Source organism: Pandoraea sp. E26 (assembly GCF_000681415.1).
In the GTDB taxonomy this organism is placed as follows: domain Bacteria; phylum Pseudomonadota; class Gammaproteobacteria; order Burkholderiales; family Burkholderiaceae; genus Pandoraea; species Pandoraea pnomenusa.
Window position 1 is genome coordinate 1 of record NZ_AYXJ01000020.1, and the last position, 51,584, is coordinate 51,584.

The 51,584-nt window shown below is 64.8% G+C and carries 50 protein-coding genes, 2 tRNA genes and 1 pseudogene; 24 read left to right on the forward strand and 29 right to left on the reverse strand.

From position 1 onward, the window contains the following. Positions 1-57 precede the first annotated feature (57 nt). From W930_RS0114540 to W930_RS0114570, 7 genes are all read right to left on the reverse strand, one after another. Positions 58-1,218 carry an iron-containing alcohol dehydrogenase gene (locus tag W930_RS0114540; protein ID WP_023871911.1) on the reverse strand — a complete coding sequence of 387 codons (1,161 nt, stop codon included), beginning with the start codon at positions 1,216-1,218 and terminating at the stop codon, positions 58-60. Between the two features lie 34 nt (positions 1,219-1,252). After that, the gene (locus W930_RS0114545) at positions 1,253-1,894 is read right to left on the reverse strand and encodes an ATP-binding cassette domain-containing protein (protein ID WP_023594979.1); all 642 of its coding nucleotides are present in this window, start codon (positions 1,892-1,894) and stop codon (positions 1,253-1,255) included. Next, positions 1,887-2,651 carry an ABC transporter ATP-binding protein gene (locus W930_RS27525; protein ID WP_023594980.1) on the reverse strand — a complete coding sequence of 255 codons (765 nt, stop codon included), beginning with the start codon at positions 2,649-2,651 and terminating at the stop codon, positions 1,887-1,889. Before W930_RS27525 ends, W930_RS0114545 begins: the two co-directional genes overlap by 8 nt. A 10-nt stretch (positions 2,652-2,661) precedes the next feature. Further along, complete coding sequence (locus W930_RS27530) at positions 2,662-3,681, reverse strand: branched-chain amino acid ABC transporter permease (RefSeq protein ID WP_051399212.1); 1,020 nt, start codon at positions 3,679-3,681, stop codon at positions 2,662-2,664. Further along, on the reverse strand, positions 3,678-4,574 hold the full coding sequence (locus W930_RS0114560; protein WP_023594982.1) for a branched-chain amino acid ABC transporter permease: 897 nt from the start codon (positions 4,572-4,574) through the stop codon (positions 3,678-3,680). Before W930_RS0114560 ends, W930_RS27530 begins: the two co-directional genes overlap by 4 nt. Before the next feature lie 178 nt (positions 4,575-4,752). Beyond that, on the reverse strand, positions 4,753-6,045 hold the full coding sequence (locus W930_RS0114565) for an ABC transporter substrate-binding protein (protein WP_023594983.1): 1,293 nt from the start codon (positions 6,043-6,045) through the stop codon (positions 4,753-4,755). A 113-nt stretch (positions 6,046-6,158) separates the two neighbouring features. Continuing rightward, complete coding sequence (locus W930_RS0114570) at positions 6,159-7,607, reverse strand: NAD-dependent succinate-semialdehyde dehydrogenase (protein ID WP_023871908.1); 1,449 nt, start codon at positions 7,605-7,607, stop codon at positions 6,159-6,161. A gap of 242 nt (positions 7,608-7,849) precedes the next feature. Here W930_RS0114570 and W930_RS0114575 point away from each other — a divergent pair, with 242 nt between their 5' ends. Further along, positions 7,850-8,680, forward strand: a complete 831-nt coding sequence (locus tag W930_RS0114575) for an IclR family transcriptional regulator (RefSeq protein ID WP_024788864.1) — start codon at positions 7,850-7,852, stop codon at positions 8,678-8,680. Between the two features lie 240 nt (positions 8,681-8,920). Beyond that, a complete protein-coding gene (locus W930_RS29185; protein WP_023594986.1) occupies positions 8,921-9,559 on the forward strand; it encodes a flavodoxin family protein in 639 nt (212 codons plus the stop codon). Between the two features lie 170 nt (positions 9,560-9,729). Here the strand turns inward: W930_RS29185 and W930_RS0114585 are convergent, their stop codons facing one another. Further along, positions 9,730-10,446, reverse strand: coding sequence for a GntR family transcriptional regulator (locus W930_RS0114585; protein WP_023594987.1), 717 nt, complete (start codon positions 10,444-10,446; stop codon positions 9,730-9,732). A 177-nt stretch (positions 10,447-10,623) separates the two neighbouring features. Between W930_RS0114585 and W930_RS0114590 the strand changes: the two genes are divergently transcribed. The 6 genes from W930_RS0114590 to W930_RS0114620 all read left to right on the forward strand — a co-directional run bounded on the left by W930_RS0114590 (position 10,624) and on the right by W930_RS0114620 (position 18,228). Next, complete coding sequence (locus W930_RS0114590; RefSeq protein ID WP_023871906.1) at positions 10,624-11,844, forward strand: alanine--glyoxylate aminotransferase family protein; 1,221 nt, start codon at positions 10,624-10,626, stop codon at positions 11,842-11,844. Positions 11,845-12,043: 199 nt separating this feature from the next. Beyond that, positions 12,044-13,318 (forward strand): MFS transporter, encoded by a 1,275-nt coding sequence (locus W930_RS0114595; RefSeq protein ID WP_023594989.1) that lies wholly within the window; start codon positions 12,044-12,046, stop codon positions 13,316-13,318. 237 nt (positions 13,319-13,555) lie between these two features. Next, positions 13,556-16,612 (forward strand): FAD-binding and (Fe-S)-binding domain-containing protein, encoded by a 3,057-nt coding sequence (locus W930_RS0114605; RefSeq protein ID WP_024788865.1) that lies wholly within the window; start codon positions 13,556-13,558, stop codon positions 16,610-16,612. A 70-nt stretch (positions 16,613-16,682) separates the two neighbouring features. Further along, positions 16,683-17,864, forward strand: a complete 1,182-nt coding sequence (locus W930_RS0114610; RefSeq protein ID WP_024788866.1) for a DSD1 family PLP-dependent enzyme — start codon at positions 16,683-16,685, stop codon at positions 17,862-17,864. A 196-nt stretch (positions 17,865-18,060) separates the two neighbouring features. Then, positions 18,061-18,136 (forward strand) — tRNA-Ala (locus W930_RS0114615). A gap of 16 nt (positions 18,137-18,152) precedes the next feature. After that, a tRNA-Glu gene (locus tag W930_RS0114620) sits at positions 18,153-18,228 on the forward strand. 97 nt (positions 18,229-18,325) lie between these two features. Here W930_RS0114620 and W930_RS0114625 read toward each other — a convergent pair. Beyond that, positions 18,326-18,622 carry a YciI-like protein gene (locus W930_RS0114625; RefSeq protein ID WP_023871902.1) on the reverse strand — a complete coding sequence of 99 codons (297 nt, stop codon included), beginning with the start codon at positions 18,620-18,622 and terminating at the stop codon, positions 18,326-18,328. Between the two features lie 38 nt (positions 18,623-18,660). Beyond that, positions 18,661-19,431 carry a helix-turn-helix domain-containing protein gene (locus W930_RS0114630; protein ID WP_231107026.1) on the reverse strand — a complete coding sequence of 257 codons (771 nt, stop codon included), beginning with the start codon at positions 19,429-19,431 and terminating at the stop codon, positions 18,661-18,663. A 153-nt stretch (positions 19,432-19,584) separates the two neighbouring features. Between W930_RS0114630 and W930_RS27540 the strand changes: the two genes are divergently transcribed. Next, entirely contained in the window at positions 19,585-20,517 is a 933-nt protein-coding gene (locus W930_RS27540) for a DMT family transporter (protein WP_051399211.1), read from the forward strand. A gap of 69 nt (positions 20,518-20,586) precedes the next feature. Here W930_RS27540 and W930_RS0114640 read toward each other — a convergent pair whose 3' ends face one another. The 5 genes from W930_RS0114640 to W930_RS29190 all read right to left on the reverse strand — a co-directional run bounded on the left by W930_RS0114640 (position 20,587) and on the right by W930_RS29190 (position 24,548). Next, positions 20,587-20,904: a hypothetical protein gene (locus W930_RS0114640; RefSeq protein WP_023594996.1), complete on the reverse strand. Its 318-nt coding sequence runs from the start codon at positions 20,902-20,904 to the stop codon at positions 20,587-20,589. Between the two features lie 283 nt (positions 20,905-21,187). Further along, the gene (locus W930_RS0114650) at positions 21,188-21,673 is read right to left on the reverse strand and encodes a hypothetical protein (RefSeq protein ID WP_036642811.1); all 486 of its coding nucleotides are present in this window, start codon (positions 21,671-21,673) and stop codon (positions 21,188-21,190) included. A gap of 160 nt (positions 21,674-21,833) precedes the next feature. Beyond that, complete coding sequence (locus tag W930_RS0114655) at positions 21,834-22,568, reverse strand: YoaK family protein (protein ID WP_023594999.1); 735 nt, start codon at positions 22,566-22,568, stop codon at positions 21,834-21,836. A gap of 293 nt (positions 22,569-22,861) precedes the next feature. Then, the gene (locus W930_RS0114660; RefSeq protein ID WP_023871899.1) at positions 22,862-23,620 is read right to left on the reverse strand and encodes a hypothetical protein; all 759 of its coding nucleotides are present in this window, start codon (positions 23,618-23,620) and stop codon (positions 22,862-22,864) included. A gap of 139 nt (positions 23,621-23,759) precedes the next feature. Next, positions 23,760-24,548, reverse strand: coding sequence for a hypothetical protein (locus W930_RS29190; RefSeq protein ID WP_141572115.1), 789 nt, complete (start codon positions 24,546-24,548; stop codon positions 23,760-23,762). 175 nt (positions 24,549-24,723) lie between these two features. Between W930_RS29190 and W930_RS0114670 the strand changes: the two genes are divergently transcribed. Beyond that, positions 24,724-25,251 carry a DUF1993 family protein gene (locus tag W930_RS0114670; protein ID WP_023871898.1) on the forward strand — a complete coding sequence of 176 codons (528 nt, stop codon included), beginning with the start codon at positions 24,724-24,726 and terminating at the stop codon, positions 25,249-25,251. A 99-nt stretch (positions 25,252-25,350) separates the two neighbouring features. Here the strand turns inward: W930_RS0114670 and W930_RS0114675 are convergent, their stop codons facing one another. Beyond that, positions 25,351-25,881, reverse strand: a complete 531-nt coding sequence (locus W930_RS0114675; RefSeq protein ID WP_023595003.1) for a GNAT family N-acetyltransferase — start codon at positions 25,879-25,881, stop codon at positions 25,351-25,353. Beyond that, positions 25,878-26,567: a type 1 glutamine amidotransferase domain-containing protein gene (locus tag W930_RS0114680; RefSeq protein WP_023595004.1), complete on the reverse strand. Its 690-nt coding sequence runs from the start codon at positions 26,565-26,567 to the stop codon at positions 25,878-25,880. The genes W930_RS0114675 and W930_RS0114680 overlap by 4 nt, the downstream gene beginning before the upstream one ends. Positions 26,568-26,851: 284 nt before the next feature. On the opposite strand from W930_RS0114680, the gene W930_RS0114685 reads away from it, so the two are divergent. Beyond that, a complete protein-coding gene (locus W930_RS0114685; RefSeq protein ID WP_023871897.1) occupies positions 26,852-27,466 on the forward strand; it encodes a glutathione S-transferase in 615 nt (204 codons plus the stop codon). Positions 27,467-27,576: 110 nt separating this feature from the next. On the opposite strand, the gene W930_RS0114690 is transcribed toward W930_RS0114685, so the two are convergent. The 4 genes from W930_RS0114690 to W930_RS0114705 all read right to left on the reverse strand — a co-directional run bounded on the left by W930_RS0114690 (position 27,577) and on the right by W930_RS0114705 (position 30,234). Further along, on the reverse strand, positions 27,577-28,338 hold the full coding sequence (locus tag W930_RS0114690; RefSeq protein ID WP_023595006.1) for an ABC transporter permease: 762 nt from the start codon (positions 28,336-28,338) through the stop codon (positions 27,577-27,579). 8 nt (positions 28,339-28,346) lie between these two features. Continuing rightward, positions 28,347-29,276, reverse strand: a complete 930-nt coding sequence (locus W930_RS0114695; protein WP_023595007.1) for an ABC transporter ATP-binding protein — start codon at positions 29,274-29,276, stop codon at positions 28,347-28,349. A 235-nt stretch (positions 29,277-29,511) separates the two neighbouring features. Then, positions 29,512-29,940, reverse strand: a complete 429-nt coding sequence (locus W930_RS0114700) for a VOC family protein (RefSeq protein ID WP_023595008.1) — start codon at positions 29,938-29,940, stop codon at positions 29,512-29,514. 90 nt (positions 29,941-30,030) lie between these two features. Next, positions 30,031-30,234, reverse strand: coding sequence for a hypothetical protein (locus tag W930_RS0114705; protein ID WP_023871896.1), 204 nt, complete (start codon positions 30,232-30,234; stop codon positions 30,031-30,033). A gap of 108 nt (positions 30,235-30,342) precedes the next feature. On the opposite strand from W930_RS0114705, the gene W930_RS0114710 reads away from it, so the two are divergent. Beyond that, positions 30,343-30,993 (forward strand): TetR/AcrR family transcriptional regulator, encoded by a 651-nt coding sequence (locus tag W930_RS0114710; protein ID WP_023595010.1) that lies wholly within the window; start codon positions 30,343-30,345, stop codon positions 30,991-30,993. 150 nt (positions 30,994-31,143) lie between these two features. On the opposite strand, the gene W930_RS0114715 is transcribed toward W930_RS0114710, so the two are convergent. Continuing rightward, positions 31,144-32,049, reverse strand: coding sequence for a LysR family transcriptional regulator (locus W930_RS0114715; RefSeq protein ID WP_023871895.1), 906 nt, complete (start codon positions 32,047-32,049; stop codon positions 31,144-31,146). A 240-nt stretch (positions 32,050-32,289) separates the two neighbouring features. Between W930_RS0114715 and W930_RS0114720 the strand changes: the two genes are divergently transcribed. Continuing rightward, a complete protein-coding gene (locus tag W930_RS0114720) occupies positions 32,290-33,048 on the forward strand; it encodes an SDR family NAD(P)-dependent oxidoreductase (RefSeq protein WP_023595013.1) in 759 nt (252 codons plus the stop codon). Between the two features lie 41 nt (positions 33,049-33,089). Here the strand turns inward: W930_RS0114720 and W930_RS0114725 are convergent, their stop codons facing one another. Continuing rightward, positions 33,090-34,049 carry a DMT family transporter gene (locus W930_RS0114725; protein ID WP_023595014.1) on the reverse strand — a complete coding sequence of 320 codons (960 nt, stop codon included), beginning with the start codon at positions 34,047-34,049 and terminating at the stop codon, positions 33,090-33,092. Beyond that, entirely contained in the window at positions 34,042-34,548 is a 507-nt protein-coding gene (locus tag W930_RS27555; protein WP_023595015.1) for an Lrp/AsnC family transcriptional regulator, read from the reverse strand. Before W930_RS27555 ends, W930_RS0114725 begins: the two co-directional genes overlap by 8 nt. Before the next feature lie 310 nt (positions 34,549-34,858). Between W930_RS27555 and W930_RS0114735 the strand changes: the two genes are divergently transcribed. The 3 genes from W930_RS0114735 to W930_RS0114745 all read left to right on the forward strand — a co-directional run bounded on the left by W930_RS0114735 (position 34,859) and on the right by W930_RS0114745 (position 38,698). Continuing rightward, complete coding sequence (locus W930_RS0114735) at positions 34,859-37,084, forward strand: TonB-dependent siderophore receptor (RefSeq protein WP_080685342.1); 2,226 nt, start codon at positions 34,859-34,861, stop codon at positions 37,082-37,084. A 192-nt stretch (positions 37,085-37,276) separates the two neighbouring features. After that, positions 37,277-37,861: a TetR/AcrR family transcriptional regulator gene (locus tag W930_RS0114740; protein ID WP_023871892.1), complete on the forward strand. Its 585-nt coding sequence runs from the start codon at positions 37,277-37,279 to the stop codon at positions 37,859-37,861. Positions 37,862-38,272: 411 nt separating this feature from the next. Further along, on the forward strand, positions 38,273-38,698 hold the full coding sequence (locus W930_RS0114745) for an organic hydroperoxide resistance protein (RefSeq protein ID WP_023595018.1): 426 nt from the start codon (positions 38,273-38,275) through the stop codon (positions 38,696-38,698). 76 nt (positions 38,699-38,774) lie between these two features. Here W930_RS0114745 and W930_RS0114750 read toward each other — a convergent pair whose 3' ends face one another. Next, positions 38,775-39,443 (reverse strand): DUF1439 domain-containing protein, encoded by a 669-nt coding sequence (locus W930_RS0114750; RefSeq protein WP_080685338.1) that lies wholly within the window; start codon positions 39,441-39,443, stop codon positions 38,775-38,777. Positions 39,444-39,583: 140 nt separating this feature from the next. Beyond that, a complete protein-coding gene (locus tag W930_RS0114755; protein ID WP_023871891.1) occupies positions 39,584-39,787 on the reverse strand; it encodes a SlyX family protein in 204 nt (67 codons plus the stop codon). Between the two features lie 85 nt (positions 39,788-39,872). Between W930_RS0114755 and W930_RS0114760 the strand changes: the two genes are divergently transcribed. After that, complete coding sequence (locus W930_RS0114760) at positions 39,873-40,190, forward strand: YnfA family protein (RefSeq protein ID WP_023871890.1); 318 nt, start codon at positions 39,873-39,875, stop codon at positions 40,188-40,190. Between the two features lie 111 nt (positions 40,191-40,301). Here the strand turns inward: W930_RS0114760 and W930_RS0114765 are convergent, their stop codons facing one another. Then, entirely contained in the window at positions 40,302-40,952 is a 651-nt protein-coding gene (locus tag W930_RS0114765; RefSeq protein ID WP_309475334.1) for a metalloregulator ArsR/SmtB family transcription factor, read from the reverse strand. Between the two features lie 86 nt (positions 40,953-41,038). Between W930_RS0114765 and W930_RS0114770 the strand changes: the two genes are divergently transcribed. After that, positions 41,039-42,511, forward strand: a complete 1,473-nt coding sequence (locus W930_RS0114770) for an MFS transporter (protein ID WP_023871889.1) — start codon at positions 41,039-41,041, stop codon at positions 42,509-42,511. A gap of 17 nt (positions 42,512-42,528) precedes the next feature. Further along, positions 42,529-43,464: pseudogene (locus W930_RS0114775) on the forward strand (LysR family transcriptional regulator); the annotation flags it as partial. A 47-nt stretch (positions 43,465-43,511) separates the two neighbouring features. On the opposite strand, the gene W930_RS27560 reads toward W930_RS0114775, so the two are convergent. Continuing rightward, the gene (locus W930_RS27560; RefSeq protein WP_235195544.1) at positions 43,512-45,035 is read right to left on the reverse strand and encodes a sensor domain-containing diguanylate cyclase; all 1,524 of its coding nucleotides are present in this window, start codon (positions 45,033-45,035) and stop codon (positions 43,512-43,514) included. Between the two features lie 215 nt (positions 45,036-45,250). Then, complete coding sequence (locus tag W930_RS0114785; RefSeq protein WP_023595026.1) at positions 45,251-45,715, reverse strand: Lrp/AsnC family transcriptional regulator; 465 nt, start codon at positions 45,713-45,715, stop codon at positions 45,251-45,253. 268 nt (positions 45,716-45,983) lie between these two features. Between W930_RS0114785 and W930_RS0114790 the strand changes: the two genes are divergently transcribed. From W930_RS0114790 to W930_RS0114810, 5 genes are all read left to right on the forward strand, one after another. Next, complete coding sequence (locus tag W930_RS0114790; RefSeq protein ID WP_023871886.1) at positions 45,984-46,613, forward strand: LysE family translocator; 630 nt, start codon at positions 45,984-45,986, stop codon at positions 46,611-46,613. Positions 46,614-47,123: 510 nt separating this feature from the next. Next, a complete protein-coding gene (gene cyoA / locus W930_RS27565) occupies positions 47,124-48,185 on the forward strand; it encodes a ubiquinol oxidase subunit II (protein ID WP_023871885.1) in 1,062 nt (353 codons plus the stop codon). Between the two features lie 15 nt (positions 48,186-48,200). Further along, the gene (cyoB, locus tag W930_RS0114800; RefSeq protein ID WP_023871884.1) at positions 48,201-50,180 is read left to right on the forward strand and encodes a cytochrome o ubiquinol oxidase subunit I; all 1,980 of its coding nucleotides are present in this window, start codon (positions 48,201-48,203) and stop codon (positions 50,178-50,180) included. 2 nt (positions 50,181-50,182) lie between these two features. Continuing rightward, positions 50,183-50,809 (forward strand): cytochrome o ubiquinol oxidase subunit III, encoded by a 627-nt coding sequence (locus tag W930_RS0114805; RefSeq protein ID WP_023871883.1) that lies wholly within the window; start codon positions 50,183-50,185, stop codon positions 50,807-50,809. Continuing rightward, a complete protein-coding gene (locus tag W930_RS0114810; RefSeq protein ID WP_023595031.1) occupies positions 50,810-51,175 on the forward strand; it encodes a cytochrome o ubiquinol oxidase subunit IV in 366 nt (121 codons plus the stop codon). The last annotated feature ends 409 nt before the right edge of the window (positions 51,176-51,584 follow it).

Genomic DNA, 51,584 nt, shown 5'->3' on the forward strand with positions numbered 1-51,584 from the left:
GGGGGAGAGGATCCCACCGGTACGGCGAATGCAACAAGCGTTGGCTGAAAAGCCGGGTCAGAAAGCGGCGCTGTAGATGGCGAGAGCGTCTGCTTCGGTGACTTCGCGGGGGTTATTGACGAGCAGGCGGGTTTGGCGCATGGCGTCGGAGGCCATGCGGGGGATGTCGTCCTGCTTGACGCCGACTTCGCGAAGTGAGCGGGGGATGGCGGTGTCGACGATCATCGATTCGATGTGTTGGATGAGGGCATTGGTTTTTGCCTCGTCGCTGCCGGTGAAATGCGTGGGCAGGATGACGTCGGCGAGTTCGGCGTAGCGTTCGCTGGCGGCGGGCGCGTTGAATCGCATGACGTGGGAGAGCACGAGTGCGTTCGACAGGCCGTGCGCCACGTGAAAAATACCGCCGATCGGATAGGCGAGTGCGTGCACGGCGGCCACGGGTGAGTTGGCGAACGATTGACCTGCGAACATTGCGCCGAGGAGCATCGCTTCGCGTGCGTGGCGATCGGCGCCGTCGCGGCAGGCGGGCAGCAGATTGCGCGAGAGCAGTTCGAGCGCCTTGACCGCGAGCATGTCGGAGATCGGGTTCTTCAGGTGTGCGGAAGTATAAGCCTCGATCGCGTGGACCATTGCGTCGATGCCTGTTGCCGCGGTGGCGGCGCGGGGCAGGCCGAGCGTGAGTTCCGCGTCGAGGATGGCCAGATCGGCGAAGAGTTGGGGGGCGACCACGCCCATCTTCGTCGTCTCGCCCGTCGTCACGATCGACACCGCGGTGACTTCCGATCCGGTGCCGGCTGTCGTGGGCATCTGCACCAGGGGCAGGCGCGAGCCAGTCACCTTCTTCACGCCGTACATTTCCTGGATGGACTGCGTGCCTGGCAGCAGCACGGCGAGCAGCTTCGCCACGTCCATCGACGAACCGCCGCCCAGGCCCAGGACGATTTCCGCGTCGGCCGCGCGTGCGCGTTCGGCGGCTTCGAGCACCACATGTTCGGGCGGATCGGCGACCACGTCATCGATCACCGAGACCTGCCAGTCGTGCTTTGCCAGGTCGGCGAGTGCGGGGGCCAGCAAACCGCTCTTGTGCAGAAATCCGTCCGTGACCACGCACAGACGCTTGCCTGCCGGAAACTGCTCGCGCAGCAGCGCGCCCAGGCGCCGGGCCGCACCGAACTCCACCACGACGGTGGGGACCGTCTGGAAACGAAATGCATTCATGATCGATTTCCTCTTGAAACCTGTGTGTTGAAAGCTACGCGACCATCTGGCCGCGATCGATCCGGTAGACGTCATCGAGCACCGCGCCCGCATGCTGCAGATCCGCGCCCGACAGAATCACCGCGAGGCCTTCGCCGCGCATCTGGCCGATCACTTCGGCAATGCGCTTCGACAGCGCTGGCGCCACGCCTTCGAACGGTTCGTCGAGCATCAGCAGGCGCGAACTCGTCATCAGTGCGCGCCCGACGGCCACCAGTTTCTGCTGGCCTCCCGACAATTGCAAGGCGCGGCGCGGCGCCCATTCGCGGGCTTCGGGGATGATGCGGTACACCTTGTCCAGACGCGCCTGCACGTCCCTGGCCTTCAGGGCCCAGGCCGGCACGCACAGATTCTCTTCCACCGTCATGTCCGGAATCAGCCGGCGGTCCTCCGGCGCGTAGCCGATGCCGAGCGACGTGCGCTCGTGCGAAGGCGCCTTCGCCAGATTCACGCCGTCGAACGTCAGCGTGCCACCGTTCGCCTTCACCAGTCCCATGATCGCGCGCAGCGTCGTCGTCTTGCCCGCGCCGTTGCGGCCAATCAGACCGACGATCGCGCCCTTCGGCACCGAAAACTGCACGCCGCGAAGAATGTCCGTCGCGCCGAAGCGCACATTCAGATTTCCGACTTCAAGCATGGGCCACCTCGCTCGCCACCCCGGCGGTGCCCGGCACCGCGGCCACCGTCTCGCCAATGATCAACTCACGCACCTGCGCGTCGGACAGCACCACATCCGGCGTGCCGTCGGCCAGAATGCGCCCGTCGCAAAACGCCAGCACGCGGTCGCTGTAGCGGCGCACGATCTCCATGTCGTGCTCCACGAACAACACCGTAATGCCCAGTCCGCGCGCTGCATCGAGCACGCGGTTCATCACGTCGAACTTCTCCTCCGCCGCCACGCCCGACGTCGGTTCGTCGAGCAACAGCACCTCCGGCTTGCAAACCATCGCGAGCGCGATGTCCAACAGCTTGCGCACCCCCTCCGGCAACGTGCCCGAGACCATGTCCGCAAACTCCAGCACGCCCAGCCGGGCCAGACTGTCGTTGGCCAGATCCGCCGACAGCCCCGAGATTGCCAACGCGATCTCGATGTTCTCGCGCGCCGTCTGCGAACCGAACAATTGCGGAATCTGGAACGAACGGGCGATCCCCAGACCCGTGATCTTGCGCGGTGCCAGACCCGTGATGCGCTTGCCGCGGAATACGATCTCGCCGCGATCCGGCTTGATGTATCCGGTGAGCATGTTCACGAACGTCGTCTTGCCGGCACCGTTCGTGCCGATCAGCCCGACCACGCTCTGCGCGTCGATATTGACTGTGATGTCCCTGGCCGGCGTCACGCTGCCGAACGTCTTGTACAGGCCCGTGGCCTCAATGATGTGATTCGATGCCATCTCCTGCCCCTTATGCGGCGTCGCCCGAAGCGGCAGCCGTCTTCGTCTGTGCCGTGCGCGTCACCGGATGCCCGGCCGCCATCTTGCGACGGCCCAGCCCCAGGCTCGTCAGGCCGCCCGGCAGGAACGCGATGATCGCCAGCATGATCGCGCCCATCACGATTTGCCACGTGTTCGGCGCATAACGGTAAGCCATCGCGCGGGCCACCTCCAGCAGCAGCGCGCCGATGAACGGCGAGAACGCAAAGCGTGTACCGGAGAGCACCGCAATGAAGACGAACTCGCCCGAGGTCGTCCAGAACGCCATGTCCGGATCGATGTGCCCGATATTGAACGCCTGCAAGGCGCCACCAAGACCGGCCAGCGCCCCCGCGATCACATACGTCAGATGAATGTTCGCGCGTGCCGACGTGCCCAGGTATTCCACGCGGATCTCGTTGTCCTTGATCGCGGGACCGAGCCGGCCCGGCGTCGAGCGCATGTAGACGGCAACCGCCATCACGCACACGATCGCGGCGATGAAGCCCACGGCGAACAGGTTCGTGCCCGTGAGCTGCCACGGCTCGGCACTGCTGCCCAGCGTGGGCGCGTTCACGTTGAAACCGTCGCTGCCGCCCAGCTCCACGTTATTGAGCAGCAGCCCGTAGCAGATCATCGACAGCGCCAGCGTGAGCATCGCGAAGAAAATGTCGCGATAGCGCGCGAGCAGGAAGCCCAGCACCAGGGCGAGCAATGCCGAGACGATCATCGAGATCGCGAGCAGCGCGAACAACTCCGTGAGGCCGTAATAATTCATGCCAAGGCCAACGCAGTACGCCCCGACCGCGAAGAAAAGCGCCTGCCCGAACGACGCCAGGCCCGTGCGCAGCAACAGCGCGAGACCCAGCGCCACGATGCCCTTGGACAAGGCCACCGACACCAGGAACTGCCATTGTGGCAGCGCAATGCCCGCCGCACCGATCACGACGAAGCCGATCAGCGCGAGCCACGTGCCGGGCGCGCGCAGTTGGGAACAGATTGCGGAACTCATATCTTGCGGGCCTCCAGCGGAGCGAAGATGCCTTTCGGGCGCACAGCCAGCACCAGCGCCATGACGATGTAAATGGAGAACAGCTCGCCTTGCGGCCAATAATGCACCGCGCTCGCGCGCACCAACCCCACGAGCAGCGCGCCGAACGCCGCGCCGGGCAGCGAGCCCAGACCGCCGATGACGACCACGGCAAACGTCAGCACCACGATCTCGACCCCCATGCCGGGCGCCACCGACACCGTCGGCGCCGTCAGCGCGCCGCCGATGGCCGCGAGCACCGCCCCGGCCATGAACGTGACCACGAAATAGCGGCTCACGCGAATGCCCATCGCCTGGCTGACCTCGCGATCGTGAATCACGGCGCGCAGCAGGCGACCGCTGCGTGTGAACTTCAGGAAGGCCGTGAGCCCCACGCCTGCCACGAGCGCCACGCCCACGATCAGGAAGTTGTAGTTGGGGTACGAAAGATCGCCCAGATCGAAGTTGCCGAGGAAGCTGTACGGTTCCGAGACCGTGTACGGGTCCACGCCCCACACGAGCTTGATCGCGTCTTCCATGATCAGGAAGAGCGCGTAAGTGACGAGCAGCAGTACCACGGGGTCCTGCCCGTAGAAGCGCTTGAGGATGCCGCGCTCCATGATGAAACCGATGGCCCCGCCCGCGACAATGGCCGCCAGCACGAGCAACAGGTAGCTCACGTACAGATTGCCGCCACGGGCAACCCACGGGCCGATCAGCGTCACGCCGGCGTAAGCGCCGAGCGCATACAGGCTGCCGTGCGCCATGTTCAAGATTTTGAGCACGCCGTAGACGAGGGTCAGTCCCAGGGCAACCAGGAACAGCCACGCGGCGTACATCACCCCGTCCACCAGGACGGCGTAGATCTGCGACATCTCGCATTCTCCTTGGAACGCAAAGCGGCGGGCGGACCCCCGTCCGCCACACCGGCTTTGCGGATTCGACGCAAGGTCGATGACAGCTTTCTTGCATGGAGGACACGCGGTCCTCCCAAACTCGCCACCCTCGCCGTGGCACGCCGGGTGCTCATGGCGAAGGTCATGTGCCCGCGGCTCAGTGCTTCAGGCCGCCCTTGATCCAGTCGGCCGACTTCACGCCTTCGGGTGGGGTCACTTCCGCGATCGAGTACTGCTTCACGTCCGTCACGGTGACCTTGCCGTTCACGTTCTTCACCACGCCGAACGCGGTGCCCTGAGCGGCCTGGTGCCCCTTGCCCAGCGTGAGGCCGATCTTGCCGGCCGGTGCGTCGAAGCTGAGGTGCTCGAACGACGCGATGACCTGCTCCGGCGTGGGCTGCTTGCCGCCATTCGCGGCCTGCGCCTTCTCATAGGCCGCCTTGAGCGCGAGAAGGCTCTGGTTCATCTTGTAGGAGGGGTAGCTGGGCGTGTCGTTGAACTTCGCGCTGTAGGCGGCGCGCAGCCAGCGGTTCAGGGCGTTGTCCGGTGCGAACATGCCGTACATGCCGCGTGCGCCGATGATCACGCCGTCGGGCAGGCGCGTCTTGCCGTGCGTGGCCGTCTCGCCGGCGGTCAGCACCGTGAGCGACTTCTTGAACAGGTCGCGCGGGCCGGCCTGCACCACCAGACCTTCCAGATCGCCGCCCCAGAAGCTCGAGTGCAGCACGTCCGGGTGGGCGGCCAGCAGGCTCGAGATACCGGCGTTGTATTGACCGGCGCCGAGTTGCGGCATTTGCGAGCTCACGGCCTTCGCGTTCGGCTTGAGGACCTTCAGCGTGCCCTCGAAGTCGGCCCAGGCGTCCTGGCCCCAGGCGTAGTTCTGGTTGATGCCGGCGTACGTTTGCAGATCCGGCTTGCGCTCGGCCACGTAACGCGCCGCACCCACGTTATCCATCGTCGCGGTGGCGACCGGGCGGAACACATACTTGAAGCTCGCGTCTTCGAACACGCGCGGCGTGCCGCAATCGAAGAACAGCGTGACCTTCTTCATTTCCTCGGCGACCGGGGCAATCGCCAGGCAGTTGCCCGACGACGTGTAGCCGACCACATAGTCCACGCCCTGATTCAGCAGGTTGCGATATTCGCTCACCTGCTTGCTCGTGCTGCCCGCCTCGTCGATGTAGACGAGCTCGATCGGCGCACCGCCGAACCCCTTCGTTGCGTAAGGCGCGGGCACCTTGCCGGCATTGAGCTCGGCGGCGGTGACTTCGGCGGCATTCTTGGCCGGCACGCCGAACGGGCCCGCGGCCGCGCCCGACATGAACGTGACGATACCGATCTTGATCGGCTTGGCGTCGGCGTGCGCCGTGGTGGCAACCGAGGCGATGGCGGCGCCGGCCGCCAGTGCGAGGGCGAGCGGCTTCATGCCGCGCTGGATTACGCGCTTCATACGGGTTTCCTTTGGTGGTGTTGCGACTTGTCAGTCGATTTTTGGATTGACGGAGTTCTGGTGCCCCGGTGCGATGTCGGGGCCCGGCGTGCAAACGCTCAGGCCCGCGCACATCACACTTGCAGGCACAGGTACTTCAGTTCGAGGTATTCCTCGATGCCGTAGTGCGAGCCTTCGCGGCCCACCCCGGATTGCTTGATGCCGCCGAACGGCGCGACTTCATTCGAGATCAGGCCCGTGTTCAGGCCGACCATGCCGTACTCGAGCGCCTCGGCCGTGCGCCAGGCGCGCGCGATGTCACGGGTGTACAGATACGCGGCGAGGCCGAATTCGGTGTCGTTCGCGAGTGCGATCGCATCGACGTCGCGCGTAAAGCGGAACAGCGGTGCGACCGGCCCGAAAATCTCCTCGCGCGCCACGCGCATTTGCGAGGTGGCGTCGGCGATCACGGTCGGCGCGTAGTACGTGCCGCCCAGCGCATGCGCGTTGCCGCCCACGAGTACGCGGGCACCGCGCGACTTGGCGTCTTCGACCAGCGTCACGACCTTCTCCACTGCCTTGCCTTCGATGAGCGGACCGATGACCACGCCGCCTTCGAGACCATTGCCGACCTTCATCTCCGCCACGCGCGCGGCAAACTTCGCGGCGAAGGCGTCATAGATGCCGTCCTGGATATAGAAGCGGTTCGCGCACACGCAGGTCTGCCCGCCGTTGCGGTACTTGGCGGCGATTGCGCCCTCGACGGCCGCATCGAGATCGGCGTCGTCGAACACGATGAACGGCGCGTTGCCGCCCAGCTCGAGCGACAGCCGTTTCACCGTCGGCGCGCATTGCGCCATGAGCAGGCGGCCCACGCCCGTGGAACCGGTGAATGACAGCTTGCGCACCGTGGGGTGCGAGGTGAGCACACCGCCCACGGCACGCGCGTCGCCCGTGACGACCTGGAAAACGCCCGCCGGAATACCGGCGCGCTGCGCCAGCTCGGCCAGCGCAAAGGCCGACAGCGGTGTGAGCTCCGAGGGCTTCACTACGATGGCGCAGCCGGCGGCCAGCGCCGGCGCCACCTTGCGCGTAATCATCGCCGCCGGGAAATTCCACGGCGTGATGGCCGCGCATACGCCGACCGGTTGCTTGAGCGTGACCAGGCGCTTGTCGGCAGCGGGCGTGGCGAGCACATCGCCGTCGACACGCTTGGCCTCTTCCGCAAACCACTCGATGAAGCTCGCGGCGTAGCCGATTTCTCCCCGCGCTTCGGCAAGCGGCTTGCCCTGTTCGCGGGTCATCAGATACGCCAGGTCCTCGGTGTTTGCCATCATCAGGTCGAACCAGCGGCGCAGCACGGTGGCGCGTTCCTTGCCGGTGCGTGCCGCCCAAGCCTTCTGGGCGGCTTCGGCGGCCACCACGGCCCGCGTGGTTTCTTCCGCGCCGAGCTCCGGCACCTTGGCCAGCACTTCGCCCGTGGCCGGGTCGATCACGTCGAACGTCCTGCCGCTGTCGGCGGCAATCCATTGGCCGTCGACCCAGGCAAGGGTCTTGAACAGAGTGGGGTCTTTGAGTTGCATGGCTGGAATCGTGTGTTGGCGGAACGGCGCGCAGCAGTGTCTCGGATTGTTGCTTGCCGTTCTATCTATTGAACGGTATTCTATGTATTGAATGTGATTCTACGTATTGAACGTTTTAGGTGCAACTAAGGGGTTTTCCTAGGGCGGGATGAGAATCACTTGCCCGTACCATGCTGGCGGCGTGGCCCGTCGTCGGGAGCGCCGAACCCATTCCTGAAATTTCCCAAGCCGATTCCCGATTCATGCCCAAGCGCAAACTCGACGTCCCTGCCAACGCCTCCTCGTCCGCCACTGAAGCGGAACCGCTCAAGACCACGGCGCCTGCCGTGGTGCGCGCCGTGCACATCCTCGATGTGATTGCCGCGTCGTCCGAGCCGGTGGCGCTGGCCGACCTGGCGCGCGAGACGGGCGTGCCCAAGAGCACGCTGCACGGGTTGTGCGACACCCTGGTCAAGCTGCGGCTGGTCAAGCGCCATGCCAACGGGGGCATGACGATGGGGTCGTATGTGATGGGGTGGGCGAACGCCTTTCTCTCGCAGACCAATATCACCGAGGAGTTCCGCGCTGTCTGGGAAGCGTCGCGGGCGTTCGCGCAGGAAACCGTGACGCTGTCCGTGCTCGACGGCGCCGAGGTGATCTACCTGGCCTGTCACAACGGCAATCGCCCGCTGGGTGTGACGTTTCGCATCGGCATGCGATTGCCGGCGCCGTACACGGCCACCGGAAAGGCCATGCTCTCGACGTTGCCGCCCGGCGAGGCGGCCGATCTGCTCGCCGGCGCCTGGCCCGCACCGCTCACGCGTGCGAGCGTGGCGACATATCCGGCGTTGGCCGAAGAGATGGCGCAGGTGCGCCGCGACGGGTACTCGATCGACAACGGCCAGATGCGTGAAGGCATGATCTGCTTCGGCGCCCCGGTGTTCGACGCCAGCGGCGAGCGTGCCGTGGCGGGCCTCGCCGTGAGTTTCCTGACCAACGAGATCGACGCCGAGACCGGGCGCCGCATCGGGCGCCAGATGCGCGAACTTGCCGATCAGCTTTCGGTCCGGCTGGGCGCTCCAGCCCGCCGATAAGGCATGTCAGCGTGGCGCCAGCCGCGCGTCAGGCGGGCGTTGGCTGGCCGACAGCGTGGTGCGGCCACTGGATTGTTATCTTTAGCGGAACAGTCATGTTCAGTTATGCGGGCTATTCCCTAGGGGTTATCACTGGCATCATCTGGCCTTGACCGATGTCCAGACAAGCCAGAGGAAGCGTAGGGAAGCGCGATCCCGGCGGTGCCATGGGGCGGACATCCACTAGGGAAGCACTACGCCATGTCCAATATCGCAATCGTTTATTACTCGCAGGGCGGCGCAACCGCCATGATTGCCCATTCGGTGGCCCAAGGTGTGAACGACGCCGGCGCGCACGCGCAGTTGATCAGCATCGAGCCGCATCAACTCGTTGACGGCCAGTGGCGCGACGACGCCACGCTCGCGCGCCTGGCCAATGCCGACGCCATTATCTTCGGCGCACCGGCGTTTCAGGGCGGTATCGCCGCACCGTTCAAGGCGTTCGCCGACGCCACGACCCGGTGGCGCGCACGCAGTTGGCGCAACAAGGTCGCGGGTGGTTTCTCGTTCAGCTATCGACCTGGTGACGAAAAGCGCAACACGCTCGACTATTTCGCGGCGCTTGCCGGCCATCACGGCATGGTCTGGGCCGATACGCAGATGTCCGATGAGCCTGGACCGACCGCCAGCGAATTGCGCGAGCCTGGCGATTTCCCCGTCGCCACCGCACCGGGCGTGGACGTCGACGCGGCTTATGCGCTCGATCCGGCCGATGTGATCGCCGGCAAGCAGTATGGCCGCAACGTGGCGGCGCTCGTGGCACGTCTGGCGGGAGAGGTTCTGGAATCGCCGGCTGTGCTGGCGCGTCGGGCGCTGAAGGAAGCCGAACGGCGTCTTTGAGCCATGTGGGCGGGCGCCGGGCCGGGCACGAAGTGCGTGCGTTGAATGTCGGAAAACGACGAGAAACGACGAGAAACGACGAAAGGGCGCGTCACGGCGCGGCATAAGGGAGGGCGTAAGGGCGGGCAGACATGCCGGCCCTTGCGCCCTTTTTCATGGGGCGCGCCGATTCAGTTGGCGGGAGCGTCGCCCGACGGCTCGGCGTGGATCTGCAACACGGCATCACGCTTGGCCAGCAGGTGCTTGCGCAGGATTTCGCCCAATCGCTTGCCGTCGTGCTTTTCCAGAGCGTCGATCATCTGCTCATGCTCGGCAATGGCGCGATCCCATTTGTCGGCATGGAAGTTCGACCGAAAGCGCAACGCCATGAGACGACGGTTGATGGACACGTAAGTCTGGCGTAACGCCCCGTTGCGCGCGGCTTCGTTGATGCGGTCGTGAATGGCCTGATTGCGCGCGTAGTAGCCCGGCAGGTCCTGTTGGGCACGGCACGCGAGCATCGCGTAGTGCAGCGCCTTGATCTCGGCGAGCTCGACGGGTGTCATGCGCTCGGCCGCCAGCTCGCCGGAAAACGCCTCGAGCGCGCTCATCAGCTCGAACATCTCCCGAATCTCCTTCTCGGTCATGCGCGCCACGCTTGCCCCGCGATTCGGCGCGATCTCGATGAGTCCCTCGGCGGCGAGCACCTTGAACGCTTCGCGCAGCGGCGTGCGTGAAATGCCGAGGGTCTCGCACAGCTCGCGCTCATTGAGCTTCACCCCCGGCGAGAGCACCCCCTCGATGATGAGGCGGCGCAAGTGCTCGACGACCGTGTCGTGCAGGCGCAAACGCTCCACACGCGGGATCTCGGGCGCGGCAATCGTCGACGTGTTTTCCATATTTTGCATTCAAAATCATCGAGCCTTCATGGTCGCGATTGTAACGCACGGTGTCCGGATGCCGTATCGCTAGGGTAAACGACTGTATTAAAAGCGCTTCTCGGCCCTTGCGAAAGCCATGGTCTCTGCTAAAGTATTTTGCATGCAAAATTCAAAAGCGGATTTTTCAAGAGGAGAGAGACGTTCATGCTGAAGCTCGATTTCCACCCCTCGGGTCGCCATTTCCTGCAGATTCCGGGGCCGAGTCCGGTGCCCGATCGTATTCTGCGCGCCATGAGCTATCCGACCATCGATCACCGGGGGCCGGAATTCGGTGCTCTGGGGCGCAAGGTGCTCACTGACATCAAGAAGATCTTCAAGACCGAACAACCGGTGGTGATCTACCCGGCATCGGGCACGGGGGCATGGGAGGCCGCGCTGTCGAACACGCTTTCGCCGGGGGACCACGTGCTCATGTTCGAGACGGGGCACTTTGCCACGCTGTGGAAGAAGATGGCCGAGAACCTCGGCCTGAAGCCGGAGTTCATCGGTCTGCCGGGCACCGACGGATGGCGCCGCGGCGTGCAGCCGGACATGATCGAGGCGCGCCTGCGCGCCGACACGGCCCATGACATCAAGGCCGTGTGCGTGGTGCACAACGAAACCTCGACCGGGGTGACCTCGGACATCGCGGCGGTACGGCGCGCCATCGACGCCGCCGGCCACCCGGCGCTGCTGCTGGTCGACACGATCTCGGGGCTCGGCTCGGCGGACTACCGTCACGACGAGTGGGGCGTGGACGTGACCGTCTCGGGGTCGCAAAAGGGGCTGATGCTGCCGCCGGGCATCAGCTTCAACGCGGTCTCGGCCAAGGCGCTCGAGGCCGGCAAGCATGCAAGGCTGCCGCGCGCGTTCTGGGGCTGGCAGGAAATCATCGAGGCGAACAAGAACGGCTACTGGCCTTACACGCCGAACACGAATCTGCTGTACGGCCTGTCCGAGGCGCTCGACATGATTCTGGAGGAGGGGCTGGACAACGTGTTCGCACGTCACCAGCGTCTGGCCGAAGCCACGCGCCGTGCGGTGCGTGCGTGGGGGCTCGAGATCCAGTGCCAGGACCCGGCCGTCTACAGTCCGGTGCTCACCGGCGTGGTCATGCCGCAGGGCGTGGACGCCGACGACGTGCGCAAGCGCATCTATGAGCGCTTCGACATGTCGCTCGGCCAGGCCCTGGGCAAGATTCGCGGCACGATGTTCCGCATCGGGCATCTGGGCGACTGCAACGATCTCACGCTCATGGCCACGCTGGCCGGTTGCGAAATGGGTTTGCAGATTTCCGGCGTGAAGCTCGCCGGTTCCGGCGTGGTGGCCGCGATGGACTATCTCGCGCAGGCCAAGGCCGCGCCGTCGCTCAAGGCCGCCGCCTGACGTGCCGTAGTCCTAAGCATCAAGGGACACGAGAGGAAGCGAGGGCCGCCGGTTCCAGGCGGCCCCCTTGCAGTGAATGCTTGACCTGTCATTCGGGTGATACAGGACCTCACGACAGAAAGGTCCGTGCCCGGCAACACCTCTTGCGTTGCCCGCATGCCGCGGGCGCGCTTCACAGGATGTTTCAGGAGACAATGCAATGAAGCTTTTCAGAGCGACAAGGGTCGTGCTGGTGATGCTATGCGTCATGTATTTCATCACCTACCTCGATCGCGTCAACGTCAGCACGGCCGCGGCCGGCTTCGGCAAGGAATTCAACCTCAACAAGACCGAAATCGGTCTCGTATTCTCCGCATTCGCCTATCCCTATCTCGTCTTCCAGATCATCGGCGGCTGGGTGAGCGATCGCTTCGGCGCGAAGCGCACGCTGCTCATATGCGGCGGTCTGTGGGCCGTCGCGACCATTCTCACCGGCATGGCCGGCGGTCTGGTCACGCTGTTGCTCGCGCGCTTGCTGCTCGGTCTGGGCGAGGGGGCCACGTTCCCGGCCGCCACGTCGGCCATGTCGCGCTGGGTCTCCAAGGACAAGCGCGGCTTTGCGCAAGGCATCACCCACGCGGCCTCGCGTATCGGCAATGCCGTGGCGCCGGCCGTGGTGGTATTCATCATGACCACGCACGGCTGGCGCGAATCGTTCTACCTGTGCGGGATCGTGAGCCTGGTCTGGGTCGCGGTGTGGGGCTTCACCTTTACCGAGCGTCCGCAGGATCATCCGCGCATCACGCCCGAGGAACTGGCCGTGCTGCCGGCGCTCAAGGCCAAGAGCCAATCGGTGCCCTGGGGCCCGCTCTTCAAGCGCATGATGCCCGTGACGATCGTTTATTTCTGCTACGGCTGGACGCTGTGGCTGTTTCTGTCGTGGATTCCGCAGTACTTCCTGCACAGCTATGACCTCGATCTGAAGAAGTCGGCGCTGTTCGCCTCGAGCGTGTTCTTCGCCGGTGTGGTGGGGGACACCCTCGGCGGTATCGTGACCGACAAGCTGTACGAGCGCACTGGCAGTCTCAAGCGCGCCCGAAGCTGGATGGTCTCGGTGTGCATGCTGCTTACGCTGATCTCGCTCGTGCCGATGATGTTCACCCACCATCTGTACGTGTCGATGGCCTGCCTCGCCTGCGGCTTCTTCTTCGCCGAAATGACGATCGGACCGATGTGGGCGATTCCGATGGACGTCGCACCGGAATACTCGGGCACGGCCAGCGGCATGATGAACACGGGCTCGGCCCTGGCCGCCATCCTCTCGCCGGTGCTCTCGGGCTACCTCATCGATCGCACCGGGAACTGGGAACTGCCGTTCGTGGGCAGCATGGTCCTGATGGCCGTGGGCGTGGTCCTCGCCTTCCGCATGCAGCCGGAGAGCAAGTTCTCGATGGCGGGCGACGCCGCCGCGAGCAACGTGCGCCAGCCCGCCTGACGTGTCGCTCAGGTGTGTCTCACGTGCGTCTGGCCTGCGCCAGACGCACGTCGGAGCGCAGGATGACCGGTCGACCTTCCGATTCGCCTTGTCGCCAGGCGAGCGCGGCACCGGGTCGCATCCTGCCGGGCAGCGCCTGCCGGCGGCGATCCTCGTGAGCGCCCGGCAGGCCCGCCGCATCCCGATGGCCGCGCCGCTGGGGCGGCCAGTTCAATGCCTGCAAATTTGCGCAATCTCATGAATTCCCAATCGAACGCCAACGCCGGCCTCGTGGGCCAGCCCGTGCATCTGATGCCGATGCGGCGCGGCGGTGTCGCCATCACGCCGCTTCAGGATCGTCTGCGCCGCGAGTTGCGCGGCGACGTGCTTTTCGATCGCGCGAGCCGTGGCCGCTATGCCACGGACGCGTCGATCTACCAGATATTCCCCGTCGGGGTGGTCGTGCCGCGCGATCAGGACGATCTGCTTCGCGCCCTGGACATCGCCCGCGACGAGAAGGTGCCGGTGCTCGCGCGCGGCGCGGGCACGAGCCAGTGCGGCCAGACGATCGGCGAAGCGCTCGTCATTGACAACAGCAAGTGGCTCAATCGCGTGGTGGCGTTCGATGCCGAAGCCCGCACCGTGACCGTCGAGCCGGGCATCGTGCTCGATCATCTCAATGCGTGGCTCAGGCCGCATGGGTTGTGGTTTCCGGTGGATGTGTCGACGGCCGCGCAATGCACCATCGGCGGCATGGCGGGCAACAACTCATGCGGCTCGCGTTCCATCGAATACGGCAACATGGTGCACAACGTGTTGTCCATCGACGCGGTACTCGCCGACGGCGCGCAATTGCATTTCGGGTCGCTGCATGCGCCGCCGGCCGACGCGCGCACGAAGGCGCTGCTCACCGCCGTGCGCGAGATCGCGATGCGCGAGCGCGACGAGCTACGTGAGCGCGTGCCGCGCGTGCTGCGCCGCGTGGCGGGCTACAACCTCGACCTGTTCGACTGCCTCAACCCTCGCGCCTACACCGACGACGGGGTGGCGAATCTCTCGCATCTGCTGGTCGGCTCGGAAGGCACGCTGGCGTACAGCCGCCAGATCACGCTCAGGCTTGCTCCGTTGCCGACGCACAAGACGCTCGGGGTGGTGAACTTCCCGACGTTCTACCAGGCGATGGATCTCACGCAGCACATCGTCCGGCTGGGGCCGGTGGCGGTGGAGCTGGTCGATCGCACGATGATCGACCTGGCGATGGACAACGCGGCGTTTCGCCCGGTGATCGAGAAGGCGCTCGTAGGCGATCCGCAGGCAATCCTGCTGGTGGAATTCGCCGGGGACGACGCCACCGCGCTGCGCACCCGGCTCGACGATCTCGCCACTCTCATGGCCGATCTCGGCTTGCCCGACAGTGTGGTGAAGATGCCCGACGCGGGGCCGCAGAAGGCGCTCTGGGAAGTGCGCAAGGCAGGGCTGAACATCATGATGAGCATGAAGGGCGACGGCAAACCGGTGTCCTTCATCGAGGATTGCGCGGTGCCGCTCGAACATCTGGCGGAGTACACGCGGCGCCTGACCGAAGTGTTTCATCGCAACGGCACCGAGGGCACCTGGTACGCCCACGCGAGCGTGGGCACGCTGCATGTGCGACCCATCCTCGACATGCGCCGCGACGGCGCGGTGAAGATGCGCGCGATCGCCGAGGAGGCGGCGGCGCTCGTGCGCGAGTACAAGGGCGCCTACTCGGGCGAGCACGGCGATGGCCTGTGTCGCGGCGAATGGGTGGCCTGGCAGTACGGGCCGCGCATCAACGCGGCGTTCGGCGAGATCAAGCAACTGTTCGATCCCGACAATCGCTTCAATCCGGACAAGATAGTGCGTCCGCCGAAGATGGATACGCGCGAACTCTTCCGCTTCGCGCCCGGCTATGCCGCGATGCCGGTGACGCCCGCGCTCGACTGGACCGCCTGGAACGTGAAGCGCGACGCGCTGAGCGGCGAGCAGTCCGCGTCCGATACCGGCGCCGATGCCACGCACGGCCTGGCATCGGCTGTCGAGATGTGCAACAACAACGGGCATTGCCGCAAGTTCGACGCCGGCACGATGTGTCCGAGCTATCGTGTCACGCGCGACGAACAGCACGTCACGCGCGGTCGGGCGAACACGCTGCGGCTGGCGATCTCGGGGCAGTTGGGCGACGACGGACTGGCCGGCGACGACGTCCAGGCGGCACTCGATCTGTGCGTGTCCTGCAAGGGGTGCAAGCGCGATTGCCCGACCGGCATCGACATGGCGCGCTTCAAGATCGAGGCACGTCATGCGCGCGCGAAACGCCATGGTGTTTCGTTCCGCGACAAGCTCATCGCCTATCTGCCGCGTTATGCCCCGTGGGCCAGCCGCGTGGGCGGGTGGCTCGACGCGGCGCAGCGGCTGCCGGGCAACACCGCGCTCAGGCGCTGGCTTGGCCTTGCGCCCGAACGTTCGGTGCCCGCGCTGAAGCCCTCGTTCCTGTCGACGCAGTCGCCGCTGAACGCGTCCGTCGCATCCACCGCATCGCTCGCCGGTCGGCGCGAGGTGGTCCTCTTCGTCGACACGTTCAACAATTACATGGAGCCGGAGAACGCTCGCGACGCAAAGCGCGTACTCGAAGCGGCCGGCTACGTCGTGCACGTCAACCGGCGCGAGGGCGAGCGCCCGCTGTGCTGCGGCCGCACGTTCCTGGCGGCCGGTCTGGTCGACGAGGCGAAGACCGAGGCGCTGCGTCTGCTCGACGCGGTGATGCCGTTTGTCGAACGCGGTGTGCCGATCGTGGGGCTCGAACCGTCGTGCCTGTTGTCCCTGCGCGACGAGGTACTCGGTTACGGCTTTGGCGAGGCCGCGCGCAAGGTGGCCGACAACGCGTTTCTTTTTGAGGAGTTTCTGGTTCGCGAGAAGGCAGCGGGGCATTTCGACGTGGCGTGGCAGGCGCTGCCCGACGGCGTCGGCGAGGCGTTGGTGCATGGTCACTGCCATCAGAAGGCGTTCGACGCGTATTCGCCCGTGACGGCGGTGCTTGGTTGGGTGCCGGGGCTGAAGGTATCATCGATCGAGTCGTCATGCTGCGGCATGGCGGGCAGCTTCGGCTACGAGGCGGAGCACTACGACACGTCGCGCGCGATGTCCGAACTGACGCTGCTGCCGGCCATCCGGCAGCGGGGCGCGAACACCATCGTCGTGGCGGACGGCACGAGTTGCCGGCATCAAATCCACGACGGGGCGAACGCGCGGGCGATGCATGTGGCGTGTGTGCTCGCCCGGGCGCTGCCTGCTTGATGTCCGCGTGATGTCCGCGTGATGTCCGCGCGATGTCCGCGTTTTCCGCGAACCCCTTGAAAGGATTGTGATGTCCGATTCAGTCAATTCGGTGTCGTCGCCGGCGAGTGTCGCCGGCCCCTTGGCGGTGCCACCGGTCGCTCAGGCGGGGGACTCGCTCGCCGAGGTCGCCACGCCGTCGTTGCTCCTCGATCTCGACGCCTTCGACGCGAACGTGGCGCGCATGGCCAGCGCCGCGTCGGCGCGCGGCGTCGCGGTACGTCCGCACGCCAAGGCGCACAAGTCCGTGACGATTGCGCGCGCCCAGGTCGCCGCGGGCGCCGTTGGCGTTTGCTGCCAGAAACTCACCGAGGCGATTCCGTTCGTCAACGCCGGGATCGGCAGCATTCACATCAGCAACGAATTCGTGGGGCAGGCGCGTGTGGCACTGGCCGTGGCGATGGCCGCGCGTGTCTCGCTTTCCGTCTGCGTCGACGACGTGCGACAGGTGGCGCCGCTTGGCAAGGCGGCGCAGCGCGCGGGGGTGCGCATTGCCGTGTTGCCCGAGGTGGACGTGGGACAGGGGCGGTGCGGCGTCGATTCGACCGAAGCGCTCGGCCGGCTGGTCGACGCCATCGACCATTACGAGGGCCTGCGCTTCGGCGGTCTGCAGGCGTATCACGGCAGCGCACAGCATATTGCCAATTGGGACGAGCGCCGCGATACGGCGCGGCGTGCCGCCGATCAGGCGAGCGCGTATGTGCGGTTTCTGGCCGCGCGCGGGATTGCGTGCCCGGTGGTCACGGGCGGGGGGACGGGCACGGCGGAGTTCGATATCGAGAGCGGTGTGTACACGGAGATCCAACCGGGGTCCTATGTGTTCCTCGACGGTCATTACGGTTCGCTGGAGTGGCGCGACGACTGGCGTTTCCGTCACGCGCTGTTTCTCGCATCCACGGTCATGAGCACGGCGCGCGCGGGCATCATCGTCTGCGATGCCGGGCTCAAGAGCGTGGCAACGGATTCCGGTCTGCCGCGGTTCTGGTCGTCGCAGCAGGCGGGGCAGCCGCAGTACCGCACGGCCTCGGACGAGCATGGCGTGCTGGCCCTGGCGTCGCCGCACGAGGACGGGGCGGGCTGGCTCGGCGAGCCGATTCTGTTGGTGCCGGGGCATTGCGACCCGACGGTCAACCTCTATGACCGGTACGTCGTTGTACGGCATGGGCGGGTCGAGGGCGTTTGGCCGATCGAGGCGCGCGGCCTGAGTCAGTAAGCCGATACGTCGAGGTGCCACGGTGCCACGGTGCCGCGTGGCTTGAGGCGTTGCGCAAGATGTACCGTCTCATGGCAATGCGATGTGGGGAAGTCAGAGACTCACGCGGGCGTATCGCCAGGCCGCTGCAAAATATTTGTGGCGGGGGCTTCCCAAGATCGAAAAAGCAGGCTATAGTCTCACTTCTTCGCCGTACGGGGGTATAGCTCAGCTGGGAGAGCGCTTGCATGGCATGCAAGAGGTCAGCGGTTCGATCCCGCTTACCTCCACCAAAACGGAAGACTTTAGGTCCCCTTCGTCTAGAGGCCTAGGACATCACCCTTTCACGGTGAGTACAGGGGTTCGAATCCCCTAGGGGACGCCAGATTCAGCGGCGTGTGTCTCGGAAAGCTCCGAAACACGACGCAAGATCGGACGTCGACAAACGCGCCTGGTTTCACGACCAGGCGCGTTTTGTTTTTTCAGCGCACCGGCGTGCTGGCTGTCTCGCCGACGACCGTCTTCCATGGCCGCACGCGCCACGATTTCACCAGACCATTCACCACATACGGGTCCGACTTCGCGAAGGCTTCCGCGACGACCGGCGACTCGCCCCTGAACAACAGGGCCGCCGTGTCGACGGGATCTTCCAGGGCGCCCGCAAGCAGCAATTCGCCCCGGTCGGCCGTTTGCCAGGCAAGCGACAGATGCGCCTCGCGGAATTGCCCGCGGCGTTCGAGATAGTCGTCGACCAGGTCGTATATCAGCAGGTAATGCATGTCGATGTCTCCTTGGGAGTCGGTGCCGTACGTCGCCATTATCGGTAAAACGCCGACGGTGGTACGCCAAAATGCCGCTTGAACATCGCGGCGAACGCGCTCTGGCTCGCATAGCCGTGATCGAGCGCCACATTCACGATCTTCTCTCCGCGCGCGAGCGCTTCCAGCGCCTGGAGCAGTCGCGCCTGTTGCCGCCAGCGACCGAACGTCATGCCCGTCTGCGCGGCGAAGCGCCGTTGAAAGGTCTTGCCTGAGAGCCCCGCGTCATTGGCCCACGCGTCGATGATCGTGTCGTCGCCGGGCGTTTGCATCAGTTGCTCGCATACCCGCACGAGACGGGCGTCGCGCGGCCACGGCAAGTAAAGCGGCAGCACCGGCAGCGCGATCAACTCGTCGAGCAACAGTCGCATGAGCCGTGCGTCGCGCGAGTCCGGTGCATAGTCGGGCGCAATGTCGATGGCCGAGAGAATCAGCTCGCGCATGAGCGGCGTGATTTCCACCACGCAACTGGCCTGCGGCAACGGCTGCGTATCCGGTTCGACGAACACGGTGCGCATCTTTACATTGCCGCTCATGCGCACCGTATGCTCGAGCCCCGCCGCCAGCCACACCCCGCGGGTGGGCGGCACGACCCAGCGTCCCGACGCCGACGCAATGATCATCACGCCTTCGATGGCGTACAGCAACTGCGCGCGGCGGTGCGAATGCGACGCAATGAATGCATTGTGCGCGTAATCGACCGCCATGGCCGCCATCGGCATGGGTGTGTTTTCGAAACGCAGATGATCGGTATCCCGCATATGCCGCATATGCCGCATATCCCGAATATCCCGCGATGACGGATGAGCGCTCACACGGATGTCCTTTTTCAGGCAGGTTTGGAGATTTTAGCGTGAGACGCCCAGTGCGACATGGTTGACGATGAGGCTTCCCTCTCACCTTCACGTTCGCGGAAAATCGTCATGGGGTACTACCTGTATCCGCTCGGCGCCATGTTGTTGTGGGCCGGCAATGTCATCGTCTCCAAACTCTCGGCCACGACCATTGCGCCGTCGGCCATCACCTTTTATCGATTGGTGCTCGCATTGGCGGTCATGACGCCATTCGTCATCCAGGCGCTCCTGCGCAACTGGACAAACTTGCGCCCGCATCTGGGCAGGCTCGCATTTCTCGGGTTCCTGAGCATGTCGTTCTACCAGAGCCTGTCGTATCTCGCGGCGCACAGCACCACGGCGACCAACATGGCCATCGTGACGGCGCTCGCACCGTTGCTCACGCTGCTCTGGAGTGTCGTGCTGCTGCGCGAGCCGCCCACTCTCGGCATGCTCGTCGGCGGGCTGCTCTCACTGGTGGGGCTGATCTACCTCATCGCGCAGGGACAGCCGTCGCGCCTGCTCGACGGCGGTGTACACCTCGGCGACATGCTGATGTTGATCGCGTCGGCCTCGTATGGGCTCTACAGCGTGCTGCTGCGACGCTGGCACGTCGATGTGCCGCCCGCACAGTCGACGTATGTGCAGGCCTGGGCGGCGCTCGTGACGATGATCCCGATGCTCGCGTTCGTGCCTGCCGGACAGGCGCAGCTCAACGCCGCGACGGTGCCGCTGGTCCTGTACGCGGGTTTGGGCGCCTCGATCCTGTTGCCGATTCTGTGGATTCGGGGCATCCGCCATCTTGGACCGAACCGTTGCAGCATGTTCATCAACGTGTTGCCTGTCATGACAGCGGGTATCGCGGTCGTGTTGCTGGGTGAGCACTTGCACACGTTCCACGTGATCGGTGGTGGCGTCGCCCTGATCGGCGTCTTCATCGCGCAGCGCTGGCAGCGCACCTTGCCAGGCTTGCGCACGGTGGCTGACGAGGTGGCCGACGATTCGGACGAAGTCCCTGCGTGAGTCCGTACGCCGCGCCCTTGCATCACGTGGTATCTCTCGGGGCGTGTCAGGACAGGGCGCCGACCGGGCTTACGGGTTTCGCACTGCGACCCCGTAAGTGCTCACTATGCGACGGTCCTGTTCTTCGGCCGAGAAGGCTTCCCAGAGCAGGCCATTGCAGTCGGTGCTGCTCGAATACTCAGGCGCGTCGTCGTCCTCGAAGCCCACGTGTCGCAATTCTCCGGCGCGGGCGGGCGATTGATTGATCGAGAAGTTCAGCAGATCGGTGCGCCACATGGCGTAGGCGCCGGGCACCACGGCGGCGGGAGACATGCCGAGACGTACGGAGTAATCCTTGATGGACTCGTCGAGATCGCGCACGGCGAGAGCGATGTGAAAGCGTTTCATGGGGGTCCTTTGACGATGGGCAGAGGGAAGCATCGGCGCGGTGTGAGTGCCCGCTAGCGGGCGCGCCGTGCATCGATGTAGCCCATCATAGGGACGGTTGCGAAACGCAGCCAGACGGTGGCTTATCCCGGTATCCGGAGTGACGGGATGGCCGGATATCGCCCGGGCGGGCCGTCGTTCCCCGTGGCGGTGTATCTCGTGACGCAGTCGCCGTCCGACCCGGACGCCGTCGTCGGGTGCTGATCCGGGCCAAGGAGGATCGGCGTGCGCGGTGAGCGTGCGCTTACTGGGGGCGCCGGAATTCGTTGTCGACCCACGCCCGCGCGCTGTTGCGCGAGAGCTTGAATGTCGGCGGCACCTTCACCGAGGCGAGGGTCTCGCCGAACCGGTCGACGGCGCTGAGCATGGCATACGGATCGTATTCGTCGGGCACGATGTCGAGCGTGACGTCGATATCGCCATCGGGGCCGTCAACGCTCACGCGCTTGTGCAACTGCGCGTGCAGTTGCTGCTCGTGACGACGCAGCACTTCCGCCGCCGTCTTGACCAACGTGTGGAACGCGCCGGCGTCGAGCGGCTTCGGGTTCTTCTTGTCTCGCCCCATCGTCCAGGGGCCCACGAGTGCGGGCTCCGACTGCCCGTCCCGGTACATGGCGACGGCCCAGCCATCGTCGTCCTCGTTCTTCACGACCTTTGCCGTCCAGCCGTCGTCCCGCCAAAGACGGTCTTCGTGGAGCGTGTCCTGGTTGTCGGAGGCGTCATCGGACAGGGAGGAGCGGTCGTGTGCGTTGGCGGTCACTGTCGGTGAAATCGTGGCTGGGGGATGAGAAGGATACGTCGCGATGAAGTCCGCGCGGGGCGGACGACAGTGCGCATGCGGTAAAGGATGCAATTTTACCGCGTCCGGCCGAGGCGCGGACGCCGCACCGCTACTCGTTGGCGCACGCCAGCGCGACGAGTAGCGCCACTGGCAGGAGCACGCACCAGAAACCGGCGCCGTGATAGGCGAAGCCACCGAACACGGCCCCCACCGCGAACGCGGCCAAGGCCGGCAGCATCTTGCGCAGTCGGGCGCGCGCAGCCTTGTCGTCGCCGCAGTTGCCGCTCGCGAGCTCTACGATGTCGATCACGATCTGCGTGGTGTTGCCGGTCATGATCGTGGTCGGGGCGAGGTCGGCGAGCACGAGTCGCCCGAGGGCGTTCTGGATGGCGAGCGCGGCCACGCCGAACATGCCCGAGAGGATCGCGAGCGGTGCGTCGGCGGAGACGATGGGCTGTGCCGCCATGCCGACGATCATGAAACCGAGCAGCAGCGCCGTCTGCATGCAGAGCAGCAGGCGCAGCGGCCGGCGGTCGGTGCGCGAATACGCCTGCACGATCAGTTTCACGAGGGCGACGAAGATCACGAACACGGGCAGCGCCAGCAGTTTGGCGAACACGCCGACGTGGGTGGCGGCGACGAGTTGCACACCGATCATCACGAAGTTGCCGGTCACGTGTGCGGTAAAAAGGCCGAACAGCGCGATGAAGCCCACGACGTCGATGTAGCCCGCCACGAACGCAAGCGACATGCCGATGGCGGTGGGTTTGGAAAAATGGCCGACCCAGGTGCGCGCTAGCGTGGCGGCCTCGGTCGGCGTGGGGATGTGGCGGGGGGTACCCATGGCGGCTCCTCTGACGACTTCCGTTGCGGATGCAGGCATCGCGCACCCGTCGCGACGCGCGCGGGTGCCGATCAAGCATAGCATCGCGTCGCGGCGTGGGGCGCCGCGCGCGCCTGCCATGGTGCAACGTACCGACGTGCCGCTCCACCGTCAAAAGGTCTTATTGCGCACCGGGGCATTTCCCTCTTTCGCCGGGGCGAGCGCGGACGATGGCGGACGAGGGCGAACGCGCATCGGCGATGCGTCGCAGCGTTCCGGCTGCGCCGCGACCGCCATGCGTCATGCGTCATGCGTCATGCGCGGGGGATGTCGGCGCGTCGTTCGACGGCACGTATCGCGTCGAACGTTTCCCGCGTGCGAACCATTTCGGTGACGATGATCGCGAGGTTCATGGCGTTGCGCCCCGCGCGCGCGGCGGCTTCGTCGTTTGCGCACGTCTCGAAGTACATCTTCTCCACCTGGCGGTCGACCTGATACGCGAAGTCGCCCTCGGCGTCGTTGCGATGCAGTCCGAACCATTCCAGGGCGCGAACCAGTTCCGGCGATCGCACCAGATAAAGCCATTGCGAGTTGAGCACCGAGTCGGCGGTCCTGTCGTGCAGGAGGCCAACGCCGAAATCGTGAAACTCGGCGGCCACCGGCAGATCCTGATACCGCAGCGAAAGCAGCAGGCGGGCGGTGTCGTCGGGCGTCAGCGTCTCGGACGCGGTGAGACCGCGCCAATCGTCCTTCACTTCGATCCGATGATCGGCGACGCGAAACGCGGGCGCCTCGTTTTCCCCGACACAGAAATGAAGCTGGTCGCGATGCGCGGGCGCAACGTACCCGATGAGCTCGAGAAACGCATCGAACTGCGCTTGCGCGTTCGGGGCGTTGGCCAGACGGAAGATTGCCAGCTTGGCGTCTTCCTTGTGGGTGCCGAGGAACCAGTCCTTGATGCGGCCCCAAAGGCTGCGGACTTCGGCCTCGCTGCGCGCCCTGGTGCAGGTGTCGATGGCTTGCGCGCTGAGGGTGCGGGGCGTGCTGCCTGCCAGGGTGATGGGTGCGGCCATATCCTCAAGACTCTCCTGTTGCAGTGGGGGGGGAGGGGGCGGCCCCCCGAGGGGGGGCGGGGGGAATCGAAACCGGGCGTCAATGTCGACGCCGAAGTCGGCGTCGATCCTGGCGTCAATCCCGGCATCAATCCCGGCGTCAATCGCGCTGTCTTACCGCGGAGGTCAGCAGCACGAGCGTCGAGGCGTATTCTGAGAATCGATGAGCGTCGCTGTGCGACGCCCCGCCCGCCAGGAGCGTTTCGCGCACAAAATCGGTGACAAAGGGGTTGATCCTCATTTGTTCACTGTCCCGATGCATGCCGAGCACGTGCATCGCATCGAGGAGCGCGGGCATGCCGAACATGTGCCCGCGCGCCGCCTTGTGGAGCTGAGCGGGCGTCGCATCCGGTCCCAGCAGATCGAGATGGAGGCCTGCATGACTCATGCCCTCGATCACGCGATGATCGTCGTGCGTGAGCGTCATCAGCACCCGGCAGCTGTCTTCGATGCTCAGTGCCGGGCTTTGCTGCAGAAACGCCTCGGCATCGGTCTGCATCATGATGCGGTCGCCGCCGATCTGGAAATCGAGCCCATGGGCGCTCGCGATGTTCCACTTCAGAACCGAGCCGTGCTCTGGGGACACGTAGCGCGTAAGGTCGGCGAACGCCCTGAACTGTGTCTCGGTGTCCTGCGCATTGGCCAGCCTGAAGATGGCCAGCTTGGCGTCTTCCTTGTGCGTGCCCATGAAGAAGTCCTTGATCCTTCCCCACAGGCTGGCGAGTTCCTTCTCGCTCGGCGCGCTCGCGTACCGGCCGATCTTGTCACTGTCGATTGTCCGCTCGAAATGTCCGGCGAGCGCAATGTGGCTTGGGGTCACAGAGGTAGTCATGTGAGGTTGGGTATCCTGGGTCGCAGCGCCGGCGGGCACTTGGGGAAGGTCATCCATGGGCGGACGGCAAACGCCAATGTCCGCCCCGAGGATTGTCGCGAGATCAAACGCCCATGGATTCCAGAAATCGTCCCGTGCACGGCGAGAATTCCGGGGCACTGATAGCATGTGGCTTTGCTCGACGCATCGGTCTCCCACGTTGCGTCGTTGCCATCCACCGAGGAGTCCTGCGATGTCGATTTCCCTTTACCGCGCCACCATCCCCGTCTACCTGCGCGGCCTGACCGTCATGGCCGACTACATCAAGAAGGCGCGCATGCATTGCGAGACCCGGGGGCTCGATCCGGCGACGATCCTTCAGGCAAGACTCGCGCCCGACATGCTCGACTTCGTCGCGCAGGTCCAGCGAGTGAGCGATACGGCAAAGTTCGCTGTGGCGCGTCTGACGGGGCTGGAGTCGCCGAAGTTCGACGACAACGAGACGACGTTCGACCAGTTGCGCGATCGCATCGCGAATACCGAGGCGTTCATTGCGGGCCTGCTCGAAGACCGCTTTGACGGCGCCGATTCGCGGCAGATCACGCTGAAGTTCAAGGAATACCAGACCACCATGGACGCGGTCGATTACCTCCTGAAGTTCGCGTTGCCGAACTTCTATTTCCATGTGACGACCACGCACGACATTCTGCGGGCACAGGGGGTGGAGGTCGGCAAGACCGACTATCTGGGGCCGTTCGAGATGGAGAAGATCCCGGCGTGATGTCGGGGATCGAAGGCAAGCCCCGCCGCCCATGAGGGCGGCGGGTGCCGGGGGGGGCGGGTACGAAGGCGTCTCGACCCGGGTCGCGGGCGCCGCGTGTCAGCGTGTGGCGATCGGCAGGTACATGCGCAGTTCGTCCTGAAAGCGGTTGCCCACGCGCATGGCATCGGGTTCCCGGCCGATCTCGACGAAACCGAAGGACTGGTACAGGGCGATGGCCGCGCGGTTGTCGGCGCTCACCTGCAGCGTGACGTGACGCAAGCCTGGCTGCGAGCGTGCGAGGGCGAGTGCGGCGTCGACCAGTGCACGGCCAATGCCGCGCCCCGTCGCATCGGCCTGCACGTACATGCCCCATAGAAAGCCGACGTGCGCGAACTTCGGGCGCGGCTGCCGCCCGAGGCCAAGCACGCCGACCAGACGGTCGTGCCCGAACGCACCGAAGACACCGCTCTCGGGCCGTGCCGTCAGCCATTCACGCACGCGCGCCAGCGGCCAGTCTTTCTCCTCCTCATAGCTCGAACCGAACGCCTCGGGGTGCGCCTGCAACCCGGCGAGTCGCAGTGCCTGAAAGGCGGGCGCATCGGTCGGCACGAGCCGTCTCACGTCGACGCCGGACGGTGGTGCCGTCATGGCAGGCGCGGCTCCATCATGGCCAGCACCGTGCGTGCGGCCTCCTCGGACGAGGCCGGATTCTGGCCGGTCACCAGCCTGCCGTCGCCGACCACATGCGATTGCCAGTTGCCACCCTTCTCATACAGCCCGCCCAGGCGCGTGAGTTCGTCTTCCACGAGAAACGGCACCACGTCGGTCAAACCGACGGCGTCTTCCTCTTCGTTCGTGAAGCCTGTCACGCGTCGCCCGCGCACGAGCGGCTCGCCGTTTTCGCCGCGAACCTGCCGCAGCACGCCCGGTGCGTGGCAGACGAACCCGATGGGTTTGCCGGCGCGCTCGAAGGCTTCGATCAGGTGGATGGAGTTGGGGTCCTGCGCCAGGTCCCAGAGCGGGCCGTGGCCGCCCGGGTAGAACACGGCATCGTAGTCGTCGGCTTTGACGTCGGCCAGCCGGAGCGTGTTGGCCAGCGCCTTTTGCGCTTCGGGGTCCTCGCGGAAGCGGCGCGTGGCGTCGGTCTGGGCGTCGGGCGCATCGCTCTTCGGGTCGAGCGGCGGCTGACCGCCGGCCGGTGAGGCCAGTGTGACGTTGAGCCCTTCGTCGATGAAGACATAGTAGGGCGCGGCGAATTCTTCCAGCCAGAAGCCGGTTGCCTTGCCGGTGTCGCCGAGGCGGTCGTGCGAGGTCAGAACCATCAGGATGTCCATGAAGCATCTCCCTGTAGAGTCGGCCATGCGGCTCATTTTACCTGTCATGCGCGGGCGTCGCAGGCGACGGCGTGTTGCCGCACAGGTTCCCTTTTCCTGGCCGACGCGATGCTTCGGCGCGGAGGGCGCCGACGGTCGTCTTGTGAGCGGAATTCACACGAAATCGCAATCGAATTCGATTTGCGGCGCCGCGCGGCTCGGCTATGCTGGTGCGGATGCGGGCCCCGCCCGCCGCCGTCCTCTTTTCCGACCCGGCAGAAACTGCCAGTTCCGTGGAGCAAGACATGCAATTGATTGGAATGCTGGATTCCCCGTACGTGCGTCGTGTGGCGATCTGCCTGAAGCTGCTGGGGCTTCCCTACGAACATCGCTCGTTGTCGGTGTTCCGTACGTTCGACGAATTCTCCGCGATCAACCCGGTCGTCAAGGCGCCCACGCTCGTGGCGGATGACGGCACGGTCCTCATGGATTCGACGCTCATCCTTCAGTACCTGGAATCGCTGGTCGACGCCGAACGGCGCCTGGTGCCGATGGCGCCCGAGGCCAGGTTGCGCGCGCTGCGACTCACGGGCCTCGCGCTCGCCGCATGCGAGAAATCGGTGCAACTCGTCTATGAGCGTGAATTGCGCCCGAGCGAGAAGCGCCACTCGCCATGGACCGATCGCGTGCGCACTCAATTGCATGCAGCGTTTCAGGCCCTGGAGCTGGAGTTGGCACAGGTGCCGCTCGTGGCCACGCCGGACCAGATCGGCGAGCACGGTGTGACGGTGGCGGTCGCGTGGCGTTTCCATCAATTGATGCTGCCGGAGATCGATTTCGGCGATCAGTTTCCCGAGTTGGCCAATTTCTCCGCGCAGGCCGAGGCGCTGCCGGCCTTCCGGGAGACGCCGCCGCTGTAACGCGTGCCGTGCGCGGGTGGGCATGCACCGCGATCGACAAAAAAAGCCGGACGGCAAACCGTCCGGCTTTTTGCGTTGCGCGTCGCATTGGGGCGCTGCGCCGCGGCGGATCAGCTCTTGAGTCGGTACCCCGTCTTGAACATCCAGGCGACGACGGCGAGGAAAACGGCGAGGAAAACGAGCGTCATGCCGAGACTCACGCCGACGCTCACGTCGGCCAGCCCGTAGAAGCTCCAGCGAAATCCGCTGATGAGATACACCACCGGATTGAACAGCGTGACGGTACGCCAGAACGGCGGCAGGATGCTCGTCGAGTAGAAGCTGCCCCCGAGGAACGTGAGCGGCGTGATGATGAGCAGCGGCACGAGTTGCAGTTTTTCGAAGCCGTCGGCCCAGATGCCGATGATGAAGCCCAGCAGACTGAAGGTCACCGCGGTGAGCACCAGGAACAGAATCATCCACAGCGGATGCTCGATGCGCAGCGGCACGAAGAGTGCCGCGGTGCCCAGCATGATGACGCCCAGAACGATCGACTTCGTGGCCGCCGCGCCGACATAGGCGCACACGATTTCCATGTACGACACCGGCGCGGAGAGCACCTCGTAGATCGTGCCGGTGAAGCGGGGGAAGTAGATGCCGAACGACGCGTTGGTCACGCTCTGCGTGAGCAGCGAGAGCATGATCAGCCCGGGCACGATGAACGCACCGTACGGCACACCCTCGATCTCGGGAATGCGCGAGCCGATGGCCGCGCCGAATACCACGAAGTACAGCGAAGTCGAGATGACCGGCGAGATGATGCTCTGCATCAGCGTGCGACGCGTGCGCGCCATCTCGAAGTTGTAGATCGCCCTGACGGCGTAGAGATTCATGGCGCGACTCATCCTTCTTTCTTGTGCACGAGCGAGACGAAGATGTCTTCGAGCGAGCTCTGCGTCGTGTGCAGATCCTTGACCGAAATCCCGGCGCGTTCCATGTCGCGCAACAAGGCGGCGATAGACGTCTGTTCGATGTTCGCGTCGTACGAGAAGACCAGTTCGGTGCCGTTATCGTTGAGCACGAGCCCGTAGGCGGCGAGGGCGTCGGGCACGGCGGACAGCGGCTCGGTCAGTTGCAGCGCGAGCTGCTTGCTGCCCATGTGGCGCATGAGTTCCGTCTTCTCCTGCACGAGCGTGATCTGACCGCCGGTAATGATGCCAATCCGGTCGGCCATTTCCTCGGCTTCTTCGATGTAGTGCGTGGTCAGGATCACGGTCACGCCGGTCTCGCGCAGCGACTGCACGAGGCGCCACATGTCGCGCCGCAGCTCGACGTCCACGCCCGCGGTGGGTTCGTCAAGGAAAAGCACACGTGGTTCGTGCGAGAGCGCCTTGGCGATCAGCACGCGCCGCTTCATGCCGCCCGAGAGCTGCATGATGCGGCTGTCCTTCTTTTCCCAGAGCGAGAGCGCGCGCAGCACCTTCTCGATGTAAGCCGGATTCGCGGGCTTGCCGAACAGGCCGCGCGAAAACGAGACGGTGGCCCACACCGACTCGAACGAGTCGGTCGTCAGTTCCTGCGGCACCAGACCGATGGCTTCACGCGCGGCACGATAGTCCGTGATGATGTCGTGGCCGTCGACGGTCACGGTGCCCGAGCTCGGGCGCACGATGCCGCAGATGGTGCTGATGAGGGTCGTCTTGCCGGCGCCGTTCGGGCCGAGCAGGGCGAAGATCTCGCCGCGTTCGATTTCCAGGTTGATGTTCTTCAGCGCCTGGAATCCGCTCGCGTAGGTCTTCGACAGATTCTGGATTGAGATCACGGATGGCATGGCGGCGACGATAGCACAGGCGTGAGAAACACGTGAGGCAGACGTAGGGCAGCCGTGGAGCACGCGCGCAGGGTTGCATTCTGCCCGGGCCCGGGTGCCGGGCGCGGCGTGGGCGAGCGCCGCGGCGACGCACGTGCGCGCCGCCGGGGTTCGCGTTCGGGAGCGAAGCGCGCGCGAATCGGGGGCGCCGTGGTCGCCGCGCGCCCCCGACTCGTGGCTTCAGGCGGTCATGCCTTCAGCCCTTGGGCATCTCCTTCGGCACGATCACCATCCAGTTCATCCCGAACTTGTCCTTGACCATGCCGAACGACGTGGCAAAGAACGTCTCGCCGAGCGGCATGTTGACCTCGCCGCCGTCGGCCAGGGCGTTGAACGCCTTCTCGGCGGCGCTCGCCTCGGTGAAGTCGACCGACAGCGAGAAGCCGTCGAACTTGGGCTTGCCGCTCACCATGCCGTCCGAGGCCATCACCATCGTGTCGCCGATGTGGAACTCGCCGTGCATGATCTTTTCATCGCTGCCCGGCGGCAGCATGCCTTCGGGGCAGCGCTCGGGACTCTCGCCGTAGCGCATCATCATGCCGCGCTTCGCGCCCAGTGACTTCTCGTAAAACGTAATCGCCTCTTCGCAACGACCTTCGAAAAACAGATAGGAATGGACTTGCATGGAGCGCTCCTCGTGATGTCCGGAAAAGCGGGGGCGGACCAGCCGGCGGCTGGTGAACGCCCGCGCAGGGGAATGCAGCAGCGATGCGTGCTACAGGCGGAAATACGACTTCGACGACTTCAATGACTTCGCGTTGTGATGCTCCTCGGGCGGCACCGCGTCGAGCGTCGCGAGCGCCGGGGAGTCATGTCCGGGACGCGTGCCAGCTTTCCCCGTGCGCATTGCATCCAGCCATGCGGTGTGGAATGCACGAATGGCAGCGTTGTCGCCGTGTTGGGAATACGTCTCAACCATAGTGCCTCCGCGTGAAAAGCGTGGATGTCGATGCAATGCAACTTGTCTTTGTGGACAGTGTACACAAACAATAGCAGACATAATGGACACTGTCCACAAGGGGTAGTCATGACAGAACAAGAGACGGTCACGGGGCCAGCACGCACGACTTACCGCCACGGCGACCTGCGCCGGGCGTTGCTGGATGCCGGTATCGCGCTGGCGCGCGACGGCGGACCGGACGCTGTGATCCTACGCGAGGCGACGCGTCGTGCCGGGGTGGTTCCCAATGCGGCGTACCGGCACTTCGCGAATCGGCAGGCGTTGCTCGATGCGGTGCGCGCGGCGTCGCTCGCGGCGCTGGCCGTGGGCATCGAGCGGGAAATCGCGGCGCTCGACGCGCCGTTGCAAGACACCGTGGCGCATGCGCGGGCGGTGCTGCGTGCGGTCGGCATCGGCTATCTGCATTTCGCGAGGGCGCAACCGGGCCTGTTTCGCACCGCGTTCGCGCCATCGGAGAATGTGCGCTCCGCCGGCGGGCCGGAGAAGGCGGGGGCGAGCGGCCTGAATCCGTTCGAGCTGCTCGGGGCGGCGCTCGACGGCATGGTGGCCGCCGGGATCATCGACGCCGGGCAGCGTCCCGGTGCGGAGTATCTGGCCTGGGCGGCGGTGCACGGACTGGCGGTGCTCGTCATCGACGGCCCACTGCGCGATCTTCCCGACGATCAGGTCGACGGACTGGGCCAACGGCTCGTGGCGATGGTCGAGAAGGGGTTGTAACGATCCGTCGTGGCCCAACTGCGGCTCGCGGCATTGCCGTGACCTCGCCGACAATCCCCGTCAAGGATTGACGAGGGTGTTGCATGGGTGTCGGGAGGGTGTCGGGAGGGCGCGGCGAAGCCGTCGCGAGGAGCGTGATGGGCGGGGGGATCAGGGTGAGGTCAGCCGTGGCGTGAGCAAATCGGCCAGCCAGTTCATGAAGGCCTGCGCGCGGCGAGGCAGATGCCTGCGATTCGCGTACAGCAGGGTCACCGCCAGCGGCTCGGCCTGAAACTCGGGCAATACCTCCTGCAAGGCGCCGTCGGCCAGTAGTGCGCGTACACCGCTTTCCGGCGCCTGGATCAGTCCCAGGCCGGCGAGGCACGCGGCCTGATAGGCGTCGGCATTGTTCACCGTGAGCACGCCTTCCATCGGCCACTGCGCATAACGTTCGCCGTCGAAATACTCCCAGCCGGCCGGGCGCGTGCCCAGCGTGGTCGTGTAGTGAATCAGCCGATGCGCGCCGAGATCGTCGAGCGTGCGCGGCACGCCGAAGCGCTCGAGATACGCGGGACTCGCCACGTTGACCTGGCGCATGCGCCCGAGCGGCCGGGCGATCAACGTGGAATCGGCCACGGCGCCGACACGCAGCACGCAGTCGAACCCCTCGCGCACGAGATCGACGCGGCGGTCGGTGCTCGACAGCTCGATGCGCAGTGCGGGATGTTGCGCCAGAAAAGTCGGCAACTGCGGGATGACGGTCGTGCGTGCCAGCGTCGCCGGCAGGTCCACGCGCAGGCGTCCCGTGAGCGCCTGGCCGCGCGCGACGAACATCGTCTCCCATTCCTCCATGTCGGCGAGCAGGTCCTTGCATCGCTCGACACACGCCTGACCGTCCTGGGTGAGTTGCACGCGACGCGTGGTGCGATGCAGCAGTCGCGTGCCGAGCTTCGTCTCGAGCTGCTTGATCGCATTGGACACGCTCGCACGCGGCAGGCCAAGACTGTCCGCAGCCTGGGTGAAACTGCCCGTTTCCGTGACGCGCACGAAGATGCGCATGGCGTCGAGTTGATGCATGGGAGGCGGTGATTGTTATCCGAATTTGATCAGTGTAATTAAATTCAGCAGGTTTATTGGTGAAATTCGTTGCAATAGCATGTTGAACGTACCGCGGCATCCGAAGCCCATTGCTGCAACGGCGGACGCAAATCTGGCGACAGGTCCGTCGAAGGCAAAGGCATCGGAAAGCGAAGGCCGTCGGCATTGTTCAACCGGGCGTTGCGAGCGTGCAGCGTCCACGTTTTCAGGAGCCTCACCATGACCCGCAAGATTGTTCTCATCACCGGTGGCAGCCGCGGCCTGGGCCGCGCATCGGCGCTCGCCGCCGCGCGTCGCGGCATCGACGTCATCCTGACCTATCGCAGCGCACGTGCCGAAGCCGATGCCGTGGTCGCCGAGATTGCAACGCTGGGTGCGAACGCCGTCGCCCTGCCGCTGGACGTGTCGGACGCGTCGCAGTTCGCCCCGTTTGCCGCGCAGGTCGGGCGTGTGCTGCGCGAGGTCTGGCAGCGCGACACGTTTGATTTCCTGCTCAACAACGCCGGTACGGGTTTGCATCGGGCGTTCAGCGAGACGACCGAAGCGCAGTTCGACGAACTGGTGCGCCTGCATTTGAAGGGGCCGTATTTCCTCACGCAAACGCTACTGCCGCGGATCGCCGACGGTGGGCGGATCCTGAACGTCTCCAGCGGGCTTGCCCGCTTTTCGCTGCCGGGGGCGTCGGCCTACGCGATGATGAAGGGCGGCATTGAAGTGTTCTCGCGTTATCTGGCAAAGGAGTTGGGCGCGCGCGGCATTCGTGCCAACACGATCGCGCCGGGCGCCATTGCCACGGACTTCAACGGCGGTACCGTGCGCGACAATCAGGGCGTCAATCAGATGATCGCGGCCAATACGGCGCTCGGACGCGTGGGGGAAGCCGACGACATCGGCGGCATGGTGGCGGCGTTGCTCGCGGACGAGACCGGCTGGATCAACGCGCAGCGCATCGAGGCGTCGGGCGGCATGTTCGTGTAATGCAAACGATGTCGGCGCTGGCGGCCGCGCGGGTTCACGGATCAGTGTGCGATGCGGCGTGAGCGCATCGATCCGGACCAGGCGACCGCGCCGACAATGCACACGCCGCCCACCGCCATCCTGAGCGTGGGCGACGTGCCGAACAGCACCCATGCGAAAGCGATTGCGTAGACGGGTTCGAGCGCGATGACCACCGCCGCCTGACTGGCCTTGACCGTGCGCAGCGCGTGAATGAACAGCGTATACGCGAGGGCGGTGCACGCCACGCCCAGGCAGGCGAGCCATCCCCATTGCACGGCCGGCAGGACGAGCGCTTCGCGCCACGCAAACGGTCCGAGCACCAGCACGATACCCAGGCATTGCCACCAGCTCGCCTGCAACGGCGAGGCCCGCGCGCCGAGTACACGGTTCGACAGCGCGATGACGGCATAGATGGCGCCGGACAGCACGCCCCATGCGAGCCCCACGGTCGCCCCGGCCCGCCAGTCGAAGGCCGGCGTGACGAGCGCGAGTCCGACGCAGACCAGTGCGATCACGCCTGCGTCGGCCAACGTGGGACGCTCCCGGCGCAATGGCCACTCGAGCAGGATCGCAAATGCCGGGAAACAGGCAAAACCGAGCGTGCCGACGGCCACGCCTGCCGCCTTGATGGCAAGAAAGAAGGCGAGCCAGTGCGCCGCGAGCAGCACGCCGGCCACGATGAGCCTTGCTGCGGCACCCGCCGAGACACCTTGCCAGGGAGCGCCGCCCGCCAATCGCGCGGCGCCACGCATGCCGGCGAGCCCCACGAGAGCGATGGCGCTCAACGCGAGCCAGGAAAAGAGTCCGCGCCCGAAGACGATCAGCGTGCTGCTGGCGGCGATGTGCTCCCCGAACAGTGCGGACGCGCCGAACAGCATGGCGGCGGCATGCAGTGCGACTTGCGGACCGGCCCCGCCACGCGGGTGCGGCGAGGCTTGCGCGGCGTCGAGGGGTTTTGCCGCGCGGCCGCTCTCAGGCATCGCCCGACTTTTCGGATTTGGCGGAAGCGTCGGTGGTATCGGGCACCGGGATGGCCGTCGTGTACATGACCTGCTTGAGCGCGAAGCTGGAGCGAATGTTGCGGATGCCGGGAATGCGCGAGAGACGGTCGGTGATGAGGGTTTCGTAGGCACTCATGTCGCTCACCATGACCCGCAGGAGGTAGTCGGCGTCACCGGACATCAGGTAACACTCCATGACGTTCGGCAAGGCCGTGACGGCGGCCTCGAAGGCGTCGAGGCCATCGCGATTCTGATTCTCGAGGGTGACGTGAATGAACACGTTGATGTGCAGCCCGAGTTTGGACGGATCGAGCAGCGTGACGCGCTGCCGGATGTAGCCCGCCGCTTCGAGGGCCTTCACGCGCGCGAGACAGGGCGAGGGCGAGAGATTGACCCGCGAGGCGAGTTCAACGTTGGTCAGGCGGGCGTCGGCTTGCAGTTCCCGCAGAATCTTCAGATCAATGGCGTCGAGTTCCATACCACTTGTTCCATACCACTTGGCGCGCGCGCCCCGGATGAGGGACGGCGTTCCATTCAATAAGCCGCTCGGTTGGCGACAGTGCCGCAATACTAGCCTATTTGTTCCGGGCCCCGCGCGCGATATCACGCGAGCCCGCATGTCACCCGTGTAAGGATCGGAAATGTTGTATTTCCGTGTTGTTGCCGTCAATGGCTGACAACATTTGTTGACGCGGCGCGGAGGTTTGCTAATATCCCGAAACTTAAATGAGAACGTTAACGATTCTCATTAAAAATAAAGATTTCGACAGTCACACGGGAATTCAAGCATGTCTTTTGTTCACGCCCCTCGGACGTTGCGCGCCGCGCGCAACGCCGCAGCACCGGTTACGCATTGCACGCCATTGGCTCGTCCGGCGCCCCGCAGCGCATTGGCGCCACTGGCACTGGCCACGTTGCTGAGCTTTGCCGTTGTTCCGGCCTTCGGACAGACGCCGGGTACCGTCGGCAATGCCGACGCGAGCTCGGCCGACACCGCCTCGCAGGCGACGCTCAAGGCCACGACGGTGACGAGTTCGGCGCTGCGCGAGACGCCGCAGAATCTCAAACAGCCGGTGCAGGCCGGCGCGCTCGGTTCGCGCAGCCAGCTCGACACGCCGTATTCGACCACCGTCGTGAGCCAGGAGCAGCTCGAACAGCGCCAGCCTGCCAAGCTCGGCGACGTGTTCGTGACCGACGCGTCGGTGACTGACGGCAGCAACGCCTTCGACGCCTGGGCCGGCTACATCTTCGTGCGCGGCATGCCCATCGACTGGCAGTCCGGCTTCAAGCTCGACGGCCTGCCGGTGATGACCTACGGCGTGACCATGCCGTACGAACAGTTCGATCGCGTGGAACTGCTCAAGGGGCTGTCCGGCTTCATGTACGGTTTCGTCGCTCCGGGCGGGGTAGTGAACTACGTGACGAAGAAGCCGACCGACGAGCGTATCGCGAGCGTCGACGTGGGCTTTCATTCCGAAGGCATCTGGCGTGAGCATGTGGATCTCGGCGGCCGCGCGGGACCGAACGACATGTTCGGTGCGCGTTTGAACTACACGCATGAAGAGGGGCGGACGTACACCGACGGCAACCTCAATCGCGACACCGTTTCGGTCGCGCTCGACGCGCGCATCACCCGCGATCTCACGTGGAACTTCGGCGCGATGTATCAGGATCGGCGCGCCACGGGCACGTCCCCCTCGCTCTCGACGTACAACTTCTCCGGCACGCAATTGCCTGGTCCCGTCAATGTGTCCAATGCGAATCTGCAAACGCAGGCCACGCATCTGAACACGATCACGCAGTTCTACACGACCGGTCTCCAATACCAGATCAATCCGGATTGGAAGGTCTCGGCGAACTACGCGTACAACAAGTCGACGCGCGATCGCAACGAAGCCACGCTGTATCTGCTCAATGGCGCGGGCGACTTCAGCGGCCAGAACGATCTGGGCGACGAAAACAATACGTTCCGCGCCTGGCAGGTCACGGCCGAAGGCAAGGTGCGCACCGGCCCGTTCACCCATCAGTTGACGTTCGGCCTCGCCTCGCAGTATCAGACCAACGACTACGCCTATCTCTACAGCCCGAGCTATACGGGCAATCTGTACCAGGGCACGTCATACCAGTATTACGGCGACGGCACGACGCTCAAGGCGCAACGCTCCAGCGCCATCGAGCAGCGCTCGGTGTTCGCGTCGGACACCGTGCAACTGACCGAGCGCTGGTCGGTGCTCGCGGGCGGCCGCTTCACGAATTACAACCAGACGAACGCGCAGGGCGTGTCGACCTACTCGACCAACGGCGTGTTCACGCCGACGCTCGCCGCCATGTACAAGCTCGCGCCGAACACCACCGCGTATGTCAGCTACGTCGAAGCGCTGGAGGCAGGAGAAGTGGTCGGTTCGACCTACGCGAACGCCGGGGCGGTGCTCAACCCATTCAAAAGCCGCCAGTACGAACTCGGCGTGAAGACCGAGCAGTCGACGTGGAGCACGACGGCGTCGATCTTCCGCATCGAGCGCGGCGCCGTCTATACCAACAGCGCCAACGCGCGCGTGGCCGACGGTCAGTCGATCTACCAGGGGATCGAGATCGCGGGCTCGGTGAAGCTCGGACCGCAGTGGACGCTCGGCGCGAGCGCCATGGCACTCGATGCCTGGTACGCGCGCACGGCCAATGGCTTCGACGGCAATCGCGTCGGCGGCGCACCGCGCTTCGTGCTCTCGGGCAACGTCGAGTACAAGATTCCGTACGTGCCTGGCCTGTCGGTCGGTGGCGACATTCGCTACAACGGGCGCACGTCGCTCAATCCGCAGAACTCGCTCACGGTGTCGGGCTACACGCTCATCAACCTCGGTGCGACGTATCGCACACGCGTGGCCGGCAAGGATGTGACGCTGCGCGCCGCGGTGAGCAACCTGACCAATCGCCAGTATTGGGAGTACCAATACGACAATTACATCAAGCCGGCCGACCCGCGCATGATCAGCCTGAACGCGAAGATCGACTTCTGAGGGTGCTGCGTCGCGCCGGTATGGGCGACGCACGACCGACGGAATCTTCCTGGCAACAGCGGCCCGCGGGGCCGCTGTTGCGGATTCGTGGGTGCCGGGCGGACGAAGGCTATGACGACCATCGAAAATTTCAATCGACCCGGCATATCGAAATGCTTGACTATCTACCTATCGATAGATAAAGTTCGTTTCATGAACCGCACGACGACACCGACCGCTGCACCGACCGTGAGAGAGCAATTGCTCGATCACGCGCAGACGTTCCTGATGACGCGAGGCTACAACGGCTTCAGCTACCGGGATCTGGCCGAGCGTGTCGGGGTGAAGACATCGAGCATCCACTATTACTTCCCCACCAAGGAAGATTTGGTACTCGAAGCGGTGAAGGCGTATGACGCGGCGATCGCGCAGGACGTAGCGGGCATCGACGAGGCGTTGCCGGCGCAGCGCAAGCTGAGCCTGTACGCGCAGGGTTTCGGCCGTATCGTGGCCGACGGTCATCGGATCTGCCTGTGCGGCATGTTGGCCGCCGACATCGAAACGTTGCCGGAGACGGTGCGCAACGCGGTCCAGCGCTTCTTCGCATTTCATGAATCATGGCTGGCGCGCGTGTTGGCGGATGGCGTGGCGCAGGGAACAGTGACGCTCACGTCGTCACCCGAAGCGACGGCGCGGGCGTTGTTTGCCGGATTCCAGGGCAGCGTGATGGCCTCCCGGCTGTTTCGGGCGCCGTCGAGGCTGGAGGATGTGGTGGCGTCGGTCTGTGGTGTTGGTTGATGCCACGACACCGTCGGAGCGCGTGACAACGGCGCCGTGAGGCGGGAGTCCATCTCCCCTATTTTTGTGATTTGATATCTATCTACTGATAGATAAATTTGTGTGATCGAAGGAATCGGGACGCGTTTCGGCGACAGGCCGATGGGGCGTCACGATGCGGGTGCCGGAGGTGCATCAGGATCGTCGACGGTGTTTGCGTGCGGCGCGGACGCGGCCAGCGACCGGGCGTGTGCGGCACATCGGTACCGTCGACGCGGGAACACACGCGTGCGAAACGCGTCATGACGTGGGTTCGACGCGCGTTTGTATGTCAGGTTGGATCGTTCGGCCGGCAGAGGTTGCCGCGATGGCACGTCAGGCCGCTGCGATCGAAGTTTGGAAGTGAAATTTTCTACTTACCAGGAGTTCGTCATGTCGATCGAAAAAGTGCTGTACACCGCTCATGCCACCGCTACCGGAGGCCGTGACGGCCGCGCCGTCTCCTCGGACGGCGTGCTCGACGTCAAGCTTGTGGTGCCCAAGGAAATGGGCGGCCCGGGCGTTGGCGGCACCAACCCGGAACAACTTTTCGCCGCGGGCTATTCGGCCTGCTTTCTCGGCGCGCTGAAGTTCGTCGCCGGCAAGGAAAAGATCGCGTTGCCGGCCGAGACCAAGATCGACGGCAGCGTCGGCATCGGCCAGATCCCGACCGGTTTCGGCATCCAGGCGGAGCTCAAGATCAGCGTTCCGGGCGTGGACCGCAAGGTCGTGGAAGACCTCGTGCAGAAGGCGCACATCGTGTGCCCGTACTCGAACGCCACGCGCGGTAACATCGACGTGACGCTGACGGTGGTCTGAGGTTGGCGGCCCACGGGGCCGTCGATTGCGGTAAAGGAAAAAGGGCAGCCGGTTGGCTGCCCTTTTTGCTTTGCGTCTATTGGGTCTTGACTTCGACCTTGATGCCGTCGGGCAGCACCGTGATGGCGCCCGGTTCGACGTCGCGTCCGCCGTAGCGCAATTGCTCCGGCCTGAAGGTATAGATCGGATACTGATCGAGGACCTGCTGCGCGACGGTGCCGCCGATCGCGGTCAATTGCTGGCCGTAGGCGGGTGGCATGCCGTTCACGTCGACCCGCTCGACGCTCGGATGGTCGAGCAGCACGGCGCGTCGGACAGGGTCGTATTTCAGTGCGCTCGAGATCGCCAGCGTGCCCTGGAGCGGCTGGCCTTGCAGCAGGATGTTCTTCAGTTGCGCGTCGACCTGCGTGTTGACGCGGTTGGCCTGCGGATTGAAGCCGATCTGCGGATGCGTCAGCTCGACGGTGAGCAGTTGGCCGTAGTTGAGCGTGGTCGGGAATCGCTTGTCGACGGCGCTCTCGATGTCCTTGCGCGTCATGGTGTATTCGCCGGTCCAGATGTTGTAACCGGCATCGGCTCGTTGCATGCGCGACGCGAGCGCCAGGCCGAGCAGGCCGGCGAGCCCGATGCGCAAGACTTCGCGACGCGACGCCGTGAGTTGTTCGGCCTCGACCGGGGACGTAGCCCGCGCCAACCAGGGCGATGGAAGCGAGCGGGGGAGCGAAGGCGGGCGGCGGGTGGTCATGTGGCGAAGGTCCGGGAGACGGAGACGGAGACGGGGACGGGGACGGGCGGGGCGCGGCGGTGCCTGAGTCGTCGATAGCGATATGACTCGCGCGGCGGCGAATCGTTCGGCCTGCGCGAGCGCGCCGCCTGTCGGGCCGATCAGTAATGCGGTGGGATTTCGTGGCGCGGGTTGCCGTCGTTGCCGCCCGGGCCTTGCGAGAGCATCTGTTGGTAAAGCGCCTTGAACTGCTTCTGCAGCAGGTCGATTTGCTGCTCCTGCCGTGTCACGATGCCGTTGAGCGTTTCGAGCAGGTCTTCCTGAAACGCCGTCTTGATTTCGAGTTCGACGATGCGGGCTTCCAGCGATTCCATGAACTTCTCCGTTGAAGGCGGCATTGTAGGCCATTGTGCGGTGACGCATGGCCAGCGCGCCCGGCATAATCGCGTCATGAAAACCTTTGCGCTGTATGTCGTCACCGCGGTGGCGGAAATCGTGGGCTGCTATCTGCCGTGGCTCTGGCTCCGGCAGGATCGCAGCGCATGGCTGCTGGTGCCGGGCGCGGCGTCGCTGGCGCTGTTCGCCTGGCTGCTGACGCTGCATCCCGCCGCGGCCGGCCGCGTCTATGCGGCGTACGGCGGTGTCTACATCACCGTGGCGATCGTGTGGCTGTGGTGGGTGGACGGCGTGCGTCCGACCTCTTGGGACATGGCCGGGGTGACGGTGGCCCTGGTGGGCATGGGCCTCATCGCCTTCCAGCCGCGCTGAGCGCGGCTCACGGCACCCCATCCATCACACCGCTGTCGTACGCCCCGGATGCGCGCGTGCTGTTCCGCCAGCCTTCCCGCGAGCGCCCCGGTATTGACGCCCGCGACACGTTCACGGGGTTCGCACGCGGTACGTACATCGCTGCCCGCCCGCGAGGATGTGCGTCTCGCGAGAGACGGTGCCACGCTCGCCGATCAGTTCCTGAAACAACTCCAGCTCGGTGCGGCAAAAGCCCTGGCAGGTCTTGGCGGCGGCGCAGATCGGGCAGTGGTCCTCGATGAGCAGCCAGTCGTCGCCGTCACGCTCCACTCGCGCCATATAGCCCTCGGCCGACCGGATCTCCGCGAGCTTGTCGAGCCGCGCCTGCAGTCCCTTGAGCGGATCGACGGCCTGCTTGTAATGCAACCGCGTGTCCGCGGCGCGCTGGGTAATGAGCCGATCCAGCCCATCTTCGCCGAACAACTGACGGATCGATCCGATCAATTGGATCGTGAGATGCGAGTGGGCGTCGGGGAAGCGGGCATGCCCGGCTTCCGTGAGCATCCACGTCTGACGTGGGCGACCCGCGCCGCGTGAGGGCGTCGTCTGACCAACGAGCAGGCCGTCCGACACCAGCCGCTGCACCTGCTGGCGTGCAGCCTCGGCCGTGATCCCCAGCGCCGCGGCGACCTCCGCCGTCGACGCCGGCCCCTGCGTTTTCAACCAATGCAGGACGCGCTCGGGCCCCGCGCCGGTCGCCGATGGGACTGCCCTATTATCCAAGTGGTTATTTGTGTAATTCATGGTGCGGCATGTAATATCCAAGAACTTACTTGCATATTAGTCGCCCGAGGGGTGGCTGTCCATCCATGACAACGAACACGACGAATTCCGGGACGCCGGGCTGGCGGGATCTGTTGAGCGGCAACAACGGTTGGCGTTCGCTCGCGCTGGCCGGCGGGGTGGCGCTGCATGCCACCAATGTCTATGTGTCGACGACGGTGCTGCCGTCGATCGTTCGGGACATCGGCGGGCTCGACCTGTACGCGTGGAACACGACGCTTTTCGTGGTGGCGTCGATTCTCGGTTCGGTACTTGCCGCAACGTTGATGGCGACGTTCGGACCGCGCATCGCCTATGGGATGGCACTGCTCGGCTTCAGCGCGGGCACGATCCTGTGCGCGGCGGCGCCGACCATGCCGTGGATGCTTGCGGGCAGGACGCTGCAGGGTTTCGGTGGCGGCATTCTGCTCTCGCTCAGCTACGCCCTGATCCGCATTGTCTTTGTGCCGTCGTTGTGGTCGAGGGCGATGGGACTCATCTCGGGCATGTGGGGGGTGGCCACGCTTTGCGGCCCGGCGTTGGGCGGCATCTTCGCGCAGTTCGGGCATTGGCGCTGGGCCTTCTGGTCGCTGCTGCCGGTCGTCGTGGGCCTCGGACTCATCATTCGGGTGCAGGTGCCCGCCGGACGCGCCATGGCAGCCGGTGCGGCATCACCGCGCAGCGACGAGGCGCAGGTCATTCCGTGGTTCAAGGTCATCTTGCTGTGCGCGTCGGCGGTTGCGATCTCGCTCGGCGCGGTGGTTACCTCGCATCCGCTTGCCGCCGCGTGGATGGTTGCCGGACTGGCGCTGGTCGGATGGCTCGCGCACCGAGAGCGAAGTGCGCGACATGCGTTGCCGCGCCTGATGCCGACCGGCGCCTACTCGTTGCGCACGCGCCTGGGGGGCCTCTACGTGGCCATGGGCCTGCTCGGGCTGGCCATGACGAGCGAGATCTACATCCCGTATTTCCTTCAGACGATTCACGGGCAGACGCCGTTCGCGGCCGGCTACCTCGCCGCCCTCATGGCGGCGGGCTGGTCGGTCGGATCGATGACGAGTGCCGGGCGACAGGGCGATGCGGCCGAGCGGTGTGTGCGTCTCGGACCGGTGATCGTCGCGATCGGCATGTTCGCACTCGCCTGGTTGCTGCCGCAGCGCTCTCTCTTCGAGAGCACTGCGGGCGCGTTGAGCCTTGGGGCGGCGCTCTTCGGCGTCGGCATGGGCGTGGGCATCGGCTGGCCGCATCTGCTCACACGGGTGATGACCGCGGCACGTCCGGGCGAAGCACATCTCGCGTCCGCCTCGATCACCACGGTGCAGTTGTATTCGATGGCGCTGGGCTCGGCGCTCGCGGGACTGGTCGCCAATTCTGCCGGGCTCGCGGACGGTGCGCTCGAGGCCGCGCAGCGTGCGTCGGTCTGGCTGTTCGCACTCTTCGCGCTCGCGCCGGCCGGTGCGGCGATCGTTGCATCGCGTGGCAAGGCCGCCGCGCGCGTTTCGGGACAGGAGGCATCATGATCGATCGCATCACCGCCATGCGCACGTTCGTTCGCGTCGCAGAAGTGGGCAGTTTCACCAAGGCGGCGGCCTCGCTCGATCTGCCGCGCGCGACGGCGACCACGCAAGTGCAGCATCTCGAGCGCTGGTTCGGCGTGGCGTTGTTCACCCGCTCGACTCGGCGTGTGGCGCTCACGATGGAGGGCGCGGCCTACTACGAGCGGTGCGCCGCGATTCTCGCCGACGTGGAGGAAGTCGAATCGGGGTTGTTCGGCGCGCACGTGCAACTGCGCGGGCGGCTCGCGGTGGTGTTGCCGCCGGTGATCGCCCGTGAAGTGGTGATGCCGTCGCTCGCCGAATTCCAGTCGCGCCACCCGGGCCTGGATATTGCACTGGATGCCACGCCGGCGCACGGCGACTGGCGCGGTGACGGCGTCGATTGCGGTGTGGTACTCGGTGAGTTGCCCGATTCACGCCTCGTCGCTCGCCACCTGGGCGATTTGCCTCGCGTGACGTGCGCGAGCCGGCGCTATCTCGACGTGCATGGCACACCGGAAGACCTTGACGATCTTGCCAAGCATACCTCGGTGAAGTGGCGCTCGGCGCCTGCCGAGTCGCTGACGGTGCCCGCCTCGCCGACGTCGACACCGGCCGCCGACGAGGCGGGCACGGCCGGCATGACGCTCGCGACGCCGACCACGCGATGCGGCGATCTCATGCTGATGGTCGGCTCGCGCGCCACGTGCGTGCGCACACGGGGGCAGCTGCACGTGGGCGACGAAGCCGCCTATCTTGCCGCGGGTCTCGAAGGGCTCGGGCTGATTCAGCCGACGGTGCTGGCGGCCGCGCCCTATCTCGCGTCGGGGCGTCTGGTGCCGGTCCTGCCGAATTGCCCGCCGCCTGCGCTACGCCTGTCCGCGGCGTATCCCGCGCAAAAGCGTGTGTCACCGCGCGTGAGGGCATTCGTCGACTGGCTCGCGCAGATCTGCGAGCCGTTGGGGCATGGCGGCCGTGGCGGGGCTCAGGCGTCGCCCCGGCCCGCCGAGCCAGGCGTGCCGGCGGAGCCGGGTGTGGTGGGCGTGGTGGGCGTGGTGGCGCTACCGCTGCCGGAAGGCAAGGCATCGAGCACGCGCCGTTCGTTCACGCTACCGGCGTAGTGATTGCGCTTCTCCTCATACATCAGCAGATCGGCGCGTTGAACAGTGGCTTCGAGTCGTTCGCCGGCTTCGCAGGTCGCCATTCCCATCGAGAACGAGAGCGGCGTGCCGGGATAGAAGGAGTTGTTGAGCTCGACGAGTTGCCGGATGCTCTCCATGACGGCCGCGCCGCCCGTGGCATCGGTCGACGGCAGTAGCAGCGCGAACTCGTCGCCACCGATGCGCGCGGCGATCTGCGGTGCCACGACCGCCTTGCCGAGCACTTCGCCCGCGCGGCGCAGCAGACCGTCGCCGGCGGCGTGACCGAGTTGATCGTTGACAGCCTTCAGGCCGTTGAGGTCCGCCACGACGACCGTCACCGGATACGGTCCCTTGCGTTCGAGCCGGTTCAGTTCGTCGACATAGAACGAGCGGTTGCGCAGCTTGGTCAGTACGTCGTGCTTGCCGAGGAACTCGAGATACGACTCGGCTTTCTTGCGCGCGGTGATGTCGGTCAGCGCGACGAGCACGAGATCCCACCGCGCCTCGTGCCCCGGGAGCACGGCGAATTGCAGGTGGACGTTGATCTCGTTGCCGTCGAGCGCGTAGTTGATGACTTCGCGTTGCTGAAAGAGTTTGTTCTCCCACAAGTCGATCAACTGCTCGCGGAAGTTGTGGCGCATGTCGTCGCGAAAGACGTCGGGCAGGCGAGCGAGCAGGGTGGCCTTGTCGGGCGCGACGAACATGGCGAGGGTGTGGCGGTTCACGTCGAGCACGTGGATCTCGGTCATGCATCGCTCGACGAACTCGGGGTGTACGTCGGTGAAGGTCCGGAAGTCGGTGATGCCACGCGAGCGGGCGTCGTCGAGCAGCAGCTTGATGGCGCTGAAGTCCTCCACCCATAACGAGACCGGCGAATACTCGAACAAGCCTCGTGCGTACTGTTCGCCCATCGTCACGCGCTCGCGGGCGTGTTCCAGTTCGGTGACATCCTCGAGCGAGATCAACACCCGCGCGAGCGTGGCTTCGTGGCCGGGCAGTACCGAGCCGTTGAGCAGCACGTCGAGCCGTCGGCCGTCGAGCGTGTAGTTGACGGTCTTGCTCGTGAATTGCGTGCGGCCGTCCCACAGTTGGCACAGCTCTTCGATGTGCGTCTTGAGCATGTCGTCGCGGAACACGCGCGGCAGGTTCGCCACCAGCGTGTCGAGCGACGGCGCGTTGAACATGCTCAGGGTGCGCCGGTTGACCTTGACGACGCGAATGCGCTGCGAACACGCCGACACGTGCCCCGGATCGGACTTGAAGTGCGCGCGCAGATCGGTCACGCCTTGCGCGCGCCATGTGTCGAACATCTGCTTCACGCCGCTGAAGTCTTCGAGCCAGAGCGAAACCGGCGCGAGGTCGAACATCAGGGCGTCGTCATTCGTCACGCCCGTGGCGCCTTGTGCGAGATTCGACGGGCTCGTCTGCGCGAGTTCGGTCGCAGCGCGCGAGGGCACTTGAGGGGGTACGGCTGGCATGGCGTCCGGCATGTGGCACCTGGGAGTCTGGTCGCGCTTTATGGGATCTGATCAACTCGCCATTCTACGGGCAATCCGGGCCGTGCCACAGCGCGGGCGTCGGTCTACAGCAACGGTGCGCCGGTGTCGCGTTTGACTTCGCGCAGCGACAACATCGATTCGATCGACGAAACGCCGGGCAGGGCGCGCAACACATCGCGCGTGAACATTCCGTAGTCGTCGAGGTCGGTGGCGACGACGCCGAGCAGATAGTCGGCGCTGCCGGAGATGTTATGGCAGGACACAATACGATCGATCGCCTGCACCTCGCGCTCGAACTGCTCGGAGAGCGAACGATCGTGCACGGCGAAGCGTACGTGGACGAATGCCGTGACGCCCAGGCCCAGTGCGCGATACGAGAGTTCCGCCCGGTAGCCGGTAATGTATCCCTCGGCTTCGAGCCGCTTCAGGCGTCGCGCGCAGGGAGTCTCGGAGAGCGACACGCGCTCGGCGAGTCGCGCGTTGGAGATGCGGCCGTCGCGTTGCACGATGGCCAGGATCGCCCGATCGATGGCGTCGAGTTCGTTCATTGTGGGTATCCCGCTACGAAAAGCTGCTGCAAAGATGGCATTCCACCACGAACCGCGGCTTCCGGATAGTGTTGCCCTCGTCCGTATGGACTACGGCGAGTGGCGAGCTGGAACCGAGGGTGTCGGGGGATTCATCTATCGTTGGTGATATGTTGGTGGTTATCGCCAATTATTATGGCTTTTTGGCGTGAAAAACGCCATGTAATGCTCATGATTTGGCGGGATCATATCGCTATTCTCGATCGCACGGGTCGTCAGGGGAAAAGTCATGGTTTCGCTGCAGTTGCTCACGGTCTTCATTGGCGCGCTGGTGGTCGTCTACGCATTGCCGGGGCCCGACATGGCGCTTGTGATGCAAACGAGCATGACGCGCGGGGTGCGGCACGGACTGGCGACGGCGGGCGGGCTGGCCATGGCACGCGCAGGACACGTGACACTGTCCGCCTGCGGTGTGGCGGCGTTGCTGCGCGCGGCGCCGTGGCTGTTCGAGACGGTGCGTATCGTGGGGGCGATCTATCTCGCCTGGGTGGCGATCCAGATCTGGCGCTCGCCGGCTTTCGGCATCGACGCCGTGGCGCCGTCGACCGATGCACCGCCCCCGCTCTCGCAAGCGGTGCGCCGGGGCGTGCTCTCCAGCGTGCTCAATCCCAAGGCACTGCTGTTCTGCTCGGTATTGCTGCCGCAGTTCGTGCGTGCGGAAGCGGGGCCTGTCTGGTCCCAGGTGCTCGAACTCGGCGTGCTGTTGCTGGTCGTTGGTGCGATTTTCGACGTCACGCTGGCATTTGGCGCCGCGCGCATCGCGCGTTGGCTGCGCACCCGCCCGCTTGCGCAAAAAGTGCAACGCTGGTCGTTCGGAGCGGCACTCATGGCGTTTGCCGTGCGACTGTCGTTAGACTGAAAAGCCGGGCACAATACCTGCTCCCATCCCCAGCCGTTCATGCGCACCAATGTGGTGCGTTTTCGCTGCGACACCGCAATTCAGGGTGCGACACAACGTCGCACCCGTTCAAATTCGCGAACCTTGCCCGATTGCTGCATTGCACAGCGTTTACCGCTAAAAAGGTGTCCATCTGCTTGGAAATCGTCGCGCGCGTACGCGTGAAGGTCGCGCGACACATTGTCGCGCCGGTGGGTGCGCGATGGGCGGCCTAATTAAACTTCGGCATAATGCCGCACCGTGATGGAAGTAAAAGACAAGAAGTCGGACAGTGACTTGAGGTCTGCGGGCGGCGATTTGCCCCGGTTCCCGTCTTTTCGATGACACAGTCGTCGTAGTTCAACCGGTGCAATACCGGCGTGACGACTGCTCCCGTCTCACCTTATCCCTTGCCAACCTCCTGCGACCCTGCATCAGGCCGGTAAGCCCGTGTTGTGCCGTTCGCTGGCCAACTCAACCCTGTCGTGTGACATGAAGAAACACAGAAACCCGCGATTGTTTAGGCTCCTCGCCTTGTGCTCGCCGCTGATTTTGGCCGGCTGCGACATGACGCTGCTCGACCCTAAAGGGCAGATCGGAGTAGAGAACAAGAACCTGATCCTCACGGCCACGTGGCTGATGCTGATCGTGGTGATTCCGGTCATCCTGATGACGCTGTGGTTCGCGTGGAAGTATCGCGCGACCAACAAGTCGGCGCGCTATGAGCCGAACTGGTCGCACTCGACGGCCATCGAGGTCGTGGTCTGGCTCGTGCCGATCATCATCATTGCGATCCTCGCGCGCATCACCTGGGTGTCCACCCACGAACTCGATCCGTACAAGCCGCTGGAAAGCGAAGTCAAGCCGATCACGGTCGAAGTGGTGTCGATGAACTACAAGTGGTTGTTCATCTACCCGGAGCAGGGCATTGCGTCGATCAACGAACTGGCTGTTCCTGTCGATACCCCGGTGAATTTCAAGATCACCTCGGAATCGATCATGAACTCGTTCTTCATTCCGCAGCTGGGTAGCATGGTCTACACCATGGCGGGCATGGAGACGAAGCTGCACCTGATCGCCAACCACGTCGGCGAGTACGACGGGATTTCGGCGAACTACAGCGGCGGCGGCTTCTCGGGCATGCGTTTCAAGACGCTGGCGATGACCGATGGCGACTTCCAGGCATGGGTGACGAAGGTGCGCGAGTCGAAGAAGGTGCTCGACAAGGGCACTTACGCCTCGCTGGTGCCGATGAGCGAGAACACGCCGGTCACGTACTACAGCTCGGTCGACGCGAACATGTTCCAGTCGATCGTGCACGCCCCGATGGCGTCGGGCATGGCGCAGCAGCAGGAAGGCCATGAGAACCACGGCGCCATGGACATGAAGGGCATGGACATGAAGATGGAAATGAAGGGCGCAGGCACCGACGCCGCGACGGCTCCGGCCGCCGCTGCCAACGTGCAGAACGGCCAGTCGATGACCATGGCCATGGACAACGCCGGCGCGCATGCGATGCACGCCGGTGCGGCTGCGCACGCGCATAAGGAGTAAACAACAATGTCAACGCTGTTTGGCAAACTGACTCTCGAAGCCATCCCGTACCACGAGCCGATCATTGTCGGCGCGGTCGGCATGATGGTGCTTGGTGGGCTGGGCATCATTGCCCTGCTGACCTACTTCGGCAAGTGGAAGTACCTGTGGAACGAGTGGGTGACCTCGGTCGATCACAAGAAGATCGGTGTCATGTACGTGCTCGTGGCGCTCGTCATGTTGCTGCGCGGCTTTGCCGACGCCATGATGATGCGTACGCAGCTCGCGCTCGCGCACAACTCGCCCGGCATTCTCCCGCCGGATCACTACGACCAGATCTTCACCGCCCACGGCGTGATCATGATCTTCTTCGTGGCGATGCCTTTCATGACGGGGCTGGTGAACCTTGTGGTGCCGCTGCAGATCGGCGCGCGCGACGTGGCGTTCCCGTTCCTGAACACGCTGTCGTTCTGGTTGTTCGTGGCTGGCGCGGCGCTGGTCAACCTGTCGCTGGGCGTGGGTGAATTCGCGCGCACGGGCTGGTTGGCATATCCGCCGCTTTCGGGCATTCAGTACAGTCCGGGCGTGGGGGTGGATTACTACATCTGGGCCTTGCAGATCTCGGGTCTGGGGACGTTGCTCACCGGGGTGAACTTCGTCGTCACGATTCTGAAGATGCGTGCGCCGGGCATGAACCTGATGAAGATGCCGATCTTCACGTGGACTTCGCTGTGCACGATGGTGCTCGTTTGCGCTGCGTTCCCGGTGCTCACGGTGACCCTGGCGCTGCTGTCGCTGGACCGCTACCTCGACTTCCATTTCTTCACGAATGAGTTGGGCGGCAACCCGATGATGTACATCAACCTGATCTGGATCTGGGGTCACCCGGAGGTGTACATCCTGATCCTGCCGGCGTTCGGTATCTTCTCGGAGATCATCTCGACGTTCTCCGGCAAGAAGCTGTTCGGCTACAAGTCGATGGTGTACGCGACGGCCGCGATCATGGTGCTGTCGTTCCTCGTGTGGGCGCACCACTTCTTCACGATGGGCTCTGGCGCGAGCGTGAACGCCTTCTTCGGCATCGCGACGATGATCATCTCGATCCCGACCGGCGTGAAGATCTTCAACTGGCTGTTCACGATGTACCGTGGTCGCGTGCAGATGACCACGCCGGTGCTGTGGACGCTGGGCTTCATCGTCACGTTCGTGATCGGCGGCATGACGGGCGTGCTGCTGGCCGTGCCGGGCGCCGACTTCGTGCTGCACAACTCGCTGTTCCTGATTGCTCACTTCCACAACGTGATCATCGGCGGCGTGCTGTTCGGCTACATCGCCGGCATGAACTACTGGTTCCCGAAGGCGTTCGGCTTCAAGCTCGACGAGCGCCTGGGCAAGGCCAGCTTCTGGTGCTGGCTGATCGGCTTCTACCTCGCCTTCATGCCGCTGTACGTACTGGGCCTGATGGGCATGACCCGTCGCCTGAACCACTACAGCAATCCGGAATGGCAACCCTGGCTGATCGCCGCGCTGATCGGTGCCCTGTTCATCGCTGCCGGTATCGGCTTCCAGGTGCTGCAACTGGTTGTCTCGATCAAGAACCGCAAGGCACTGGCCGACACCACGGGCGACCCCTGGAATGGCCGTACGCTGGAGTGGATGACCTCGTCGCCGCCGCAGTTCTACAACTTTGCCGAAGAGCCGCGCGTGCACGACGTCGACGAGCTGGCCTATCGCAAGGAACACGGCATCAAGGGCGATCTGAAGACGAGCTACGCTCCGATTCACATGCCGAAGAACACGGGCGCCGGCTTCATCATCAGCGCGTTCTCGCTGGTGTTCGGTTTCGCTGCCATCTGGCACATCTGGTGGCTGGCCATCGTTGGCTTCGTGGGCATGATCGTGACGTTCATCTGCCGCAGCAATAACGATTCGATCGACTACTACGTGCAGTCGCCGGAAGTGGTGGCCATCGAAACGGCCCACCATCAGGCACTGGCCGCAGCAGCAAAGGCTTAATCATGACGAGCGAAGTTCTCAAACACTCTGGCGCGCATGCCGATGCGCATGCGCATGACCACGCGCACCACGACACCGGGGGCAACACCATCTTCGGTTTCTGGGTGTACCTGATGACCGACCTGGTGCTGTTCGCGGGCCTGTTCGCCACCTTCGCGGTGCAGCGCAGCGCCACGGCGGGCGGCCCGACGGGCCATGAACTGTTCGACCTGAAGTTCGTGCTGGTCGAAACGTTCATCCTGCTGTTCTCGTCGATCACCTACGGCTTCGCCATGGTGGGCCTGCACAACGGCAAGAAGGGCGCCGTGCAGGGCTGGCTGGCGATCACGTGGCTGCTGGGCGCGGGCTTTATCGCGATGGAACTGTACGAGTTCCACCACCTGATCCTCGAAGGCGCCGGCCCGAACCGCAGCGGTTTCCTCTCGGCCTTCTTCGCACTGGTGGGCACCCACGGTCTGCACGTGGCCTCGGGCCTGCTGTGGATGGCCGTGCTGATGTTCCAGATCGGCAAGAAGGGCCTGACCGCGACCAACACCACGCGTCTGCAGTGCCTCTCGCTGTTCTGGCACTTTCTGGACGTGGTCTGGATCGGCGTGTTTACGGTCGTGTACCTGATGGGAGCCATGTAAATGAGCAATAGCAACTCGGTGCAGTCGCACGGCCACGAGGCTGGCCACAACGCCGCCGGCGGCAGCCACGGCAGCGTGAAGTCGTACCTGATCGGCTTCGTGCTCGCAGTGATCCTCACTGTGGTGCCGTTCAAGCTGGTCATGGACGGCACGATGCCGCCGTCGACGGTGCTGCCGCTGATTCTCGGCGCAGCCCTCGTGCAGATCATCGTCCACCTCGTCTACTTCCTGCACATGGACCGCTCGTCGGAACAACGCTGGAACGTGATGGCCTTTGCGTTCACGATCCTCATCGTGGCCATCGTGCTCGTCGGCTCGCTGTGGATCATGCACAACGCCAACTCGCTGATGATGCCGGGGATGTAAGTCTTCCCCGGGCTTGCCTGCAGTTCCGGTAAGCGAAAAGGCAGCCTCGGGACGCTCCGGGCTGCCTTTTTTTATTGCGCTTTTGCGGTGGGTTGCGCTTGTTGAGGTGTCTCGGTATGCAAAAAAGGCAGTTCGAATCGTCGAACTGCCTTTTTTGCTCACACGCTCCCTGTTCGTCGACACCGCCCGGGCATTCCCCCTTAACGTCCTCCCCATCCCCCGTACCCGCGGCGCTTGGCGGCACCCTGACTGCGCTCCACCTTAAAGTCGCTCCGTCAGGGCACCGCCAAGCGCCGCTCACGCATCCTCGACCTCACAGTCCCCCACATGAATCCACCGCAAGCGGGCGCGCCCCGCCCCCGGTGTCGTCGCATCGCTAACGTTGACACATCGGATCGGGGGCCGCCCG

What these genes read in the sequence shown, in the direction of transcription:
- W930_RS0114540 (WP_023871911.1), bottom strand. Translation starts at nt 1,218, where the DNA reads ATGAATGCATTTCGTTTCCAGACGGTCCCCACCGTCGTGGTGGAGTTC.
- W930_RS0114545 (WP_023594979.1), bottom strand. Translation starts at nt 1,894, where the DNA reads ATGCTTGAAGTCGGAAATCTGAATGTGCGCTTCGGCGCGACGGACATT.
- W930_RS27525 (WP_023594980.1), bottom strand. Translation starts at nt 2,651, where the DNA reads ATGGCATCGAATCACATCATTGAGGCCACGGGCCTGTACAAGACGTTC.
- W930_RS27530 (WP_051399212.1), bottom strand. Translation starts at nt 3,681, where the DNA reads ATGAGTTCCGCAATCTGTTCCCAACTGCGCGCGCCCGGCACGTGGCTC.
- W930_RS0114560 (WP_023594982.1), bottom strand. Translation starts at nt 4,574, where the DNA reads ATGTCGCAGATCTACGCCGTCCTGGTGGACGGGGTGATGTACGCCGCG.
- W930_RS0114565 (WP_023594983.1), bottom strand. Translation starts at nt 6,045, where the DNA reads ATGAAGCGCGTAATCCAGCGCGGCATGAAGCCGCTCGCCCTCGCACTG.
- W930_RS0114570 (WP_023871908.1), bottom strand. Translation starts at nt 7,607, where the DNA reads ATGCAACTCAAAGACCCCACTCTGTTCAAGACCCTTGCCTGGGTCGAC.
- W930_RS0114575 (WP_024788864.1), top strand. Translation starts at nt 7,850, where the DNA reads ATGCCCAAGCGCAAACTCGACGTCCCTGCCAACGCCTCCTCGTCCGCC.
- W930_RS29185 (WP_023594986.1), top strand. Translation starts at nt 8,921, where the DNA reads ATGTCCAATATCGCAATCGTTTATTACTCGCAGGGCGGCGCAACCGCC.
- W930_RS0114585 (WP_023594987.1), bottom strand. Translation starts at nt 10,446, where the DNA reads ATGCAAAATATGGAAAACACGTCGACGATTGCCGCGCCCGAGATCCCG.
- W930_RS0114590 (WP_023871906.1), top strand. Translation starts at nt 10,624, where the DNA reads ATGCTGAAGCTCGATTTCCACCCCTCGGGTCGCCATTTCCTGCAGATT.
- W930_RS0114595 (WP_023594989.1), top strand. Translation starts at nt 12,044, where the DNA reads ATGAAGCTTTTCAGAGCGACAAGGGTCGTGCTGGTGATGCTATGCGTC.
- W930_RS0114605 (WP_024788865.1), top strand. Translation starts at nt 13,556, where the DNA reads ATGAATTCCCAATCGAACGCCAACGCCGGCCTCGTGGGCCAGCCCGTG.
- W930_RS0114610 (WP_024788866.1), top strand. Translation starts at nt 16,683, where the DNA reads ATGTCCGATTCAGTCAATTCGGTGTCGTCGCCGGCGAGTGTCGCCGGC.
- W930_RS0114625 (WP_023871902.1), bottom strand. Translation starts at nt 18,622, where the DNA reads ATGCATTACCTGCTGATATACGACCTGGTCGACGACTATCTCGAACGC.
- W930_RS0114630 (WP_231107026.1), bottom strand. Translation starts at nt 19,431, where the DNA reads ATGCGGCATATGCGGGATACCGATCATCTGCGTTTCGAAAACACACCC.
- W930_RS27540 (WP_051399211.1), top strand. Translation starts at nt 19,585, where the DNA reads ATGGGGTACTACCTGTATCCGCTCGGCGCCATGTTGTTGTGGGCCGGC.
- W930_RS0114640 (WP_023594996.1), bottom strand. Translation starts at nt 20,904, where the DNA reads ATGAAACGCTTTCACATCGCTCTCGCCGTGCGCGATCTCGACGAGTCC.
- W930_RS0114655 (WP_023594999.1), bottom strand. Translation starts at nt 22,568, where the DNA reads ATGGGTACCCCCCGCCACATCCCCACGCCGACCGAGGCCGCCACGCTA.
- W930_RS0114660 (WP_023871899.1), bottom strand. Translation starts at nt 23,620, where the DNA reads ATGGCCGCACCCATCACCCTGGCAGGCAGCACGCCCCGCACCCTCAGC.
- W930_RS29190 (WP_141572115.1), bottom strand. Translation starts at nt 24,548, where the DNA reads ATGGATGACCTTCCCCAAGTGCCCGCCGGCGCTGCGACCCAGGATACC.
- W930_RS0114670 (WP_023871898.1), top strand. Translation starts at nt 24,724, where the DNA reads ATGTCGATTTCCCTTTACCGCGCCACCATCCCCGTCTACCTGCGCGGC.
- W930_RS0114675 (WP_023595003.1), bottom strand. Translation starts at nt 25,881, where the DNA reads ATGACGGCACCACCGTCCGGCGTCGACGTGAGACGGCTCGTGCCGACC.
- W930_RS0114680 (WP_023595004.1), bottom strand. Translation starts at nt 26,567, where the DNA reads ATGGACATCCTGATGGTTCTGACCTCGCACGACCGCCTCGGCGACACC.
- W930_RS0114685 (WP_023871897.1), top strand. Translation starts at nt 26,852, where the DNA reads ATGCAATTGATTGGAATGCTGGATTCCCCGTACGTGCGTCGTGTGGCG.
- W930_RS0114690 (WP_023595006.1), bottom strand. Translation starts at nt 28,338, where the DNA reads ATGAATCTCTACGCCGTCAGGGCGATCTACAACTTCGAGATGGCGCGC.
- W930_RS0114695 (WP_023595007.1), bottom strand. Translation starts at nt 29,276, where the DNA reads ATGCCATCCGTGATCTCAATCCAGAATCTGTCGAAGACCTACGCGAGC.
- W930_RS0114700 (WP_023595008.1), bottom strand. Translation starts at nt 29,940, where the DNA reads ATGCAAGTCCATTCCTATCTGTTTTTCGAAGGTCGTTGCGAAGAGGCG.
- W930_RS0114705 (WP_023871896.1), bottom strand. Translation starts at nt 30,234, where the DNA reads ATGGTTGAGACGTATTCCCAACACGGCGACAACGCTGCCATTCGTGCA.
- W930_RS0114710 (WP_023595010.1), top strand. Translation starts at nt 30,343, where the DNA reads ATGACAGAACAAGAGACGGTCACGGGGCCAGCACGCACGACTTACCGC.
- W930_RS0114715 (WP_023871895.1), bottom strand. Translation starts at nt 32,049, where the DNA reads ATGCATCAACTCGACGCCATGCGCATCTTCGTGCGCGTCACGGAAACG.
- W930_RS0114720 (WP_023595013.1), top strand. Translation starts at nt 32,290, where the DNA reads ATGACCCGCAAGATTGTTCTCATCACCGGTGGCAGCCGCGGCCTGGGC.
- W930_RS0114725 (WP_023595014.1), bottom strand. Translation starts at nt 34,049, where the DNA reads ATGCCTGAGAGCGGCCGCGCGGCAAAACCCCTCGACGCCGCGCAAGCC.
- W930_RS27555 (WP_023595015.1), bottom strand. Translation starts at nt 34,548, where the DNA reads ATGGAACTCGACGCCATTGATCTGAAGATTCTGCGGGAACTGCAAGCC.
- W930_RS0114735 (WP_080685342.1), top strand. Translation starts at nt 34,859, where the DNA reads ATGTCTTTTGTTCACGCCCCTCGGACGTTGCGCGCCGCGCGCAACGCC.
- W930_RS0114740 (WP_023871892.1), top strand. Translation starts at nt 37,277, where the DNA reads ATGAACCGCACGACGACACCGACCGCTGCACCGACCGTGAGAGAGCAA.
- W930_RS0114745 (WP_023595018.1), top strand. Translation starts at nt 38,273, where the DNA reads ATGTCGATCGAAAAAGTGCTGTACACCGCTCATGCCACCGCTACCGGA.
- W930_RS0114750 (WP_080685338.1), bottom strand. Translation starts at nt 39,443, where the DNA reads ATGACCACCCGCCGCCCGCCTTCGCTCCCCCGCTCGCTTCCATCGCCC.
- W930_RS0114760 (WP_023871890.1), top strand. Translation starts at nt 39,873, where the DNA reads ATGAAAACCTTTGCGCTGTATGTCGTCACCGCGGTGGCGGAAATCGTG.
- W930_RS0114770 (WP_023871889.1), top strand. Translation starts at nt 41,039, where the DNA reads ATGACAACGAACACGACGAATTCCGGGACGCCGGGCTGGCGGGATCTG.
- W930_RS27560 (WP_235195544.1), bottom strand. Translation starts at nt 45,035, where the DNA reads ATGTTCGACCTCGCGCCGGTTTCGCTCTGGCTCGAAGACTTCAGCGGC.
- W930_RS0114785 (WP_023595026.1), bottom strand. Translation starts at nt 45,715, where the DNA reads ATGAACGAACTCGACGCCATCGATCGGGCGATCCTGGCCATCGTGCAA.
- W930_RS0114790 (WP_023871886.1), top strand. Translation starts at nt 45,984, where the DNA reads ATGGTTTCGCTGCAGTTGCTCACGGTCTTCATTGGCGCGCTGGTGGTC.
- cyoA (WP_023871885.1), top strand. Translation starts at nt 47,124, where the DNA reads ATGAAGAAACACAGAAACCCGCGATTGTTTAGGCTCCTCGCCTTGTGC.
- W930_RS0114805 (WP_023871883.1), top strand. Translation starts at nt 50,183, where the DNA reads ATGACGAGCGAAGTTCTCAAACACTCTGGCGCGCATGCCGATGCGCAT.
- W930_RS0114810 (WP_023595031.1), top strand. Translation starts at nt 50,810, where the DNA reads ATGAGCAATAGCAACTCGGTGCAGTCGCACGGCCACGAGGCTGGCCAC.